We start from the raw sequence: 57,399 nt of genomic DNA on the forward strand, positions 1-57,399 counted from the left end.
CTAGGGGCGGCCCTTTCCCTGTTTCAGGGAAGGCTGCGCTGTACCCGGGAACCCCTGCCTTCGGCCGGCGTCCGGTGGCGGCCAGGTCACGCTGGAATTCCTGCGATTTCAGCTGGTGGCGGGCGCCGAAATAAAAGGACACGACAATGCCCAGCAGCCACCACAGCGGCTCGGGCACCAGCGCCAGCCCCTGCATCCGCGCCGCGAACCACAGCGGATCGGCCATCGCCGCCACGAACAGGCCCAACGTGCCCAGCGCCAGCGCTGGGCGCGGCAGCCGGTTGACCCCATCCATCACCCGGTCGAACCAGCCGGGGCATGGCCGGGCGAATTCGGCGCCCAGCTGCGCCATCGCCTGCCCCTGCAGCGTGGCGGCGCGGCCTGCGCCGGCCTCGGCGTTTTCGCGAAACACCTGCGCGGTCTCGGCCAGCGCGTTGCGCCCGCCGCCAAAGACCAGCCCCATCAACCCCGCGATCAATCCACTGTTCAGCCCCATGCCGCCACCCTTTCGCGAAACGCTGCCTCGGAGAGGTGAAACCGGGGCGACAGGAACGCCTCGGCCCGGCGGATCCAGCCGCCCTTGCCGCCCGCTTGGCTGCGGGCATATTTGCGGCTGGCCGGACGGGCATCGCCCAGCCGGAAGTAATAGTTGCGCCGTGCCACGCCATAGGCATCGCGCAGCGCCATCGATGCTGGCGCCGCAGCGTCGCGCGCGGCGGCCAGGGTCTGCGGCCCAATCACGCCGTCCACCGTGACCCGATAGCCCATCTCGCACAGCAGTTGCTGCAGGATGCGCACCGCATTGGCCCCGGCATTGACATACATGTCGAACAGGCTGGGTTGCAGCGCGGCGGGCATCTCGCCGATGCGCGGCTTGTCGTAATAATGGGTGATGAAGATATCGGCCGCCTGCCCGGCGGTCAGCGCGTGCAGATCGGCCAGCCCAACCGCACCATCGCCGGTCAGGTCCAGTCCCAGCCGCCGCAGCGTGTGCAGGGTGACCCCATGTTTGGTCGCCCCGCCCGGATCGTCTGGGTCGTTCACAAAGCCGCCCTCGCGGGCGACGATCTCTTCGGCGATCTGGCGAACGGTCTGCATGGCGACTCACGGCTGACAAGCGTCGCAACCCTGCCGCGTCCGCGGTTAACGCGCCGCCACCGCGGCGCGCGCCGGTCTTTCCGTTTGCTGAACACCGGCCGAGGGCCGTGCCTCAGACCCGCGCCTCAGCTGTCGCCGGGTTCTCTGTACACGCCCTGTTCCTTCAGCGCGTCCACGACTTCCTTCGGCATGTAGGTCTCGTCATGTTTGGCAAGGATTTCAGTGGCCTGAAACACCCCGTTCACGTAGACCCCGGTGCCGATCATGCCCTCATTCTCGGCAAACAGGTCGGGCAGCACCCCGGCAAACACCACCGGAATCGACGCGCCGCCATCGGTGACACGGAACCGCACCTCCAGCCCCTCGCCACGCACGATGCTGTCCGCCTCGACCAGCCCGCCCAGGCGGAACACCTCGTCCGGTGCCGGCGGTTCGGCGATGATCTGGCTGGGCGCGCGGAAAAAATTGATGCCGTCGCGCATCGCATAGCCGATCAGCGCCGTGCTGACCGCCAGGGCAATGGCGGCCATCACGATCACCTGGATACGGCGTTGCTTTTTCAGTCTATTCAATGCCACCTCACGGGAATAGCGGCGCCATCATCAAACCCTCGGTCTCGTCCTCACCTAGCATCAGGTTGGCATTCTGCAAGGCTTGGCCGCTGCTACCTTTTGTCAGGTTATCCAGAACCGCGATCACGATGGCGCGGCCGTCGATCCGGTCGCCGGCGACACCGATATGAACAAAGTTCGATCCGCGCACATCATGGGTCGAGGGCGCGGTGCCGAAGGGCAGCAGTTCGACGAACGGCTCGTCGGCATAGGCCGCGCTGAACGCCTGCCAGATCGCCTGGGCATCGCCACCGACATAGGCGGTGGCCAGGATGCCCCGGTTGGCCGGCATCAGGTGCGGGGTGAACTGAACCTTGACCGGCCGGCCGGCCAGCGCCGAAAACTCCTGGTCGAACTCGCCCAGATGCCGGTGCGTGCCGCCGATTGCATAGGCGTTGTAGCCTTCGGAAAGTTCCGCATGCAGCAGGTTTTCCTTCAGCGACCGCCCCGCCCCGGAGACCGCGCATTTCATGTCGAGGATGATGTCATCGAGCCCGATCACCCCGGCCGAGATCAGCGGCCGCAGCGCGAATTGCCCGGTGGCAGCGTTGCAGCCGGTTCCAGCCACCAGCCGCGCGCCCTTGATCTGGTCGCGGTAAAACTCGGTCAGGCCATAGACCGCCTCTTGCTGCATCTCCAACGCGGCGTGATCGTTGCCGTACCACTTTTTATAGGCGGCCGGATCGCGCAGCCGGAAATCGGCGGACAGGTCGACGATTTTCAGCGTCTTGGGCAGGTCGCGGATGACCTCCTGGCTGGTCTTGTGCGGCAATGCGCAAAAGCACAGGTCGATCCCGGCAAAGTCGATCTCTTCGATCTTGCACAGCGCCGGCAGGTCCATGTGGCGCAGATGCGGGAACACCTCGGCCATGGTCATGCCGGCCTTACGTTCGCCCGACAGCGCCACGATCTCCAGGTTCGGATGCCCGGCGATCAGCCGGACCAGTTCGGCACCGGTATAGCCGCTGGCGCCCAGGATTGCGATTTTATGGGTCATGTCAGCCCCTTATTCATTGTGTCTTGGCATATCATCACCCGCCTGCCGTAGTCCTGATCTGGACCATGCCGCGGGATCTTAGGCAAATCGGACCCTCCGCCAACCGGCGGTCAGGCCGCTTCGAACTGGATCTGTCGTCGCAGGAACCGGGTTGCCCCGTCGCTGACCCGACGCGGATCGCCGGTGGTCAGGTAACCCGGCGCGCCGCTGCCCAGCATGTCGGGGTGGCGCGTCAGATAATCGGCGAGGCTGGAGGCCACCAGGTTGGCCTGGCTGTAGACCTTCACATGCGCGCCCAGCGCCGCCTGGAACACGTCCTGCATCAGCGGGTAATGGGTACAGCCCAGTACCGCCGCCTCGGGATTGGGCATCTTGCGTTTCAGCGCGTCGACATGCGACCGCACCAGCGCCTCGGCCAGGATCATGTCGCCGTCTTCGATGGCATCGACCACGCCACCGCAGGCCTGCGCCTCGACATCCACGCCGATGGCGCGGAAGGCCAGTTCGCGCTGAAACGCCCGGCTGGCCACGGTCGCGGGTGTCGCGAACAGGGCGACATGTTTCACCTCGACCTCGCGCGGCGGGGAATTGTCGCCCCATTGCCGCTCGGTCAGCGCCTCGATCAGCGGCACGAAGACACCCAGCACCCGCTTGCCCGGCGGCAGCCCGCCCTCTTGCATCCGGCGCAGCGCAGCGGCCGAGGCGGTGTTGCAGGCGAGAATCACCAGGTCGCAACCGGCCTGCCACAGCCGCTCTACCGCGACACGGGTCAGCGCGCAGATATCATCGGCGTCCCGCACCCCATAGGGCGCATGGGCGCTGTCGGCAAAATAGATGAAATCTATCTCCGGCAGGCGCTTTTGCACGGCATCAAGGACGGTCAGGCCGCCCAGGCCGGAATCGAATACTCCAATTGCCATCTATACTCAGGCGCGATGCCGTTCCTCGAATTCATAACCGATTTCGTCAGCACGAAGCGGTTTCGGAGACAGGTCATACGTCGCTTTGCGCAGGAAATCCATCATCGCCTTCGAGTCCTTGCGCAAGGGGTCCAGAACCTCGCGCCCGATCGGTTGGCCGACCACGATGTCAACCGGTGTATCCACCCGCTTGCGGAACTCCTTGATCAGCAGCCCCATGCGCAGTGTGGTGTGCAGATGGCTGGCGATCTGGAACAGGCGCGAGGTGTGGCCGTCGAAGAAGACCGGCACCACCACGGCGTCGGATTTGCCGATCATCCGCGCGGTGAAGCCGCGCCAGCCCGGATCCATCGGGGTGGAAAACACCCGCGCTGAGGTTGAAACGGTGCCGCCGGGAAACACGCCGATCGCACCGCCCTCGCCCAGATAGGTCAGCGCCTCCTTGCGGGTGGCGAGGTTCATCGCCAGCGCCTCTTTGGTCTCGTCAAAGGCGATGGGCAGGATCACCCGGTTCAGATCCTCGGCCTTGCGAAAGACATGATGCGCAAGAATGCGGAAATCGCCACGCACAAGCGACAGGATATGCCCCATCATCAGCCCGTCGAGGATGCCATAGGGGTGATTGGCAATCAGGATCACCGGCCCCTGGCGCGGGATATTGTCCAGCGACCCGCCGGTGACATTCAGGCTCAGCCCGTAACGTTCGACAATCACCGACCAGAAATCGCGGCCAGCGGCAACTTCGGCCTCGTAGCCGCTGGCGCGCCGGATCAGTTTCAGGCGGCCCGTCGAATTCTCCATCAGGCGGATCACCGCGCGGCCGCCCTTGGTGGCGGCCGAATGAGCATAGGAAATATCCCGTGCGATATGGCGACGCGTTGTCATCTGCGGCGTTCCCAAAGCCTCCATCCGCACTCAGCGGTCAGAATGTTCTGCCGTAATCCTGTTACAAGACCGTGACAAAACTATTCCGCTGCGCGCGCGGTCTCCGTACCACCGTGCCGGATCACCGCAAGCAGTTCTTCGCGCCGCTTGGCCGCCTTGGTTTCGTTTTTCATCTTCACCGGGCCAAAGCCGCGGATTTCCAGCGGCAGCCGCGCCAGGGCGAGGATGGCATCCCGCGTCTGGGTGGTCAGCTTCGGCAGGACCTCGGCGAGGTCGCGTTCATACTGCTTGATCAGCGCCCGCTCCATCCGCCGTTCGGCGGTATAGCCAAACGGGTCCAGCGGCGTGCCGCGCAGCCCCTTCAACCGCGCCAGCAGGCGCAGCGGCCGTTCCATCCACGGGCCGAATTCGCGTTTTTTCGGCCGACCATCCGTGGTTTTACCACCCAAAACCGGCGGCGCCAGGTGATAGGTCATGCGAAACTCGCCATCGAACTCGGCCGCCGCCTTGTCGCGGCTGGACAAAAGCAGCCGCGCCACCTCGTATTCATCCTTGTAGGCCAGCAGCTTGTGATAACCCAGCGCCACCGCTGCCCTGAGTTCGGCATCGGCGATGCCATCGACCAGCTTGCGATAGCGCTTGGCCAGCCGCTTGCCCTGATAGGTGGTCAGATGCGCGGCACGAAAGGCGATCTTCTCCTCGGTCGTCTTCGGCAACTGCACCACTTTCGGCGCGAGCAGCTGCGCCGCTTCCTCCGGGTGCAGCACCGCCCAGCGCCCGATCTCGAAGGCGCGCTGGTTGCGCTCCACCGCCGCGCCGTTCAGATCCAGCGCCTGCATGATCGCCGCATGGCTCAGCGGGATCAGCCCGCGCTGCCAGGCGGCGCCGAACAGCATCATGTTGGAAAAGATCGAATCGCCCAGCACCGCCTTGGCCAGGTCGGAGGCGTCGAACAGGTCGACCCGGTCTTTCATCCGCGCTTGAAGGGCAAGCTCCAAACGGTCGAACGGCAAGGAAAATTCCGTGTTCCGGGTGAAGTCTCCGGTGATGATCTGATGGCTGTTTACCACCGCGCCGGTCTGGCCGGTGCGGGTCAGGCCCAGCGTCTTGGCGCCGGCGCTGACCACCAGGTCGCCGCCGATCAGCGCATGCGCCTCGCCGGTGGCAACGCGGATGGCGCTGATATCCTCGGGCGTTTCGGCAATGCGGCAATGGATATGCACCGCGCCACCCTTCTGCGCCAGTCCGGCCATTTCCATCATGCCGGCGCCCTTGCCGTCGATCTGCGCCGCCTGCGCCATCACCGCGCCGATGGTCACCACGCCGGTGCCGCCGACGCCGGTAATCACCACGTTATGGGTGCCGGTGATGGCGGGCAGTGCGGGCTCCGGCAGGTCGGGCAGTTCCAGTTCCACCGTCGCCGCCTTTTTCACCTTGGCGCCTTCCAGGGTGACGAAAGACGGGCAAAACCCCTTGAGGCATGAAAAATCCTTGTTGCAGGACGATTGGTCGATGGCCCGCTTGCGGCCCAGCTCGGTCTCGGCCGGGACAACGGAGACGCAGTTCGACTGCACCCCGCAATCGCCGCAGCCCTCGCAGACATCGGTGTTGATGAATACCCGCTTGTCGATATCCGGGAAACTGCCGCGCTTGCGCCTGCGACGCTTTTCCGCCGCGCAGGTCTGGATGTAAAGGATCGCGGAAACCCCCGGAATCTCGCGATATTTCTTCTGCACCGCATCCATGTCGGCGCGTTCGTGCCATTCCAGCCCCTTGGGAAACCCGTCGCGCGCCGGTTCTTCCTTTTCGTCATAGACCACGGCGACATGCTGGATGCCCATTGCCTTCAGCTCGCGGGCGATGCGCGGCGCGTCCAGGTCGCCCTCGTTATGCTGCCCGCCGGTCATGGCGACGGCATCGTTATAGAGGATCTTGTAGGTGATATTGGTGCCCGCCGCGATGGCGGCGCGGATCGCCTGCACCCCGGAATGGTTATAGGTGCCATCGCCCAGGTTCTGGAACACATGCGGCGTTTTCGAAAACGGCGCCTCGCCGATCCAGTTGGCCCCCTCGCCGCCCATATGGGTAAAGCCCAGGGTGTCGCGGTCCATCCATTGCGCCATGTAGTGACAGCCGATCCCGGCATAGGCGCGCGAGCCATCGGGCACCCGGGTCGAGGTGTTGTGCGGACAGCCGGAGCAGAAATAGGGCAACCGTGCCGCCATATCCTCGGCATTGTCATTGCGCCGCGCCTCGGACAGCGCGCGCAGCCCAGCCTGCACCCCCTCGGTATCGCGCCCCTCTTCGATCAGGATGCCGCCCAGCTTTTCGGCAATCATGATCGGGTCCAGCGCGCCGCGGGTCGGGAACAGCTCGTCCCGGTGCATGCCGCCGGCGCCGCCCCGGTACCAGCCATAGACCCGCCGGCCGCGGCGATCGTCGAAAATAGCCTCTTTGATCTGCACTTCGATCAGCTTGCGCTTTTCCTCGACCACCACGATCAGGTCCAGCCCCTCGGCCCAGTCGTGGAAACTGGTCATGTCCAGCGGGAAGGTCTGGCCGATCTTGTAGGTGGTGATGCCCAGGCGCTCGGCCTCGTTCTCGTCGATGTTCAGCAGCGACATGGCATGGGTCAGGTCCAGCCAGTTCTTGCCGGCGGCAACAAAGCCGATCTTGGCCCCCGGCTTGCCCCAGACCCGCCGGTCGATGCGGTTGGCGCGGGCGAAGGCCTCGGCCGCGAAGCGCTTGTAATCGATCACGCGGGCCTCTTGCGCGTGTGGCGTATCCACCAGCCGGATATTCAAACCACCTTCGGGCATGGCGAATTCCGGGATGGCCAGCGACATCCGCTGCGGATCGCCATCGACCACCGAGGTCGCCTCGACCGTGTCTTTCATCGTCTTCAGACCAACCCAAAGCCCGGAAAACCGCGACAGGGCAAAGCCGTAGATGCCGTAGTCAAGGATCTCCTGCACCCCGGCGGGGCTGACGATCGGCATATAGGCATCCATCAGCGCCCATTCCGACTGATGCAGCACCGTCGAGCTTTCGCCGGTATGGTCGTCGCCCATCGCCATCAGAACGCCGCCCAGCGCGCTGCTGCCGGCCATATTGGCATGGCGCACCACATCGCCCGAGCGGTCCACGCCCGGCCCTTTGCCGTACCACAGCCCGAACACGCCGTCGAACTTGCCCTCGCCGCGCAGTTCGGCCTGTTGGGCGCCCCAGAGCGCGGTTGCGGCCAGATCCTCGTTCAGCCCGAACTGAAAGGTGACATCATGCGCCGCCAGATGTTTGGCCGCACGGGTCATCTGCATGTCAACCGCACCCAAGGGCGAGCCGCGATAACCGGTGACCAGCCCGGCGGTGTTATGGCCGGCGGCGCGGTCGCGCGCCTTCTGCATCAGCATCAGCCGCACCAGCGCCTGCGTCCCGTTCAGCAGGACAGGGCTTTTCTCAAGATCGAAACGGTCGTTGAGCGAGATTTTCTGAGTGCTCATTTGCTGCCTCCCCAGCCGGTTCGGTTGCACAACTTGCGAACAATAATAGGTCAAAATAACTGACCTGCATAGGTAAAAGTTTGAAGTTTCGCCCCGGACACATCAACAGGTGCATCTCGTCCGTGCCTCGCCTATATAGACCGCAGCTTAGGCAAGCACAGAATTTGGCAAAAGAACGAGATCCAGAAAATGGACTGGGACAAGCTTAGAATCTTCCACGCGGTTGCCGATGCCGGCTCGCTTACCCACGCCGGTGACCGGCTGAACCTGTCGCAATCGGCGGTCAGCCGTCAAATACGCGCGCTGGAGGAAAGCTTGAACACCACGCTGTTCCACCGGCACGCCCGCGGCCTGATCCTGACCGAACAGGGCGAATTGCTGTTCGACGCCACGCGCTCGATGACCAAGCGGCTGGATGCCGCCGCCGCCCGCATCCGCGACAGCGAGGACGAGGTGTTCGGCGAGCTGCGCGTCACCACGACCACCGGGTTTGGCACGCTCTGGCTGGTGCCGCGCCTGCCCAAGCTCTATGAACGCTATCCCGGTCTGAAAATCGACCTGATGCTGGAAGAACGCGTGCTGGACCTGCCGATGCGCGAGGCCGATGTCGCCATCCGGATGAAAGAGCCCAGCCAGGCCGAACTGATCCGGAAACGCCTGATGACGGTGCAGATGCTGCTCTATGCCTCGCGCGACTACATCAGCGAAATCGGCGAACCGAAAGAGCTGGAGGATATCACCAGCCACCGGCTGATCTGCCAGAACACGAATTCCGCCCAGGTCGCGGCGGGCGCCGCGCTGGTACAACATCTCATGACCTACAATCCCGCCTCGCTGCTGACGGTGAACAACTATTTCGGCGTGCTGCAGGGGGTGATCAACAATCTGGGGATCGGCGTCCTTCCCGATTACCTGGTCGAGGATTTCCCCGAGCTTGTCCGGGTGTTGCCGCAGATCGAATCGGCGGATGTGCCGGTTTTCCTGGCCTATCCCGAAGAGCTGCGGCAATCGCGGCGGGTCTCGGTTTTCCGCGATTTCGTGCAGGAAGAGATTATTGCACACCGCAAACAACTGCGGCTGATGGGAAAACTCTAGAGTTGCAAAATGAGCATAGCAGAAATGCTGCAACTGCGGCATTTTGGGCCTTGATCAGACAAAGTGCGATCACTAAATCGGCTTTTGAAAGCAGAAGCGCTTAACCGCGCATCACTTTCAACCTCCCTGTTGGACTTAGGCCGAGCTTAGTGCTCGGCCTTTTTTTTGCCGCGCCACCGGCCTTGCTGGCCGGAAACCAGGGCTTTGGCCCTTTCCCCGCCCCCGGCCATGTCATACAAGCGGCGGGCAAAGAAGCGGGGATTTCACAGCAGATGACGGAACCAGCGATCACGCCAGAACTGGTCGAAGCGCACGGGATCAAACCCGATGAATATGCCCGGATCCTGCAGATCCTGAATCGCGAGCCGAACTTTACCGAACTCGGCATCTTTTCGGCGATGTGGAACGAACATTGTTCCTATAAATCCTCGAAGAAATGGCTGCGCACCCTGCCCACCGAGGGCCCCCAGGTGATCTGCGGCCCCGGCGAGAATGCCGGCGTCGTCGATATCGGCGACGGCCAGGCCGTGGTTTTCAAGATGGAGAGCCACAACCACCCCTCGTATATCGAGCCCTACCAGGGTGCCGCCACCGGCGTGGGTGGCATCCTGCGCGACGTCTTCACCATGGGTGCCCGTCCGATTGCCGCGATGAACTCGCTCTCCTTTGGCGAACCGCCCCACCCCAAGACCCGGCAGCTGGTGCATGGCGTGGTCGAAGGCATCGGCGGCTATGGCAACTGTTTCGGCGTCCCGACGGTGGGCGGCGAGGTGCGCTTCCACCCCGCCTATAACGGCAACTGCCTGGTCAACGCCTTTGCCGCCGGGCTCGCCGATGCCGACAAGATCTTCTACTCCGCCGCCAGCGGCGTCGGTATGCCGGTGGTCTATCTGGGGGCCAAGACCGGGCGCGACGGGGTCGGCGGCGCCACCATGGCCAGCGCCGAATTCGACGATACCATCGAGGAAAAGCGCCCCACCGTCCAAGTCGGCGACCCGTTCACCGAAAAACGCCTGATGGAAGCCTGCATGGAGTTGATGCAGACCGGCGCGGTGATTTCGATCCAGGATATGGGGGCCGCCGGGCTGACCTGTTCCGCGGTCGAGATGGGCGACAAGGGCAAGCTGGGCATCCGGCTGGACCTGGAAAAGGTGCCGGTGCGCGAACGGAACATGACCGCCTACGAGATGATGCTGTCCGAGTCGCAGGAACGCATGCTGATGGTGCTGCGCCCCGAAAAAGAGGCCGAGGCCAAGGCGGTGTTCGACAAATGGGACCTCGACTTTGCCATCGTCGGGGAAACCATCGACGAGGACCGTTTCCTGATCATGCTGGACGGTGCGGTCAAGGCCGACCTGCCATTGTCCAAACTCTCCTCGGAAGCGCCCGAATACGACCGCCCCTGGCAGGAGACCGCCAAGGCCGAAGCGCTGGCCCCGGTGCCGCAGGTCGACCCGGTCGATGCGCTGAAAGCGTTGATTTCCTCGCCGAACTACGCCGCCAAGCAATGGGTCTATGAACAATACGACACCATGGTCATGGCCGATACCGTCCGCACCCCCGGCTTGGGCGCCGGGATCATCCGGGTACACGGCACCGACAAGGCGCTGGCCTTCACCTCGGACGTGACCCCGCGCTATGTCAAGGCGAACCCGGTCGAGGGCGGCAAGCAGGCGGTGGCCGAGGCCTATCGCAACCTGACCGCGGTGGGCGCGGTGCCGCTGGCCACCACCGACAACATGAATTTCGGCAACCCGGAAAAACCCGAGATCATGGGCCAGTTCGTCGGCGCGATCAAAGGCATCGGCGCGGCCTGCAGCGCGCTGGACATGCCGATCGTGTCGGGCAACGTGTCGCTGTATAACGAAACCGATGGCGCAGCGATCCTGCCCACCCCCACCATCGGCGCGGTCGGCCTGATCGCCCATGTCGATGACATCATCGGCTGCGATGTCCGCGACGGGCACGAATTGCTGGTGATCGGCGAAACCCACGGGCATCTGGGCCAATCCGCCCTGCTGGCCGAGATCTTTGGCCGCGAGGACGGCGATGCGCCGGCGGTCGATCTGGCCGCCGAAAAGCGCAATGGCGATTTCATCCGCGCCAACCGCAAGCTGATCCGTGCCTGCACCGACGTGTCGGATGGCGGCATCGCGCTGGCCGCCTTCGAACTGGCCGAAGCGGCCGGCGTGGGCCTGCATATGGACCATCAGCACGACGACGCCTTCCTGTTCGGCGAAGACCAGGGCCGCTATCTGGTGGCGTGCAATTTCGACGCTGCCGAGGCGCTGATGACCGCCGCCGGCCAGGCCGGTGTGCATGTCGCCTCGGTGGGCAAGTTCACCGGCCAGAGCCTGCGCATCGGCAACAGCGAGGCGCCGATGGAGGAACTGTCGGCGCTGTATCGGGAGAGCTTTGCCAAGGCGGTGGGCTGATGGCGCAGCGGTTGGTGCTGCATGTCGGCGACTGCAAAACCGGCTCGACCATCCTGCAGACCATGCTGGGCAACGGCGACTGCCGCCCCGAACGGCTGTGCCTGTTCACCCCCGGCAACGGCGTGCACGGGGCGTTGGCGCGCAGCTTGGGCGACCGCAAGTCGCTGTATCCGGCCCGCTGGAAAGGGGCGGCGCGACGGCTGGCCGAGGCCGAATGGGACGTGGCGGTGCTGTCTTCGGAACTGTTCGAGTTCATCGCGCCGCAGGCCGTGGCCGAGGCGCTGCGCACGCATCTGCCGCAATATTGGGACAGCACCACCGTGGTTGCCTATATCCGCCCGCATATGGGACGGGCGCTGTCGCAATTTGCCGAGAACGTGAAGCTGGGGCATGAAATCGGAGATTTTCCCGATTTCGTCGCCCGCTTCGAACAGGTCGGGCGACTGAATTATGCCAAACGCCTGGCCCGCTGGCGCGATGCCTTCGGCGACCGTCTGGTGGTACGTCCGTTCCTGCGCGACCGGCTGCAACGCCGCGATGTGCGGCACGACTTCCTGTCGCTGATCCTGAACGGCGACGACTACACGCTGGCCGATAGCGGGCAGGATGACAATGCCTCGCTGCCGCTGGCCGACCTGGCGCTGATGCGGATGATTCAACAGCGGTTCCACGCCAGTCCTGACATTCCCGACGACAATCGCGTCACGTTCGGCAAGCAGTTCGGACGCCTGCTGCGCGACCTGCCCTCGCCGCGCCCGGCGGACAAGCTGCGGCTGCCGCGCGCGGTTTATGACCGGCTGTATGACGATTGCCGCGCCGATGCCGAACGGATGGACGCCGAATGGTTCGGCGGCCCCTGTTTCCTGCCCGAACTGGAAGCGGCGCGTGACACCGTGACCGACAGTGACCAAAGCCTCGCCGCCGAGGACCATTTCGATCCCGAAACGCTGCGCCTGGTCACCGCATGGGCCGAGCTGATCCAGCGCCAGATGCGGGACGAGCCGAAACAGTTCGGCCCGCGCCTGCGCGGGTAGCGCCTGCGCGGGCGGTCGGGTTACAGGTAATCCGACCGCTGCAGCCCGTATTTCGCCATCTTCTCGTTCAGGGTCCGGCGCGGCAGGCACAGCTCGTCCATCACCGACGCGATCGAGCCCTTGTGGCGCCGCATGGTATTGTCGATCAGCATCCGCTCGAAGGCTTCCACATATTCCTTCAGCGGCTTGCCCTCGGTGGTCATCACCGGTTGCATCTCTTCGTGATCCGACATCAGCAGCGACGCGATGGTGCCCGAGCCGCGCCGCGACTGCAGCACCGCGCGTTCGGCGATGTTGATCAGCTGGCGCACATTGCCCGGCCAGGGCGCCTGCAGCAGCTGTGCGGCCTCCTGCGCCGAGACCTGCGGCGCGTCGCAGCCATATTCCTCGGCGAATTGTTCGCTGAGGCGGGTGAACAGCGTCAGGATGTCCTCGCCCCGCTGGCGCAGCGGCGGCACGGTGATGCGCAGCGCCGCCAGGCGGTAGAACAGGTCGGGGCGCAGCGCGTCCTCGCAGGTGCGCCCGGCCTCCTGCAGGTTGGAAATGGCGATGATCCGGGTCTCGGCCGGGGTGCCCTGTTCGTTGATCACGCTCAGCAGCTTGGCCTGCAGCGTGTCCGACAGCGCCTCGATATCCTCCAGCACCAGGGTGCCGCCGCGCGCCTCTTCCACCGCGGGCAACTGCCCGTCCTCGGGCCGCATCGGTCCGAACAGGCGGCGCGACAACGCGTCTTCCTCGAAGGCGGCGCAGCTGATCAGCACGAATTTCTTGCCCGCGCGGCTGCCCACCGCGTGCAGCGCATGCGCCACCAGCGTCTTGCCAGTGCCGGTTTCGCCGTCGATCAGCACATGCCCGTCGGCCTGCCCCAGGTCGAGGATATCCTCGCGCAGCCGCTCCATCACCGGGCTGGCGCCGATCAGCTTTTTCATGATCTGGGTGCCGCCCGACATCTCCTGGCGCAGCGCCCGGTTGTCCATGGTCAGCCGCCGCGCGCCGGTGGCGCGCTTGGCCAGTTCTGACATCCGGTCGGGGTTGAACGGCTTTTCCAGGAAATCGAAGGCACCGACGCGCATCGCCTCGACCGCCATCGGCACGTCGCCGTGACCGGTGATCATGATCACCGGCAGCGCGCTATCCGAGCCCATCAGCTTTTTCAGGAACTGCATCCCGTCCATGCCGGGCATCTTGATATCCGAGATGACGATGCCGGGATAATCCGGCCCCAGCACCTTCAGCGCGTCCTCGGCGCTGGAAAAGGTTTCGGTATCGTATCCGGACAGTGCAAGCCACTGGCTGATCGACTGGCGCATGTCCTGTTCGTCATCGACAATCGCGATCTTCATCGCCTGAGCCATTTTGCGTCACCTCATGTCATTCGGCGGCTTCCAGGCCGCCTTCCAGTATCGGCAGCTGCATTTCGAACACCGCCCCGCCGCTGCGCCCGTTGCGGGCGGTCAGACGGCCTCCGTGGTCGTTCACGATCCCCGAGGAAATGGCAAGCCCCAGGCCAACGCCGTCACCCGGCTGCTTGGTGGTGTAGAACGGTTCGAAAAGCGACTCCAAATCCTCGATGCCTTCGCCATTGTCACGCACGGTCAACGTCACCGTCTGCCCCGCGGCGAGTATGATCTCGACCTCCGGGTCATTCACTGATTTGGTGGCGTCCAGCGCATTGCGCAAGAGGTTCACCATCACCTGCTCCAGCCGCATCCTGTCGCCCATCACCAGCGCCGGTTCATCCGGCAGGATCCGGGTGATGTGCACCTGCCGCTGGCGCAGTTGCGGCTCCATCATGCCAAGCGCCGAAGCCAGCGCATCGCCCATGTTTACAGGGGCAAATTTCTCGCCGCCCTTGCGGGCATAGCTTTTCAGCTGGCGGGTGATGGCGCCCATTCTTTCAATTAGATCGTCAATGCGCCCGAACGAGGCCAGCGCCTCTTCCGGCCGGTTCCGGCGCAGCAGCAGGCGGGCCCCGGCGAGGTAGGTTTTCATCGCCGCCAGCGGCTGGTTCAGCTCGTGGCTGACGGCCGCCGACATCTCGCCCAGCGCCGCCAGTTTCGAGCTTTGCGCCAGGCTCTGTTCGGTCACCGCGAGGGTCTCCTGGACCCGTTCACGTTCGGCGATTTCCCGCTGCAGACGGACGTTTAGTGCGCGAAGTTCTGCCGACTCGCGCTGGAACAGCGCCATGCGCAGCGCGGTCTTGCGGCTGAGCGCGTAGAAGGCCAGCGCCAGCAGGATGGCAAATCCCATGATCTCCAGCGCCAGCACCCCGTTCACACGCTCGCGGATCGAGTTGTAGGTGGTGAACGAGGTCATCTTCCAGCCGCGGAAGGGAATCCGCGTCTCCATCCGCATCACCGCCTCGCCCTGGATATAGGTATCGGGTGGCAGGTTGGTCCAGTCGGCCGTGGCCTGGATCGCCCGCTCGATGGCGTTCTGCGGCGTGTGGCGCACCAGCGCCGCCTCTTCGGTCAGCCCGCGCCAGCGCGGTTCGGTGGCCAGCACGATATGCCCGGTGCTGTCGACCACCAGCACCGCGTCGGAAATCCCCGCCCAGGCGCGTTCGAACTTGGCCAGGTCGACCTCGGCCACGATTACGCCGGGGGCCGCGTTCGCGCCTTCCATGCGCCGGGAATAGGTAAAGCGATAGCCACCGGATTCGCGCGGAATAACCGAAAACACCGTGGAACTCGACCGGATAGCATTGACGAAATAGGGCTCGCTGCGGTGGATCGACCCCAGCCGGTTGCGATCGGTTGCCGCCACCGTGCGCCCGTCGCCATCCAGCAGCATCAGCGAGGCGGCGCTGATCTCTTCGACAAACGAGATCAGCCGCTGGGTCGACTGGCTGTAATCGTTCGAGTTCAACGCGCCGATCAGCGCCGGATCACGCGCCAGCAGCTGCGGCACGATGGCGTTGCGGCGCAATTCGCTGACCAGGTTGCCGCCATAGAGCGCCAGCCGCAGCTCGGCGCGGTTGCGGGTGCTTTCGGTGAACCGGTCGGTCAGCATCCGGTTGGTGGTCCAGACCGTCACCACCGCCGCCACCAGCAACACAAGCAGGGCCAGCCGCACCCGCCAACTGAGGGTGTCGGTGCGCGGCCAGATCAGGCTGGACGGTTTGTTGTTTCGCGGCTCCTGCATAAGCAAAGGCTACGCCTGCGCGCGCCCGGGCTCAAGTCATGCCGGTGCAAGCACCCCGGTCAATGCGCGGAACATCGCGGCCCCATCGGTGCCGCCATGGCCCGCATCCGCCGCCCGTTCCGGGTGCGGCATCATCCCCAGCACCCGCCGGTTGGCCGACAGGATGCCGGCGATATCGTCCCGCGACCCGTTGGGATTTTCGGTATAGGTGAAGGCCACCCGGTCTTCGCCCTTCAGCCGCGCGATGGTGTCGTCATCGGCAAAATAGTTGCCGTCGTGATGGGCGATCGGGATGCCCAGAACATCGCCGGCATTGTAGCCCTCGGTAAAGGCGCTGGCCGAGGTTTCCACCTTCAGGCCGACTGTCTTGCAGATGTATTTCAGATTGGCGTTGCGCAGCAATGCGCCGGGCAGGATGCCGGTTTCGGTCAGCACCTGAAAGCCGTTGCAGATGCCCATGGCATAGCCGCCGCGTTCGGCATGGGCCACCACCGCCTGGCAGATCGGCGAGCGGGCGGCAATCGCGCCGCATCGGAGATAGTCGCCAAACGAGAACCCACCGGGAATGCCGACAATATCGATGTCCTTGGGCAGGTCGCTGTCCTTGTGCCAGACCATGGTCACATCGGCGCCTGCGGCCTCGAAGGCCACCGCCAGATCCCGGTCGCAATTCGACCCCGGAAACACCACCACTGCTGCTTTCATGCCTGCTCCTTCTCGGATCGCGGCCCTCGGCGCCCGGACTGCGCCTCTGCGCTTGGGCCTGCGGGGGCGGGATGACCGGCAGAAACCACAATCATTGCGACGAGTCCAGCCAAGCTTGGCCGCCCTGCCCGGCCCAGACCGGTCGAACGCTCACCACGTTGCAAGTTGCGGCGCGGCCTCAGCCCATCTCGACGCTGTAGCTTTCGATCACCGTGTTGGCGAGCAGCTTCTCGCACATCTCGGTCACCTGCGCCTCGGTGGCGCCCTCGGCGAGGTCCAGCTCGATCACCTTGCCCTGCCGCACGCCGTTGACGCCGTCAAAGCCCAAGGCCCCCAGCGCGTGGCGCACCGCCTCGCCCTGCGGGTCCAGAACCCCGTCTTTCAGCATCACCCTGACAGTTGCGCGCATGATTGGCCCCCTTCGCTTCGGGCTGTGGATTGCGCAGGGGCGGCTTGAAGTCAAGCCGCGCCGGCGCAGATTGGGTTCGGATACGGGCCGGCGGCGGCCTCAGTTGATCAGCTTGGGCTTGGCCATGTGGGTCGCGTTCTTGGGCATCACGCCGAGGCGGCGGGCCACCTCGGAATACGCATCGGTCAGGTTGCCCAGGTCGCGGCGGAACACGTCCTTGTCCAGCTTGCGGCCGGATTCGATGTCCCACAGGCGGCAACTGTCCGGGCTGATCTCGTCGGCCACGATCAGGCGCATGAAATCGCCGTCATAGACGCGGCCGATCTCGATCTTGAAATCGATCAGCCGGATGCCCACCGCCAGCATCACGCCGGAGAGGAAATCGTTGACGCGCAGCGCCAGGCTGAGGATGTCGTCCATATCCTGCTGGCTGGCCCAGCCGAAGGCGGCGATATGTTCCTCGGTGACCAGCGGGTCGCCCAGCTTGTCATCCTTGTAGCAATATTCGACGATCGGGCGCGGCAGTTGCGTGCCCTCCTCGATCCCCAGCCGCTTGGAAAACGAGCCGGCGGCATAGTTGCGCACGATCACTTCCAGCGGAATAATCTCGCAGCTGCGCACCAACTGCTCGCGCATGTTCAGACGCTTGAGAAAATGCGTCGGCACGCCGATCTGGTTCAGCCCGGACATGAAAAACTCGCTCAGGCGGTTGTTCAACACGCCCTTGCCTTCGATCACGTCCTTTTTCTGAGCATTGAACGCGGTGGCATCGTCCTTGAAATATTGGACGATGGTTCCCGGCTCGGGCCCTTCATACAGGATCTTGGCCTTGCCTTCGTATATTTTCTTGCGCCGCGCCATGAAACACCCTTCTAGGATCGCGGGCAGGGATGAGTCCCTGGCACCAGTGGAGCCGCTATAGATGAAGGTCCGCAGTGTCGCAAGCCGAGTACCGCCTCTTGCGTCCGGGGCGACGGACCTGCATATCTGTTTCCAACCACCGGTTATCAAAAAGGGCGGGAGTTATGTCCACATTCAACGATCGCGAAAACGCCTTCGAAAACAAGTTCGCGCATGACGAAGAGATGATGTTCAAGGCCGTCGCGCGCCGCAACAAGCTGCTGGGGCTCTGGGCCGCCGAATTGCTGGGCAAAACCGGCGACGAGGCGACGGATTACGCAAAATCCGTCGTGCTGGCCGATTTCGAGGAGGCCGGGCACGAGGATGTCGTGCGCAAGGTCGTCAAGGATCTGGGCGGCAAGGCGGATGCCGACGTGGTCCGCGCCAAGATGGAGGCGCTGATGCCCGAGGCGAAGGCGCAGATCCTGGCCGAGATCGGCTGACGGGCCGCAGTCGCGGCAGACGTCCAACACCACTTACCCGGCCCGCCCGCACACCGGGCGGGCCGCTTGCCACGGGGCCCGAGCGAGGAGCTGAGCCATGACCAACGCGCTGCGCGACATGCTGGACAGCCATGACGTGATCCTGGCCGATGGCGCCACCGGCACCACCCTGTTCAACATGGGGCTGGCTGCGGGCGAGGCGCCCGAGCTGTGGAACACCGAACAGCCGAAGAAGATCACCGCGCTGTACCAGGGCGCGGTCGATGCCGGCAGCGACCTGTTCCTGACCAACACCTTCGGCGGCACCGCCGCGCGGCTGAAGCTGCACGGCGCCGAGAAGCGGGTGCATGAATTGTCGCGCGTCGGCGCCGAGCTGGGCCGCGAGGTCGCCGACCGCGCCGGGCGCAAGGTCATCGTGGCCGGCTCGGTCGGGCCGACCGGCGAGATCATGGAGCCGGTGGGCAGCCTGAGCCACGCGCTGGCGGTGGAAATGTTCCACGAACAGGCCGACGGGCTGAAGGAAGGCGGCGCCGACGTGCTGTGGCTGGAAACCATCAGCGCGCCGGAGGAATACCGCGCCGCCGCCGAGGCCTTTGCCCTGGCCGGCCTGCCCTGGTGCGGCACCATGAGCTTTGACACCGCCGGGCGCACCATGATGGGCGTCACCTCGGCCGATATGGCCAAGATGGTCGAGGATCTGGACCCGGCCCCGCTGGCCTATGGCGCCAATTGCGGCGTTGGCGCCTCGGACCTGCTGCGCACCGTGCTGGGGTTTGCCGCGCAGGGCGGCGACCGGCCGATCATCGCCAAGGGCAATGCCGGGATCCCGAAATATGTCGACGGGCATATCCATTACGACGGCACGCCCGAACTGATGGGTGAATATGCGGTGATGGCGCGCAACAGCGGCGCCAAGATCATTGGCGGCTGCTGTGGCACCCTGCCGGTGCATCTGGAACAGATGCGCGAGGCCCTGGACACCCGCCCGCGTGGCGCGGCGCCGACCTTGGAAGAAATCGCCGCGATGCTGGGCGCGTTTTCCTCGGCCAGCGACGGCACCGGCGACGACGCGCCGGGCAACGACCGGCGCAGCCGTGGGCGCCGTCGGCGCGGCTGAGGCGCGGAAAGGACATGCTGACCGGTGGCGCGGGCGGCGATATCACCGAAGAAATGGTGCTGATTTAGGAACGCAGGGGCTGGGGCATATACCGGAACGCCGAGTGAAGGATCCGCCCCAGCCAGGGCCCGGCCTCGGCCCGGCTCCGGTCACACGAGCGGCAAGCCACTAAAAATTTTAATTTTCAAACCAGCCTCCGATCAAAACAGCGACAGCTGGTCGCCCCGTTCCACCGGCACCCGGAACAGATCGCATCTCAGCTTGGGCTGCGGCGCATCCAGGCCCAGCCGCCGGGCCGCGCGCCGGAATCGTTGCTGCACCATCTCGGCATATTGCCCCTCGCCCCGCATCCGGTGGCCCCAGCGGGCGTCGTAATCCTTGCCGCCATGCATCTCGCGCAGCCGCGCCATGATGCGCCCGGCGCGGCCCGGCGCGTGTTCGGCCAGCCATTCCTGCCACAGCGGCGACACCTCCAGCGGCAGGCGCAGCATGATCCAGCTGGCCGAGCTTGCCCCCGCCGCCTGCCCGGCCTGCAACAGCGCCTCGAGCTCGTGATCGGTCAGCCCCGGCACCAGGGGCGAGGTCATCACCCGCACCGGCACCCCCGCCGCGCTCAGCCGCCGGATCATCTGCAGCCGTCGCGCCGGGGATGGTGCGCGCGGCTCCATCCGGCGGCTCAGATCGGCGTCCAGCGTGGTCAGCGAGATACCGACGCGCAGCAGCCCCTGCTCCGCCATCGGCGCCAGGATGTCCAGGTCCCGCTCGATCAGCGCGCCCTTGGTGACGATGGCCACCGGATGCTGGAACGCCTGCAACACCTCCAGGCAGGACCGGGTGACGCGCCACTCCTTCTCGATCGGCTGGTACGGGTCGGTATTGGTGCCGATGGCAATCGGCGCCACCTGATACTTCCGCGATCGCAGCTCGCGCCGCAGCACCTGCGCCGCCTCGGGCCGCGCCACCAGCCGGGTTTCGAAATCCAGCCCCGGCGACAGGCCCAGATAGGCATGGGTTGGTCGGGCAAAACAATAGATGCAGCCATGTTCACAGCCGCGATAAGGGTTGATCGAGCGGTCAAAGGGCAGATCGGGCGAACTGTTATAGGTGATCAGGCTGCGCGGCGCTTCGGCGCGCACCTCGGTACGGAACCCCGGACGCGCCTCGGGGATGTCCCAGCCATCGCCCTCCTCGCTGCGCGCCGGTTCAAAGCGGCCGGCGGCATTGCTGACCGCCCCGCGGCCACGGCGGCGCGCCTTGTCGATGGGAAGATCCGAGTCCATCTGCCCGATATAGAACATAACGGGAACATGTGCAATTGTCGGCCGTTCGGTCGCTGAAATCGGCAGTGCCGGACCCGGTCAATCTGAGCGAAGCGTCGGTACAGGCACGGCCAGTGTCGCAAATTTCCTAGTGGGGCGGCAGCGGACAGGTCAAAAGGATCTTCAGGAAGGCCACCGCCCCGCCCGGACAAGGAAGCGCGCGCATGTCGGAAGAAGACGAGATCATCCTGTCGGAACTGGACGACGAGGAACTGGTCCAGCAAATGTTCGACGACCTCTATGACGGTCTCAAGGAAGAGATCGAAGAGGGCGTGAACATCCTGCTGGAACGCGGCTGGGCGCCCTACGACGTGCTGACCAAGGCGCTGGTCGGCGGCATGACCATCGTCGGCCAGGATTTCCGCGACGGCATTCTCTTCGTGCCCGAAGTGCTGCTGGCCGCCAATGCAATGAAGGCCGGCATGGCCATTCTCAAGCCGCTGCTGGCCGAAACCGGCGCGCCGCGCGTCGGCAAGATGGTGATCGGCACCGTCAAGGGCGACATCCACGACATCGGCAAGAACCTGGTCTCGATGATGATGGAGGGGGCCGGTTTCGAGATTGTCGACCTGGGCATCAACAACCCGGTGGAAAACTACCTCGAGGCGCTGAAGCGCGAAGATGCCGACATCCTCGGCATGTCCGCCCTGCTGACCACCACCATGCCCTACATGAAGGTGGTGATCGACACGATGGTCGAAATGGGCATCCGCGATGACTATATCGTGCTGGTGGGCGGCGCGCCGCTGAACGAGGAATTCGGCCGCGCTATCGGCGCCGATGCCTATTGCCGCGATGCCGCGGTGGCGGTGGAGACGGCGAAAAGCTTTGTCGCCCGCAAGCACAACCAGATGAGCGCCTGACCCGGGCCGTCCGGCAGGCGCCGAGCGGTGGGCCGATGACCCTGCCCGACGACGACCTTCTGACCGAACGCGGCCTGGCCCCGGCCGGCCGGGGCCGGGTGTTGCTGATCGCCTGCGGTGCGCTGGCGCGCGAGATCCTGCTGTTGAAGGCGCGCGGCGGCTGGGAGCATCTGGACCTGACCTGCCTGCCGGCGATCCTGCACAACCACCCGGAAAAGATCACCGCCGCGGTGCGGGCGGCGGTGGAGAAACACCGCCAGGCCTATCGCGCCATCTATGTCGCCTATGCCGATTGCGGCACCGGCGGCCAGTTGCAGGCCGCCTGCGCCGCGCTGGGGGTCGAGATGGTCGCAGGCCCGCATTGCTATTCCTTCTTCGAGGGAAATCAACGCTTTGCCGAGCATGGCGAAAGTGAAATCACCGCCTTTTACCTGACCGATTTCCTAGCCCGGCAGTTCGACGCCTTTGTCTGGACGCCGCTGGGGCTGGACCGTCATCCAGAGCTGGCGGCAATGTATTTCGGCAACTACGACAAGCTGGTCTACCTGGCCCAGACCGAGGATGCGGCGCTGACCGCCAAGGCGCAGGACTGCGCCCGCCGGCTGGGCCTGGATTTCGAACGCCGCCTGACCGGCTATGGCGATCTGGCCGGATTCGTCGAGCGCGCGGCGCGGGCCTGATCAGGCCGCCTCGGCGGCGACATCGGAAATCCGCCGGATCATCGCCCGCAGCCCGTTCGAGCGCTGCGCCGACAGGTGATCGTTCAGGCCCAGACGCGCCAATTCGCCCTGGGCATCGACCTTGGGCACCTCGGCGACCGGCAGGTCGTTATACAGCGCACGCAGCACCGCGATCAGCCCGCGCACGATCATCGCGTCGCTTTCGCCGTCAAAGCGGAACCGGCCCGCCTCGATCTGCGGGTGCAGCCAGACCTGGCTGGCGCAGCCGTTTACCTTGGTGGCGGGCACCTTCAGCGCGTCGGGCAGCGGCTCCATCGCCTTGCCCTTTTCGATGACATAGCGATAGCGGTCTTCCCAGTCCTCCAGGAACTCGAAATCCTCGACAATTTCTTCGAAGGCGGCGCTGGCCATGCCGGTATCCTCGGAACTTCTCTGGCCTTGACCTATGTCGCCCCTCCCCGCCTGTCCAGCCCCGCTTGCCGCTTTTCAAGGCCGGTTCGATACGGTAACCCCGAGGAAACAAAAACAGGACCCGGCCTGCCATGCGCAAATCCATTTCCCTGATCCTGATCGCCAGCCTGATCACCGCAAGCTGCGGCTGGCGCGATTCGCGGGTCAATCCGCGCAACTGGTTCGGCAACAGCCGCGACGTGCCGGTCGAAGTGGTCGATGCCGAGGCCAACCCGCTGATCCCGCGGCAGCGCCGTGGCGCCCTGGCGCGCGAGGAGCGCCCCGATGCCAGCGTGCCGATCGCAAGCGTGATCGAACTGAATGTCGAGCCCACCACCTCGGGCGCAATTGTGCATGCCACCGGCATTGCCGAGCGGCAGGGTGCTTTCCAGGCGCGGCTGGTGCCCGACAATCCCGAGCTGGAGCCCACCGACGGGGTGCTCAGCTTTTCCTTCCGGGTGCTCTATCCCAATCAGGCGACACCGGTGGGCAGCGAGTTTTCCCGCACCATCCATGAGGCTTACAGCCTGACGCTGGATGAACTGGCGCGGATCCGGGTGATCCGGGTGGTCGCCGCCGGCAACGCGCGAGAGACCCGCCGCCGCTGAGTTGCGCCCCGGACCCGAACCCGGGTCCGGGTCCCCCGCTACAGCCCGACCGTGACCACCGACGAGCCGTTGGCCGCAAGTGCGATCTTGCCGTCGCAGAGTTTCAGCGCGTCGTCGCCGAACACCTCGCGGCGCCAGCCGCTCAGCGCCGGCAGGTCGCGTTCGCCCGCGGCAATCGCATCGAGATCGGCGCTGGAGGCGATCAGCCGCGGCGCCACGTCCGAGCTTTCGGCCTTGGCCTTCAGCAGCACCCGCAGCAGATCGGCCAGCGCCGGGTTCACCTGCAACCGCTCGCGGCTGCGGTCGGGTTTCGGCAACTCGTCGGGCGGGCAGTTCAGCCCACGCTCGACCGCCGCCAGGATGCCATCGGCAATCGGCCCGCGCCGCGCCTCGCGCAGCAACAGCCGCAACCCGCCCAGGTCGGCGGGCTGGCGCGGTTTGGCCGAGGCCAGTTCCAGCAGCGCGTCATCCTTGTAAACCCGGCTGCGCGGCACGTTGGCCTCTTGTGCGTGGCTTTCGCGGAAGGCCGCCAGTTCCCGCACCACCGCCAGGAAGCGCGGCGAATTGGTGCGCGTCTTGACCCGCTGCCAGGCCTCGTGCGGCAGCACGCTGTAAGTGGCGGGATTGGTCAGCGTCTGCAGCTCTTCCTCGACCCAGCGTTTGCGGTTGGACTTTTCCAACTCGGCATTCAGGTATTCGTAGATCTTGCGCAGATGGGTGACATCGGCCAGCGCATAGGCTTTCTGTGCCTCCGACAGCGGCCGGCGCGACCAGTCGGTGAACCGCGAGGTCTTGTCGACCGAGGCGCGGGCGATCTTGCGCACCAGGGTTTCATAGCCCACCTGCTCACCAAAGCCGCAGACCATCGCCGCCACCTGGGTGTCGAACAGCGGCTCGGGGAACACCTGGGCATCGACCCAGAAGATTTCCAGATCCTGCCGCGCGGCATGGAACACCTTCACCACGTCGCGGTTGCGGAACAGCTGATACAGCGGGTCCAGCGACAGCTCGCCCGCCAGCGGATCGACCAGCACCGCGTTGTCATCGCCCTCGCCCGGCAAGGCCAGCTGCACCAGGCAGAGTTTCGAATAATAGGTCCGTTCGCGCAGAAATTCGGTATCGACGGTCACATAGGGGGCCTCGGCCGCCGCGGCGCAGAATGCCGCCAGCTCGTCCGTCGTCGTCAAAGTTTTCATTCGGGTTCTGGCCTGTCGTTTCTTGCTGTCGCGCCGCGTTATCCGGGCAAGGTTACTGCAATCGCGCCCGGTAGGAAAGCGGGCGCCCGGCACTCTTTGGTTTGACCGGTGTGGCCCGCGGCGCGAGGTGTCGGCGCGGTGTGGCGCCAAAGGCCCGACGCGTCAGACCAGGTCCAGCATCTCGCGCTGACCCAGGGCAAAGCGTTTCAGCACCGCCGGGTACAGCCGGTGTTCCTGTTCCAGCACCCGCGCGGCCAGCGTCTCGGGGGTGTCGCCGGCCCGCACCGGCACCCGTGCCTGGCCCAGGATCGGGCCGTCATCCAATCGCGCGGTCACCTCGTGCACGGTGCAGCCATGTTCGGCATCGCCGGCCTCCAACGCGCGGGCATGGGTGTGCAGCCCCTTGTATTTCGGCAAAAGCGACGGGTGGATGTTCAGCATCCGCCCCTGCCAATGCGACACGAACCCATCGGTCAGCACCCGCATGAAGCCGGCCAGGCACAGGATGTCGGGCTGCGCCGCCAGCAGCGGTTTGATCAACTCGGCCTCGAATGCCGCGCGGTCGCCCTTGAACGGCCGGTGATCCACCGCCGCCGTTGCCACGCCGCGCGCGGCGGCGCGCGCCAGCCCCGAGGCCCCGGGATTGTTCGACAGCACCAGGCAGGGTTCGGCCGGATGATCGGCGGCCTGCATGCTGTCGACCAGCGCCAGCATGTTCGACCCGCCGCCCGAGATCAGGATCGCGACGCGCTTGCGGCTCACGCGACCTGCCCGTCATAGCGGACGCCTGTCCCGGCCTCGACCTCGCCGATGCGACAGACGGTTTCGCCCGCCTCGGTCAACAGCGCGGTCAGCGCGTCGGCGCGGTCCGGCGCGCAGACCACGATCATGCCGATGCCGCAATTGAAGGTCTTCAGCAATTCCGCCTGCGCCATGCCGCCGGTCTCGGCCAGCCAGCGGAACACCGGTGGCAATTCCCAGGACGCCAGGTCGATCCGTGCGCCCAGCCCCTCGGGCAGCACCCGCGGCAGGTTCTCGGTCAGCCCGCCGCCGGTGATATGGGCCAGCGCATGTACGCCCCCCGCCTTCACCGCCTTCAGCACCGGGCGGACATACAGCCGCGTCGGCGCCAGCAGCGCCGCGCCCAGCGACCCGCCGCCAAACGGGCTGTCGGCCTCCCAGCCCAGCCCCGAGGTCTCGACCAGCCGGCGCACCAGCGAATAGCCGTTGGAATGCACCCCGTTGCTGGTCAGCCCCAGCAGCACGTCGCCCGCGGCCACCCCGGCGGGCAGTTCGCTGCCACGTTCCATCGCGCCGACGGCAAAGCCCGCCAGGTCGAAATCGCCGGCCGGGTACATGCCCGGCATCTCGGCGGTTTCGCCGCCGATTAGCGCACAGCCGGATTCGGCGCAGCCGGTGGCAATGCCCTCGATCACCCGCGCGGCGCTGTCGATATCCAGCTTGCCGGTGGCGAAATAGTCCAGGAAGAACAGCGGCTCGGCCCCCTGGCAGACCAGGTCGTTCACGCACATGGCAACCAGGTCGATGCCGACGCCATCCACATGACCGGTATCGATGGCGATGCGCAGCTTGGTGCCCACGCCATCGGTTGCCGCCACCAGCACCGGGTCGGCAAATCCCGCCGCCTTCAGGTCGAACAGCGCGCCGAACCCGCCCAGCCCGCTCATCGTGCCGGGGCGCTGGGTGCGCGCCGCTGCCGGCTTGATCCGGTCCACCAGCGCGTTGCCCGCGTCGATATCGACTCCGGCCTCAGCATAGGTCATGCCGTTCTTGCGCGCGTCGCTCATATCTGCCTCCGATCCGTGCCCGCCCCCGATAGAGCAGGTCGCAGGCGGAGTCCACGCCCCGGAACACGCGGCCCGCGCATCGCGCTTGACCGCCCGCGCGCGCTTGCGTAGTCAGAGCGCCGGGCGGGCCTGTAGCTCAATTGGTTAGAGCAGAGCGCTCATAACGCTTTGGTTGCGGGTTCAAGTCCTGCCGGGCCTACCAGACTAACCCTTCCCATGACGCAGACAGTCAAAGTGCGCAATCTTTGGTTGATCGTGATTCTACCCCAAGACAATAATAGAATTTTACATGTGAATATTTAGCCCCGCATCCCAGTGAATTCAGTAGATCACTTCGACAGAATCGCGATAATCTCATTTCTGGGAAGTTAATGGGGACCAATCATGAAAGCCTTTTGGGCTATTTCCTTTATCTGCGCCACTACGAACGTAAACGCAGCAACACTTCACTTCGACGACCTGAAAAAGCAGTACATCGAAGCCTTTCCCACTGATAGGTCTGATGAGTGGCCCGAAGGCTGGAATTGGCAGTACAGAGAAAACGGCTACTCTGTCACACCATCTTTGTCTCATCCAGAATACGCGCAGTTCTATGACGAAGATGGCTCCCTGGTTCTCTTCGCATTTACCTACGGGACCAGCGAGAATTTCAAAGCAGCAAAGTTCGAACGAGACGACGGCGCAAGTTTTTCATTGCAAGAGTTCGATTTGGAGCTCTCAAACTCCCAAGATTTTACATACTACCGTTATCCGCGCGTCGGCAACGACCCTTATTCAGATCCTTCTCCGCAAACGCTTTACGGATTGTGGGACATGCTGTTTCTGGTAGGTGAGACTACAGATGGAAATACGGTATCCAGCACTATTTCAATCACATCCGTCACGCAAAAACAACTCAGGACCCAGGTCAGCGATGCCGATCTCGGATACAAGTTCAACGACTTGAAATCGCTGACCTTCTACATGCCTGATAGCAATAACCCGACTTGGAGCTCTGACACCTGCCGTCCCGAGCATATTCAGGCTTTGTCTTTTGCTGCCCAGCTTGACCCCAATTCCTGCGATACCCCGACCAGTCCAATAAAATATCTAAACGGCAACCCCGCCTACTACGTCAATCATGACTATTCGGAAACGGCACAGGGCATCGCAAAAATCCACTCCGTCACGCTGGGCGCCCCGATGCCAGTGCCGGTCCCGCTCCCTGCCGGTGGCGTGCTGCTGCTGGGGGCGCTCGGGGTACTCGGTGTGCGGCGGCGCCTCAACTCACGCTGATCCCCGCCGTCTCCGACCACAACCCATGGCCCGCCGCGTTCCAGAGCCGGGTCTGAACCTGCATCGCGCCGGCCGGGAGCGACACGCTGTCGCCCTCGGCCACATCGCCCAGCACGGTCCAGCTTCCGGCATGGCCGCTGGCGGAATAGCGCAGGTCGCGGCGGCTATAGGCGGTGCCGCCCTGTGCGACCTGCCTGGGCGACATCAGCGTGGGTTCGCGGATGCTGTCGATCCGCACCTGTCCGCCGCCCAGCGCGGTCAGCGCCGGCGCCTTGGCCTTCATCGGCACATGCGGCAGGTTGCGGAACGCCCCGCCGGGGGTCAGCGCGCCGCGTCCGTTCAGGTCGGACCGGGGGGTCAGCGCCGCCTGCTGCGCCGCCGCCCCCTGCACCGCGCCCGGTCCGGTAAAGTCCGCATAGTCAAGCGGATAAGCGCTGTTGATCAGCTCCAACTCGAAGCTGGCGGCGTTGGGCTGGGGCGGTGAAATCTGATCGCCCAGGATCAGTTCCACGAACAAGCTGTCCTTGACCAAAACCTGGCCCGTCGCGTCATAGATGCGCAGCGCGGTATTGCCGCCGCCGAGGTTCGAATTGCACAGGATCTGCCGCTCGATCAGCACGCCGTCGGCGCCATCCTCCATCGAGATGCCGTGGGTATTGCCGCGCGGTGTCCACAGGTTCTCGACATAGCCGACATTCACCAGCTTCGATTGCGCCAGCCCGGCCTGCACGTTGATGCCGCGATAGTGGCCGGGGGCAAAGCGGTTCTGGTAGAACAGCAGATTGCGCACCGCCGGGCGCGCACCCTCGGCGGAATTGAAGATCTGGGTGATATCGGGATGCGGCGAGGCGCTGTCGATCTCCTCGTATCGGCCGATGCAGCTGCCAAAATCGTTATAGGCCACCAGCGCGTCACCCTCGACATAATAGTCTTCGGGACAGCCCAGAATGCGCAGGCAATCGAAATACCAGCGTTCGACGGTATTGCCGATGACCTCCCAATTGTCGCTGGCATTCATGCCGTTGCACAGCTCGTAACAATCTTCGACATGGCAATATCGAATTTTATTCGAATGCGAATTGCGATTGCGAAAGCGGGTAAAGCGCACCAGATGGAATCCGTAATTGGCATCCTTGGTGGTGTCGTTCAGATCGCCCGGAGTCGGCCCGGAGGCGCTGACAAATTCGACCGTGATATGCGAACAGCTTTCCTCGACCCCGCCATTCACGCCGCCGTCGAAAAACCAGCCGGGATAATTCTTGGTCATGTTGCCGGCGTTTTCCACCCGGATGTTGCGCCAGGTGACGTGATGGCACCCGGCCATGTCCTGCTGGGCGCTGTAAAATACCGGGGGGTTGTCCGGGTCCTGCGCCTGGATCGTCAGCGGATCACCGGTGAAATCCTTGACTGGCGCGGCTTGCAGAAGGTGCCGCCAGCCCGCCGCGGCCGTGCAGGTCATGTCCGGAAGCAGGATGTTGCGGGCGCCATCGGAAATTGCCGCGTAGAATTCGGCGGGCGTGGTGACAACGGTGCCGGCAGGCGCCGCCTGCGTGGTGATCGGTGTGGTGACCACATCGGAATATTGCGCCCCGTCGCGATGCACCACATGAACAAAATAGCCGGTCTCGGCTGCCAGACCCGACGGCGCAAAAGCGGGCTGCGTCCCCGCCTGCGTGACCGCGACAGAGCCGCTGTAGACGCCGCCGCCGGCGGCCACCTCGGCCCCGGAATGTGCCGCCACCTGATCAACCAGGACAAATCCCGTCCCCTGCGCCGTATCGGTCGACCAAGGCACGTTCAGCGAGGTGACATTGACGCCGATCTGGCCCACCGTGATCGCCGGATCCTGGGTGTTCGTCACGGTGACCTGCTTGAAATAAGAGGTCACGGAATAGCCGCCCGCAGCGTCGCGCAGGCGCAGCCAAACCTTGATCGCCACGCCGGTCGGCACCGCATGCGGGTTCACGAACAGCCCCGGCCCGGTGAGCGAGGTGGCCTCCCAGGGTTCGTTCACCGACCCGGCGCGCATGTCGACATCCAGGCCCTCGGGCAGATCGAAAATCTCGATCTCGAAATTGTTGTTGGCGGCGCTGTTGCGCACGGTCCAGGCCGCCGGGGAAAGTTCCGCCGGGCTGCCGGTCGCGGCGGTGGGCGGCGCCAGCGGGATACAGGTGCTGCCCAAAAAGGATTTGCCGAGAGTGTCACCGAGAATGCTCATGAGGGGCCTCGCAGGTGCTGAATTGGGGTCAGGCGTTGCCGGAATGCGCGGTGATAGCGAGATAGCTCTGCCCGCCGATCACCGTGACCACGCAGAGAAAGCGGTTGCCCGGCGTGCTGTCCAGCGTCGCGCCGGTCACGCTGTCCCATCCCGTCAGGGTGACCGCCCCGGCCGAGGCGCCATTGGCCAGTTCCAACGTGATCCGCCCCTCGCCCGTGGAGGGCGGCGCCAGGGCGAAGGCGCCGCCATTGGTCAGGCGCTGCTGGCGCGCGGCGGAAAAGACCAGCGTTTCGGTGCCCGAGCTTCGCGTGCCCAGATCACCCGAGTTGCCGAGATCCAGCAGGACATCGGCCAGCGTCCGGGCTGCCGGCGCATGGTCGGCCGAGGCATCGCCGAACAGCAGCAGGTCGGCGCCGGTGAGCGCCTCGCCCGTGCCCAGCGCCCCGATCGGCCGGCCCTCGGCACGGATATTGACGAAGAGCACGCCGTCGGTCGGATCCGACGTGACCACCCGGGCCACCTCCTGCACCGCCGCATCCACCGGGGCGGTGTCGGTCAGGCCGCCGGTCGACCCGACATAAAGCGGTGCGCCAACCGCCCAGGCGGCGCTGTCGACGGCGGTGATCATGCCATAGCTGATCACGTCGCCGCTGGCCGCATCGGCGATATCGGCCGCGGCCACGCCGATACAGGGCAGCCTGTCGGTTTTATCCGCCTCGGACACCGCGATCGCCAGCGCCGCGCCGTCCAGGCAGACCGGCGTCAACCTGGCAATCTGCGCGCCGGTGGCATTCGCCCCGGCAAAGCCGATGCCGAAACCGTTCAATCGCATGTCGGTCCCCAGATTGCCGCCACCGCCCACCACCTGCGCGGCAATGGCATGGGCGATGCGCTGAGCGGTGACCTGACGCACCGCCGTGCTGGCTCCTGCCTCGGCCTCGGCCTGGGACATCACCGGCACCTGGCTGTCATAGGCGCCCTGTACCTCTTCGGGGGTCATGTCGGCGGTTGCGCCCGTTTCCTGCCCCGCCAGTTTGGCCTTGTCGGCATCGGTAAAGGCGTTGGTGTTCTCGTTGGCCTCGTAGCGCAGCTTGAAGGCAATATTCAGGCTGCCGGCGCCGCCGGGATTCAGTTCGATGGTGTCGGGCATATCCGATCTCCGCAGGCTATTCGGTGATGGTGAAAACCAGCGGCACGCCGTCAAAAACCAGCGTGTCGCCGTCAAAGCTCAGTGCATTCTCGGGCAGGTCGGGTGCAATCGCCCGCTGTCCCATGGCAAAGACCCGCACCCGGCCCTTGGACGAGACCACGCGAACCCGGCAGGCCAGCACATCGCCGCCCTGCATCACGGTGTCGAGCGTTGCCATCAGGCCCAGCCCAGCGCCGTCATCTTGGCGTCGATCGCGTCCTTGACCACGCCATAGCCGGTGCCGTTCAGATGCAGCGCATCGGCGCGATAGGCGGCCGGCACATGCCCGCCGGGATCGGTGGCCAGCACCGCGTAGAGATCGCAGACCAACGGGCCATAGGTGGCGTGGGCCGCGAGGCTGGCATTGACCGAGGGCAGCGCCGCCGCCACCTCGCCCGGCGTGAACCAGTCCTCCGACGGGAGCAGGTTGCAGATGAGGGTCCTGGCGCCCGGCGCGCGAAAGGCGAACAGGCGCTCCAACTGGGTCAGCATCGTGCCCCACCACAGCGCCGCATCGCCGGTGGCGTCGTTGGTGCCGGCCCACAGGATCAGGTCCCAGTGCCGCCCCGCCACCGGATCGTCCAGCACCCGGTCGATCACCTTCTCGATCTTCTGTCCGCCCAGCCCGGTGTTCAGCAGCGGCCGCCCCGGCCGCTGCTGGCCCAGCAACGTCACCCAGTCATCGGTGCCAGTGGTCGCCCCGGTGCCCTCGGTCAGGCTGTCACCGGCACAATAGGTGGCCGTCGGCGCGGCGTAATTTACCCCGTCCGGTCCGTGCGACAGCATCTCGATGGTGAGATCCAGCAGCTCGGCGCATTCGCCTTCGGAAATCGCGATCTGCAGTTCGATCTCGAAGGCGCTGGCAAAATCGATCAGCACGGTTTCCACCGTCGGCGGCGCGCTATAGCTGGCAAAGGCCGGCCCCGCCGTCTGACCGCGCGGCGACAGATTGACCGGCAGGTTGTTGCTTTCGACCTTGTAGAGCGAATGAATCCCGGCCGAGAGCGAGCCTTCGCCGAATATCGCCGGCGTGCGCGACTTGGCAAAGGCCCATTTGCGGTCATAGGACAGCTTGAGATCGGTGGCGAAGGGGATATGGCTGCGCGTCGCGTCCATATAGGCGGTCAGCACGTTGACCGATGCCGCCCCCTGGATGAAGCGGAGGCGGAAATTCCAGCCTGCCGTCGCCGCCAACTTGGCCAGAAGCCCGGAGATCCGCAGCGACGCCGCCGGATAGACGGTGCCCCCCGCCACCGGAATGGTGGTGACGGTGACGAAAGGCTTGCCGTTTTGCCCGTAGAACCGCCCGGTCCGTCCGGCCGACGCGATCACCCGGCTATAGGCACGGTCGCGTATATAGGTTTCGTAAGCTGAGGTGCCGGCCATCACGTTGCCCTTTCAACAAGATAGGTGCCATCCGGCGCGGTCAGGAACGCGCCCCCCGGCGCGGTGAGAAAGGCAAATCCCGCCGGCGCCTGGGTAAAGGGCGAATCCTCACTAGCCCAGGCGGCGCCGTTCAGACTCCATTCCCGGATCACGTCGAGGATGCTGTCCTCGGGGTCGCCCTGAACCGTGTAATTCGCGGCATCGAGGCTGAAGGCCGGGAAGGCCGCGGCCAGGGGGGCACCTGCCTCGGGCCCGCTCATCACCGGCGCCACCGCCGCCGTTATCCAGCTGCCCTCGGCCCGGCGCCCCGAAAACCGCCCCCCCTGGAACCGCCCGGCAAGATAGCGGCCGGCCCGCATCCCGGCGATCATGGCGCCAGCACACCCAGCGTGACCACGGTGCGCCCGGCCAGCCACAGCCGCTCGCCCGCCCTCAGCGTCATCGCCCGGCTGGTCCCCGGCTGCACCGGATGGCCCTGCCCCACCGTGATCGCGGGCGCGGTGTCATCCGCGGTCACGTCAAAATGCGCGGTATCGCCGCCCGCGTTGCTGATCAGCACGTCGACATCGCCGGGCGCCGTGTAACGCGCCCCGGCAGACCATTGCCCGGTCGGGCTGTAGACGGTCGATGACATGGCGAGGATCCTTTCCGCACGTGACGCGCCCCGGCACTCCCCCGTCCGTGCGGGCGCTCCGGGATCGGAGCGGCCGGCAGATGGGACAGATCGGGACGACGGTTCAGATACGGATCAACCTAGGCTGTTGCGGCTCAAGAACCGATTAAGCCGCCGTACGGTGGTCCGGGCACTATCGCGCGATCACGATATCGGCGCAGAGACCGCCCAGATCCTCGCTCTGGCTCAGCCGCAGCACACCGCCATGGGCGCGGGCCACATCGTTGACGATGGCCAGGCCCAGCCCGACACCGCCACCCAGGTTCTGGTTGCGCGCCGGATCCAGCCGGGTGAACGGTTTCACCGCCTCCTCGCGCCGGTCGGCGGGAATGCCCGGCCCGTCATCCTCGACCCGGATGCGCAGCGACTTGTCGGTCAGGATCACCGACACCCGCGCCTGCGTGCCATAGCGCACCGCGTTGCCCAGCAGGTTCTCGACCGCGCGGCGCATCGACAGCGGGCGCAGCATGACCGTGCCTTCGCCCTGCATCGCCGCCAGCGTGACGGCCCGCCCCCCGCGCCGGGCATCTTCGACGGCCTGTTCCACCAGCGCGCCGGGATCCACCTCTTCCGGCTCGCCCTCGGCCACCCCGCGCGAGAAATCCAAAAAGGCGTCCAGCAGGCGCTGCATCTCGTCGACGTCGCGCAGCAGCGGTTCGGCCTCGTCTTCATCGATCATCGCCAGGCCCAGCTTCATCCGGGTCAGCGGCGTGCGCAGGTCATGGCTGACCCCCGACAGCATCTGCGTGCGCTGCTCGATCTGGCGCTCGATCCGCGCCCGCATGTCCAGGAACGCGCCGCCGGCGGCGCGCACCTCGGTGGCGCCCGCCGGGGTATAGGGGACCACCCGGCCCCGGCCAAAGGCCTGCGCCGCGCGCGCCAGCCGGGTGATCGGCCGCAGCTGGTTGCGCAGGTACAGGAAGGCGATCACCGTCATCAGCAGCCCGAAGAACACCATCGTCACGATCAGCTGATGCGGCGCCGTCACCGTCACCCGCCGGCGGTTGAAGCTGATCTCGGCCGGACCGAATTTCGACGGCAGAAAAACCTCGATCTCCTTGTTGTCCAACAGCAGCACCGCAAGGGTTTCGGGCCGGTACAACCGGATCACCCGGCGCACCACGCTGCCGGAAAAATCGTCCCAGCCGATCAGATCCTGCGCCGGCACCGCCCCGGGCCCGGGAAATTCCAGCGACATCCCGAACACCGACAGCGTCGGCGCCGCCAGCGCCTGCGCCTGCGCTTCGCTTTCCGCCTCCGCGACACGTTGCATCGCCACCTCGATGGCGCTGACCGCGTTGAAGGTCATCTGCGTCGTGACATCCTCCAGGTGGTTGCGGATGAACAGGAAGGACACGACCAGCTGGACCGCGACCACCGGCAGCACCAGGATCAGCGCGGCGCGGCCGTAAAGGCTGCGCGGCATATAGTGTTTGAGCCACATGAACATCTTGCGCTAAGCCTAGCGGGCGCATCACAGAAGAGGAAGCAGGATGACCCAGCCGCCCGACGATTTCGACCCGCCGCCGGGTCAGCCCGTCACCCTGGCCCCCGGCCTGCGCCGCATCGTCGCGCCCAACCCCGCGCCGATGACCTATCGCGGCACGAATACCTATCTTGTCGGCACCGGCGAACTGGCGGTGATCGATCCCGGCCCCGACAGCCCCGCGCATCTCGAGTCGATCCTCGCCGCGCTGGCCCCGGGCCAGCGGATCAGCCATATCATCGTCACCCATTCCCATCTCGACCATTCTCCGCTGGCCGCGCTGCTGGCCGCCCGCACCGGTGCGCCGGTCTATGCCTTTGGCGGCCCCCATGCCGGGCGCAGCGCGGTGATGCAGGCGCTGGCCGCCGGCGGGCTCAGCGGCGGCGGCGAAGGTATCGACCTGGGTTTCGCACCGGATATCACCCTGGCCGATGGTGCGCGGATCGAGGGCGATGGCTGGGAACTGGAGGTGATCCACACCCCCGGGCATCTGGGCAATCACATCGCCCTGGCCTGGGGCGCGGCCTGCTTTACCGCCGATCACGTCATGGGCTGGGCCTCGTCGCTGGTCTCGCCGCCCGATGGCGACCTCACCGATTTCATGGCCTCCTGCCGCAAGCTGCGCGCCCGCCCCTGGCAGGTCTTCCACCCCGGCCACGGCGCGCCGGTGACCGACCCGGCGGCGCGGCTCGACTGGCTGATCGGCCACCGCCTGGCCCGCGAATCCGCCATTCTCGCCGCGCTCGACGCCGGCCCGGCCACCGCGCGCCACCTGGCCGAACGCATCTACTCCGACACCCCCGCCGCGCTGCTGCCCGCGGCCGAGCGCAATGTCTTCGCGCATCTGATTGATCTGACAGGCAAATCCGAAGTCGCCCCCGAAGGTCCCCTGGCGGCCACCGCCCGCTTCGCCCGCACCGGCTGACCCCATCCCGGTTTTTCCGCCTGCAGCCGAAAAACCCACTGGACGCCAGAAAACCGGATTGCTATAGGACCGGGACCGTTCCGGCGTAGCTCAGCGGTAGAGCAGTTGACTGTTAATCAATTGGTCGTAGGTTCGATCCCTACCGCCGGAGCCAAAATCCCCTAAGCGGTTGATTTCATTGGTTGAGCCCCGACCGGAGTCGGAGCCACGCGTGCACGTGCACAAGTTGGTGCACAAACGCGTGCCCGGACCGGTGCACAAACGCGACTCCCGGATGCCCTGAAACCTGTTTCGGAGGCTTCCCGCATGGCCGGAGTCGCACACACCCCCCATCTCGAAAAACGCCCCTCGGGCTACTTCTTCCGGCGCCGTCTGCCGAAGGCCTGGGTCGAGATATCGAACCCTGGTCAAAGTTCGGCCATCTGCCTCAGCCTTCGGACCGACGTCCTCTCCGAAGCGACATGCCGCGTCCGCGCCCTCACGGCGCTCACGGACCTGGCCGTCGCGCTGACGACGGAGAGACCGGTGGATCATCTGAGCCCCGAGCACGTGACATTGCTGACCGAATTGGCGCGCTGCCAGATCGCCGCCCACGAGGCCCTGCGGGCGTCGGCCGAACCGCGTTCCGAGGCGGCGGCGAACTTTGCGGCGCAGACCGAGCGCGCGACCCAGGACATGCTGCGCCGGGCCCTGGCGCTCGGTGATCGGTCCCCGGTCACGGACCCCTTGCGCGAGATGGCGAGGCAGTTCGGCGTGACCCTCGACGAGACCAGCTCGGACTGGCGTGCCCTCGCCTTCGAGGCTCTGCGGGTGATGCTGGACGTGTCGCGCGAACGGGAGAAACGCGAGGTCGGGACCTACGAAGAACCAACCCCGATCTTCCGGTCGGTCATGGCAAGCCAGTCGGCCTCCGCGACCGCCGCCCTACCCGTGGCTGCCTCTCGATCGTCCGCCCCCGCTCCGGCCATCCCGGCAGTAGCCGCGCCAGTCGCGATTTCCGTGCCGGTGTCGACCATCCCGTCGGCGACCGCCCCTGCCGAGCCACTGGTGGCCTCTCCGGCTCAGACCCCGGCCGAGGACGCTCCCGCCACGCCGAAGACGGCGGAAACGGGTGTCGCGGACACTGTGTCCAGCCGACCGCCCAGCCACTATTGCGAACCCGAACCTATCGTTGCGTCGCCCGAGTCGGCGCCGAAGGCTCCCGCCATGCCGCGCGAAGAACCCCGGATCCTGATCGATCAGTCGCTCCTCTCCGACAAGGCACGCGCGGCCCTGGCGAAAGGCCCCAATATCGAGTTCCGAGAGGCGTTCGACCTGTATTTTGAGCTGAAAGAACTCGGCTATGGCGACAATTTCGAAGCACGTCAGAAGAGTTTTCCGGACAAGGGTCGGAACTGGGTTCGGTCCTCGAGGGGCAACGCAAGGAAAGCCCGCGATATCTGGGTCGATGTCCTGGGCAACCAACCGTTCCACCAGATCGACTGGACCGAGGTCGACGGTGTCCTGAATGTCATTCGCCGGATCCCCAAATACCACGGCAAGAAGAAGAACCTTCTCAATACGAAAGGTTTCCGCGATCTCGTCGAGCGTGCGGACGAGCAGGAACTCGCAACGGCGATCGCAGCGAAGGAAGTTCTGGCAGCAAGAGGCAAGGTGACGCCGGCCGAACTCGAACGCGCGGCCCTCGACGCGAAGATCCCGCGGCTGCGTGTCGCGACCTTCCTCCGCCACGGCCGAATGGCGAACCGGGTCGGCAAGATGCTGAAGGCCATGAAGCTCATCGAGAAGAATCCGTTCGAGATCTGTTCCTGGACCAACGACGAGGAGAAGGACATGAAGGCGCACGAGGAAGATCGCTCGCGCATGCTCTGGGACGACAAGATCCAGAAGCTCTTCGCCTCTCCGGTCTATCAGGGACGATGCGAGGAGAAGGACTACCCGCTGTTCTGGGGCCCCCTCATCGCGCGCCTTGCCGGCTGTCGCGCCGAGGAAATCCTGCAACTCGCACCAGAGGATTTCGGGTCGGAGAACGGCATTGCCTATTTCACGGTGCGCAACGTGACCGGCAACCACGTGAAGTCCACCGCCGGGGAACGTCGCATCGCTGTGCACCCGAAGCTCGTCGAGCTCGGACTTCTTAACTTCGTGGAGATGCGGCGGCGGCAGAAGCAGTCGCGCCTGTTCCCGAACCTCAACCGCGGCCAGACCAAGGACACGTTCTCCGAACTCTACAGCAAGGCCTTTGGCTACTACCGCAAGACGAACGACTGCTACTGGCCCGGGCTCGACTTCCATGCGTTCCGCACGACATTCCACAACGACCTCGGCAACCTGCTCTGCCCCGACATGGTGCGCCGGCGCCTGATGGGGCACGAGAAGCCGGTCGACGAGGGTGACGGGTCCTACACGCGCGAGATCTGGGTAAAGACGCTCCACGAGGTCATCAGCCGTATCGAGCTGGATATCTCGAGGATCAAGAGCCCATTCGCCGCGCCCAAGGCCGCAGCTCCGAAGGCCGTGCCGACTGAGGCAAAGGACAATCACTGCAATGTCGTCGGGTTCCGCCGCCGGCCGGCCTGAAATTCAGAGCCGGCACTGCCCACCGCGGAGTCATTCGACCTCACGAAGGCGTGATACGTCGCCAGAGATAACGAACCGAAATTTTGACTCAGATCAACTGTTTCCCGCGAATCCGAGTCATAGGGGCAGCATTCCCACACGAACGGAGAGTCAGGAAATGCGCGATATCCTCGCAAACGAAATTGAAGCAACGATCCGCCGGGAAACGGCCGATCGATGCGCCACCAGGCACCTTCTCGAAGCGGCCGATCTCACTGAACAATCGAAGGCGATGCTTGCAGGCGAACTGCAGATCTGCCTCGAGACAGCCTTCGACCTCTATATAGAGGCGCGGTCGGTGGGCTATCGTCCCGGTATCCGACGACCCGATGCCACTCGTGGTGAACACTGGCGCCGGACCAGCGGTGCGAATACCCAGAGCGCGAAGCGAGCTTGGACGCGAGCCCTGGGAAATCCGTTCTTCTCCGACATCGAGCGGGAAGATGTCATCCTCGCGCTGGAAAAGATCCGGAATCTGCCGAAAGGCCACGGGAAACGCCCGAATAGCGCCGCCGAAAACGGCGACCGGACTTCTCCTGACCGCATTGGGGTCACGACATTTCTGAGGATTGGGCGGACGGCGCGCCAGGTTGGAGATTTTCTTGTCGAATTGAATCTCGAAGACGCGAACCCGTTCGACATCTGTTCCTGGTCGACGGCCGAGGAGGCCTGTCTGCGGCAACAGGAGCGCCCATCCGAGACCCGTGAATGGTCTGAGGCAGTCGAGAGCTACCTGTCCTCGCCGATATTCAAGGGAGACATGAGGGATACCGGGGACCCGCTGTTCTGGATCCCGCTCTTGATGCGCTTCGGGGGCCTGCGGCTCGACGAAGCCGTCCACCTCACGATCCGGGATCTGCAATATCGTGACGGTATGCCGGTCATCTGCATTGATCGTTACGGGAAGACACCAGCGGCCCGCCGGGAGATCCCTGTCACTCGGAGGCTGCAGGATCTTGGCCTCGTCGATCTGTTCGAGCTGCGGCGCGACCAGAAGGAGACACTGCTGTTCCCGCAACTTGCGGAAGGTCGGCCCGGGTCGGGCAGCACGCGGTTCCGGAAGGATTTCATTCGCTACTGCGAGACGCACGGGATCGATGCTTCGGCCCTTCACGCTCACGATTTCCGGAGAGCCTTGCATCATACACTGCTCGAACAGGAATGCCCGGATCCCGTGGTCAGAAGCGCCATGGGTCAGATGCCTCGAGATACGTCCGGCAAGTTTCTCGATGACAACCGGCTTCAAACCGTCCAGCAGGCGCTATCCGAGGCTGGCGCGGGCCTTCCGGATATCGTCGGCCCGAACCGCTGAACGATAGTGAGGAGAAGGCCCGGGCACCTGCCCCGGGCCTTCTGCATGTTTCCGCATTATTTCCGTCTTCGGCAACTCCTTGGCGCGACGAGCCCCCTGCTCCGAAGACAGGCCAAGGCGCGTAGGGTCTCATGTGCGGAAAGCCGCCGCGCGAAAATGAAGGCGGTTGGATACCGGGCATACCATCTTGCCGGCGCTTCGAGATAGCCAAGCGTGCCGAGCGCCTCGAGCGCCGTCACCCGAACGACACCGCACTCAAAATACCACTCGGTTTCCTCGATACCAGGCTCCACCCCGAAGCGACCATCCCCGAGATCGAAAACACCCGCGACGAGGGTGAATGGCTTGAGATCGCGATGGATATGTTCGCACCATGCCCAGGCCATGCCCAGATCGTCGGCAATCCTGCGGCGGTCTCCGGTGAACGGGTCATTCCTACTCACCATGGGAACTCTCGCCGAACCCCGAGGCGATAAGGAAAGCGGAGACGCGCTGTCGTGCTGTCACCGTGATGCATCAGCCCGCGAACCGGCGATTGACCATCCGCTCGCCACAGAGACGCGCGTTGAGAACCTGCATCATGCGCGCGAGGTAAAGAAGCTTGTTGGACCAAGCCTCGATCGCTTCCCCGCGCTCCGAGAGAACCCGGTGCCTGTAGACCGCACCAGCGGCTCCGTATTCGGGGTCATTCTCCCCCTCGAACACATCCTCGTAGCCGAGCGTCTCCGTCTCGCGTTCCGCGCGGAGAATGTCCACGAGCATATCGACGGACTGCAGCGCACGCGGACCAGCTGGATCATCGCCAGAGATGTCGTTCAGCAGGCCGCGGATATGACGATGCTGATGTGCATCTGCGGACAGTAGGTTCACGGGCAGGTCCTCGGCAAGAGCCCTGCAGGCCACGATTGTCCGCGCGGCAAGCTCTTCGATTGGCATTACATAGAGTTGTATGTCGTTCATCCAGTCTCTCCAGAAATCGGTCTGTGGCACTACACGTCGCGGTGCCTTCAAGAGCCGGCCCAGAGGGCCAGAGGGAGAGATCAGGCGGCAACGCGGGCACCTTTCGCGGCCAACGGTGTTGCCGCAGGCGCCGACGCGTCCGGCAGAGAACACAGAACCTCGGTCATTGCGGCCGCAAGGCGGCAAATTCCGGTGACCACGAGATCGTCGGGACGGATGTCGCAGAAGTGGCCAGGATCGGTCGCATCCGGATCGCCAACCAGCTCGAGGGTCAGCACCCCATGGAGCCAGCGAATCTCGCGCCGCAGGTGGGGCCCGAGTCCGGACGCGTGTCGAAGCCGTGAGACCAGGCGCAGAAATCGGCGCTGCGCCGCCGGCCCGCCGAGCAGCAGTGATGCCTCCGAGAGGCCTGCGAAGTGCTCGGCGACAAACCTCCGTATTGACCAGAGGGCAATTGCACCTGCAGACTGGGCGGGGGTGATGTTGGGCATGGGTGAGTTCCTTCTGTCACGGACAGTCCGTGTCCGCTTCAAGCGCCCTGATCTCTCCTTTCGTCGGGGCGGGTTGCGGGGCTCGACGCTCCTCTCGGTAGCAGCCAGGAGAGTGATAGTTGTGTCGAACCCGTCGTCTCTCGTTTTGGCGCACGAGGCGTCGGCGGCGCGCCCTCACGCAGAGGGGCGCGCAGTCCGACGGCTCGTGCACGAATATCTTGCTGCGTATTGTCACGCGCTGAACCTGCGGGGCTGCCATGCGAGACCATTCGTATCGCGTCTCGTGCTGCAGCTTTCATGCCGATCGGCCTCATTCGAAGAGGCGGGAAATTCCTAACCACGGCCGGGTGATCCATCCGATCAGCCTCGTCGATCGCGGCCTCAACCGGCTGGCCGCGATCGATCGGGGCCGATCCCCTTTTCCAATTCTTCCGCGCTTGCCGTCAGGCAGACACCGTCGCGAAGCTACAGATGCGTCGCGCGGGCCCGAGTCTTGCGCTTGCCGATTGATTTTTTGACTGCGCCGCAATGGTCTTTCGCGCCACTTGCCAGATCGCCTCCCCCGCCGCCCCTTCGCACTCGGCACGATAAGCCTTGCCGGCTTTTCGCGTGCCATGCCCCAGGTGGGTCGCAATGACATCGGCGGCACGTGCCGGGTCGTGACGACGCATGTAGTCCGCGGCAAGGGTCCTCAGATCGTGTGAGGGGACACCAATCGCAGCCTTTGTAAGTTCGGTCGGAAGATTCCGGTAGGGCTGGCTGTGATCGAGCGACAACCAGTTGCTGCCGACAAGCTCCTGGTATCGGAAATGAACGAGGCGATCGGGTCGCCCGTCGAGGATCCACTCGTCGATGGTGTCGCAGATCTCGGGCCAGATCGCACCCGTTTCCGTCTCGGCCCGGGTCTTCTCCTGCGGCCACTCCGCGCGCCAGGTTCCGTCGACTTCACGGACGATCTGATGGCCGAAGCGCCACGATACGAGATCGCCCTTGCGCGGCGGCTTGTTCATGATGACCGCGCAGACGACGGCCTGCTGCATGCAGCGGCGCCGCGCTGCGCTATGTGCCGGCAGGGCATGAGCGCGTTCCCTGAGTTCGCGGATCCTGTCGGCGACATGAGCATAGCCTCCGCGTTCCATGAGTCGCGATAACCTTTCATACTTGTTCTTCTCCGCCAGCTCGGCCTGGTCCCGGAGGTCGCGCGAGATGACCCGCATGGCGGTCAGGCTCTCGTTCGCAACCCCACCTTTCGCGCCCAAGGCAATCAGGCCGTCGAGGTAGTTCGCGGCCGAGACCGGCTTCACGCGCCGTTCCGGGTCGGGGTGGAACAGGAACGCTTCCGACAGTTCGCACGCCGCGACGAAGCCGTGCACGTCGGATGCGAGACCTTCCGCGACGATCGTGGCGCATCGATCAATGCTGGCGATGTAGCGCTGCCTGCTGCTGGCCTTGATACGTGCGTCGTCGAGGTCCGACTTCATCCGCCGCCACGTCTCGGGCCAAGCCGCGCCGATGGTCGTCTCAACGGTCGGCGCGACCTTCGCGGCCGGCTTCGGTCGCCGGGCATACCATTCCGCGCTGACGACCTTGGCCAAGGCGGTCGACACATGCGGCGCGTATCGCGCGAGCGCGCGCAGCAGACACCGAAATGTCGATTCTGAAGCGGCCGCGTCCCGGTATGCCTCGGTGGGCGGCATGGCGAGACTGCCCTTGCCTGCCCGGACCGCCGACCAGAAACGACCCATCACCTGCGCCGCACCCGGCTCGAGTTGCGGCGCGTCTTCCAGCATGGCACGGCGGATCGCGGCCGGCACATCTTTCAGTATCTCGTCGGGCCTGCTCTTCATGTCATGTCCTCCGTTGCATGCGCGAAAAAATATCCGGGTGCCGCTCAAGCAGTGCGGCGCGCACGGCCACGGCCGCCGCTTCACCGCTGTCCTTTCCGTAGTGCCGTTTCGCGACCTGTTCCGTGTTCGCGAGAACCGAGGCCACGGTTGCGAATGCGCCGGGGTTCACGGCCAGCAACAGGGTCGCAAGCGCGTGCCGGCACTGATGCGGCGTCAGCCCCAGCCCGAGCTGCCGGTCACCGAGATCCCACAGCTCCAGGATCGATGCGACGGACATGCAGCCACTGGGAAGGTTGAGCGCTGATTTCCGCAACCGGGGTGCGGCTGCGCCCGGAAACAGGTAGGGCGAGTCATCGAGGCCGCGGAGCTTCATCAGCTTGGGCCGGTCGACTTTGTCCCACTGCCAGAGCACCCTGGCGTCGTCTCCGAGCACGTTGACGACCAGAGTTTCCCCGTTCTTAACCTCGCCTCCGGAAAACCGGATCTCGGCATGCTCCCGGTCCGCAATCCATGTCAGATTGCGCGGGCAGCCCGGCGTCGCCCGGCGACGGGTCATGAACAGGTTGGCCGGCCGCAGCGCCCGGCTGACCTGGATCGCGTAGGCAGCGGCGCAGGCGGAGAGCCGGAGCGCACGATCCTTTGCGAAGTCGGTCGATGCCGCCGCGAGTTCATTGGTCGAGATGTCGCCGAGCCGGGCGGGGGCGTTCACGAAGGCCGCTGCGAGATGCGGGGACTTTCGCAGACGGTTGCAGATCGCCTCCGCGTCTGCGGTCATTTCGATCGGCGACAACACGTAGTCCGCATGGAACAGCCGCACGAGGCGGATCCGCGCGAGGATCTCGGGATCGCGCAGACCGTGCCGCGCGATCGTCGTGAGATTGGTGAACCGAGACCACAGCGTCGAGCTTTCGTCCGAATCCTTCAGCGTAGGAGACGCCGCGCTCCGCGCAATCTGCGCGGCGCAGGCCGCTTCCAGCGCGTCGGTGGTGAACGCGTCGCGCAACGTCCCGAGGCCCGCGAACCCGGTCTCCGGCGCATGGCTCTCGCGCAGGAGCCATGTCGTGGCCTGCCGGTAGCCAGCCAGCGCGGTCTCAATGTTCTTGGGCAGCTTTTTCTTCTTGTCACCGACGCGCGCGGCAATCTCCGCGTCGATCTCGATGGCCGACCGGCCAAGTCGCATCTGCTCCTTGGCCCATTCTTTCATGTCGGCTGGCTGGCGCAGGGTCTGGCGTAACACCTCCTCCGCATCTGCACGGAAATCGGCAGGCAGCGACTTCCAGAGAATGCGGCGCGCCCGGTCGGAGGCGGCCGGCACGACGAGAGCCTGGCGTGGCAGCAGGTCCGCAAGCTCCGGCCAGCGATTGTGTCCGCGTCGCAGCTCGACAATGCGCTGCGCAAACTTCCGAAGCGACTTGCGACCATCCGGCGTCGCGTCGAGCCAGAGCCGGTCGAATTCTGCCTGGTCGAGGTCCGGCAGGGCAAGGCGAGCCCGTGCCCGAACCAGGAGAAACGGCCTGTGGGTGCTGGTGGTGAAAAGCGCGCCGCTGTCGACGAACCCCTCGTTCTCGACGATGAACTTGATGGCCTTGTCGTAGCTCGCGCGGGCGCCCGTGTCCGGGGTGTCATGTCCGCGCGCCAAAAGAAATCGCTGTAGAGCGGAGCGGACACGGGAATTCCCGCGCTTGCGCGCCGTGTCGAGATTCTTCGAGCGGGAGACGGCCCCATAGGCGGATACGGCGATCACCTTTTCGAAGTAACCGAGGTCAGCCGGAACGAGATCCAATTCCTCTTCAGTCAGGTCGAGCCGCGCAGCGACCTTCTCGATCTCATAGACGGTGTCGCGGCTCTCGCCGGTCTCCTTCGCCCAGTCCAGAAAGTCCGGGAACATCGGGGGGGCGGCGTTGGTCAATGTTCTGTCGTGTTTCATCTTTTCGATCTCCACGGTTGGGGCCTCTCGGGCCGCCTTCACGCAGAAAGGCGGCTCGTGCGGCCCAGGCCACGGACCTCATTCGGTCCCTTCAGGAGATCGCGCCCGGCGGGGCGTCTCGCACAATCTGTCGTGATTTTCCCGCGTTTTGCAGGATCGCCCCCGAGCATAACACCAATTTATGTTCGGGGACGGATGTGCGACGGGCGGCGCCATCCCGCTCGTGTCGGAATGGTCCCGGTCGCACTTGTGCTACGCGGACGCGGTGTCATTTCCACCAGCCGTGAGGAAGATCGACACCCCGCAGCTCCAGCCAATCGGTGGCGTCATGCGGGTTGAAGCGGACCGCCCCGAAGACGTTACGCGTGGGCATCCCGTCATCGATCCACCGCTCGACGGTGCGAACGCTGACCCGGAGCGCTCCGGCTATGACCTTCTTGCCAAGCAAATTGTCTTGGTAGCGTCGGATCAGCGCACGCTTCGGCATCGGTCCGTCTTCGCACGCCCAGACATCCGGCCAAACCATGCGATAGACGCGACCGATGCGGGTCGCTTCGATCTCACCTGCCCGGATCTTGCGCCGGACCGTGTCCGGTCGCAGGCCGAAATGGTTAGCAACTTCTTCAACTGACAACATTTTTTCCTCATCAGGTTGTTCCTGAAAAGGAATTAGTCCCCGCGTTCGTGGTTCTGAAACGCACGGAGACAACCCCAATGGTGTCATGCCTCAATTAGAAGGATCAATTGGGCAGCGACACCATTGCTGTCGCGCCAGTCCTCACGCAGCTGTGACCGGACGCATTTCTGCGCGACAACATGGGCGCCCAGTTCCTCCGAAAGGAGGCAGCAGATGAAACACGAAAAGACCCTGGACGCGATAGGGACTGTCCCAACATGGCACACACCCGCAGACGCGCGCGCCAAGCTCTCCGAGATCATCTGCGGGTTCGTCAAAACGGCCACGTCCGCTCCGGAAACGTCCGAGGAAGATTGCGCCGTGCTCGCTCTCAAGGTGACGGCCGGTCTTGGCAAGACAGCAACCACGCTTCGCGCGATCGCACGCCATGGGGAGGCGCTGCTCGCGCGCGGTCACGTGCTCTTCTACGTTCCGACGCTCGATCTCGCGGAGCGGGCCCACAGCGAGTTCTTGAGACTGGCACCCGATATTCCGAGCCGTGTGATCCGCGGCCGTGAGGCCCTTCGCCCGTACGACAAATCAAAGCAGATGTGCGAAAATGCCGATCTGGCAAAAAAGATTGCCGGATTTGTCCCGTCCGTGACGCAAGCACTATGTCGCGGAGTGGATGCCGATGAAAATTTCGTCGAGTCGTCCTGCGCATCGGAGTGTCCGTATCTTGCGCAAAAAGATGTCAGCGGACCGCATGTCGTCTTCCTTTCGCACGCATATCTGACAGTGCGCCCCCCGATCGACGGCGATTTCCCGGTCGTGCTGCGGGTCGTGGATGAAAAGGTCTGGCCGACCCTGACACGGATATCCCACATTTCCGTCGAGGATTTCATGCGTGCTCCGCCCGCAGGTGTCGAGGAGGAGCTCATCAATGCCCTATCCAGGGCCAAGGGCCTCGTGGTCGACGGTCTCCAACGAGATCTGCCGCTCTACGAACATCTGCGGCGAGATGGACTCACAACCGACAGCATCAGCCGTCTCGCCGACATGGAGCGCAAGTCGCGGAAGCATCTGGAGCTCAGCCCGGCACAGAATCTGGCGTCGAAGAAATTCCGGGTGTCCACTTTTGATAGCAGAGCTTTCCTGGCCTCCCGGCGCCGGCAGCGCATCTTTTCGCTGTTGTCAGAAAAGGACGTCGGGCACTGCAACATCCTGCGGCTGGCGGAGACGACCGTCGATGGCGCATCAAGGCAGTCGATCGAAATATTCACCACCGAGGACGTCCCCCGCGACGCGCCGATGCTGCTGCTCGATGCCGACGCAGACCGGGAGATCACAGAACGGGTTGTCCCGGGAGCGGAGGTGATCGCCATCGAGTCTCCCCCGGACGCGGACATAGTCCAGATCAAGGACCTTACACTCTCCAACACGTGGATGCTCGACGAAGAAAAGGGCGCGGGGCGGCGCGCTGCCGTGCTGAAAATAATCAAACGTGAAGTCAGCCGGGCCGCCGGAGCAGGCGTGCTCGTTGTCGCCACGAAAGCGGTTCTCGGGGCGCTCCATACAGACGCCTCCGGTGTCACTCCTACGGATGAGGCCGGGCTGAAACAACCGCTCCTCGGTGCAGTGCCTCGATGGTTCGGGCCGCGAACGCAAGGGGTCAACGATTTCGAGGACTTCGCCGCAATCGTCGTGGTAGGTCGCTTGCAGCCCCATATTGCCGATGTGGAAGCTTCCGCTCGTGCAATTTTCGGAAAGGATCTCCTTCCTATCGCCTCGCATGACGGTGGTCCCCTCCCGGCGCTGAAATCCTTCCACCTGATGAGCGACGGCTCACATCCTCCTCCGGCAAGATGCCACACGCACCCCGATCCCCGAGTCCACGCCGTCATTGCGCAGACACGCGAGTGCGGGACGCTCCAGGCGATCGCCAGGCTGCGCCTCGTTGCCCCGATGCGGAGCAAACGGGTCGTGATTCTGAGCAGCTTGCCTCTGCCAGGCTTTCCGGTCACCCGGCTTGTCGCGTTCAATCAACTCGCCCGCGGACTCGAACACGAGCCTGATCCGGCAGGCTTCATCCGGATGGAATCTGCCCTGAGGGCGTTACGTCGGCAGCCTGTTTGCGGCACGCGCCTGTCCGCCGGCGGATTGGCCTCTGACCTTCCGCGCGATTTCGAGACGGACGACCAGGCGAAAGGCTTTCGGCGCGGCCGAGCGACCAATCACGTTGTCGCGCTCTGCAGACGTGTTGCCAAACGGAATGGCTGGCCGCTGACTCTGCTTGCGCTCCGTAAGCCCGGCGGCGGCCATTCCATTCCGGCAGTCGTGCTATCGTCGCCCGAAGACGCGTTGAAACAGGCAGAGCGGCTATGGCCGGACATGCAAGCATCCTGCGGCACCTGAAATCCGCCCGAGTTTTTCTTTTTCGACGCGCCCGAAGAACCAACATCCTCTTCAGCCGCCAGCGGCGCCTTTGACAAACACCCTTTCGCAAAGTCTTTGCGAAACCAAAGAGGAAAAACAATGACCGAGAAGAAGACCGGCCGCCCCCCGAAATACACCGAGGCGCAGGTTCTTGAAGGCATCGGGATCGTCGAGGAGAACGGCGACACCCCGACCGGCGAGACTGTGAAGAGAGCGATGTGCGTCCACCTCGGCGTGCCGCCTGGGATCAACTCTCAGAGCCTCGACAAGGAGGTCCAGCGGCTTCTCGATGAGCGGGAACGTCAGCAATCCGCGCGTCTGATCGTGGCCTTGCCTGAAACAAGCCGAAATGCAGTCCGAGAGATCAGCCGAACCGTGGAGTCTGCGATCTTGCTTCATCTGGGCCGCGAACATGGTGAACTCCGTCGTATCAACGAACAGAAGGTCACGCAGAAGGACATGGATCTGGCGCACCAGCGTGCGCAAATCCGCGAGCTACTGATGAAACTCGATCAACAGGCGGAAGAGGTTGCCGCGCTCGAAGAAGCGGCGCGAGCCATGCAAGACCAACTCCTTCAGTCGCAGGAGCGGAATTCGGCCCTGTTGACACGCATAACAGAGTTCGAAAAACGTCAGGACTTCAGGGAGGAAATGTTCGCGTTTATGAAGGAGACGCTTGCTCAGCATGCTCCTCATCTGCCCGAGAAGGAATAGGCGAAGCCAATTCTGCTGCTATCCGACACAATGGTCAAATCAAGGGGGCCGGCTTGGCAGAAATCCCATCCGCCAGACCGGTCAATGGCAATCAGACAAGGTCTTCAAGGAATTCCGAGACGCGGCCCGCACCGGAAACCCACAAACGCTCTCTGGCCCGAGTGGTGGCGACATATAGAAGATGGCGTTCCGTCGCCATGATTTCCTCGATCATCGCCTCGTCTCTTGCTTCGAGGAGGCGATCCTCCTTGGGGATTACATCTTCGTCACATGCCATGACTGCCACGGCGCGATATTCGGATCCCTTCGCATCGTGCATGACGCGAACTTCCGGTCCTTCGTTCAGGCCAGATAGCGATCGGAAGGTGTCCCGGACGGCCTTGGCACGTGGAAGCTCGTCCTCGCTGCGAACCAAGAGTGCAACCTCCCGCTCTGTGAAACCCTCATGAGCCAAGCCGGCGAGCCAACCGGCGACAGCCTTGATCTCTGCATCAGCATCCGGGAATTCGGCGATTTCCGGTGCCGGGCCGTCGAAAAGCGACACGACACCGGTGCGCCGATCCTCGTTGCCGTCCGCCTCAGTCAAGCTTGGGGGCAGCAGGCGGTCGGACTGGATTCGGATCTGTTGCGACGTCCGATAGTTGACCTTTAGGCTGCGCGATCGTCCCCGCACGTCCACTCCGGCAGCCTTCCACGGGAATGGCGCACGAAAGATCCGCTGGCCGATGTCACCGGCGAAGAACAAACCGTTCGGCAGGTCTCCGGCAATGGCCGACAGGAAATGCAATTCCGGCACAGAAATGTCTTGTGCCTCGTCCACCACCGCATGGGTAAACGGCCGCCGCGCGCCTGCACGATAATGTACCGCGAGAGCGTGGAGCATCTGGGCGCGGGTTCGCTTGCCCTGCCCCTCCAAAGCGGCGCGCGCATCGGAGAAGACGTCCCACAGCGCATCCCGGCGCGACGCCGCCATGCGCGTGAGTCGACCCAGGCGCGGCAGATCTCGGTATGCATCGCGGTCGGCCACCGCCCAGGCATCCACGACGAGACGCCATTCGTCCTGCAGGAAGCCAGGGTCCACGCTCACCTCTGCCGCTGCGGCGGCGTCGGCCAGTGCCTTGGCGACATCATCGGACGCTGCCTCCTCGACCGGGCCGAAGGCCTCGACGTAAAAATCGTGTGCCAGTTCCCCCAACGCGCGGGTCGTGACACGGTCTCGAACTGCCGTGTCCGGCAGCAGCATGGGCAGCTTGGCCGAAAGCCCATCGGCGAGCCGCCGGTTGAACGTGGTGAGCAAGATGCGCGCCTCGGCATCTTCTCGGGCCAGCCGGGCCGCCCTGTGCAAAGCAACGACCGTCTTGCCGGTCCCGGCCGAGCCGATCACTCGGGCCGGACCGTTGAAGTCCCGGTCCACGAATTCTTTCTGCGCCGGGTGCAGCCAGACAGCCCATCTCTCCCAAGGCGCCTCGAGCGCGGCGGCCAGATCGGCCTCGGTGGTCGTGAGGCGGAAGCGACGCACGGCGTCGGGATGTTCGTAGGGATCCTCGGCGTGCGGCGCGGGCGCAGGCCGCTCGCCGGTGGCTGCCTGCAACAATGCCTCGCCCGCCTCCGCCGGAAGGTGGCTGGCGATGTCCAGCACCGTATCCTCGGTGGCATCGCGCACCGTTTCGATCCAATCCTCGGGTACGCCCCAGGACAGCAGCGTGTCATCGTCCTCGTCGGCGAAGAGACGAGGTTTCTTCACGGCCTCCTCGACGTAGCGCTGGATGATAACGTCTTCGACGGTCTCACGGATTTCGACGATCTGCGCCGCCCCCGTTCTCGGATGCACGTCGATCCGGCGCCGCTCGGCCCAGCGGTAGGCGTCATCATGGTGGCCGACCCACGCAAGTAGCGTGGCGCCGTCCTTCTTGTGCAGGACAAGCCGGACATCGCGATTCACCCGCGCGGTCCAGAAATGCGGGTCCTTGGCCCGGTCGACGCGGTGCATTTGGAGGCCCGGGTTGTCGGGGTTCATCTGCGCGTCGAAGGCCGCGGTCTTCGCGGCCCTTTGCTCCTGACCGGATAGCTTGGTGAGCGCGTCGGAGAAGGTGTCGGCGATGCGGAAGGTCATGTATCCCTGCGTTCCTTCATGGCCTTGACGAAGTTGACGTATGCTTCGCGGCGCTTCTCTTCTTTATTTTGCAACCGGGCACGTCCACGTTCCACCGACGCTTGCCGGGATCGAAAAACCTTCTGCATCACTTTCTGACGATCCTCGACTGACAACACGTGCAAACCCGGCGCGTCATCGCCAAACGCCGCCTTTTTCTTTTTCTGTTTAGCTCCAGGTTTCACCCCTGACCGACGGTCGTCTATGACGTCTTCGATCCGATCACTTCTTTCTCTCGGAGAGCTCTTCGAGCCTTTTCCGGCGCGGAACACTGTAGAACCGCCGCGATAACCTCCACCGCTCATGTCCTACACCCCTATCACCTTCATCACCTCGTCTCCGAGGTGGTTAATTACCTTGACCGCGATCCGTCCGGATTTCGGCCGCGCGAAGGCGCGGGACTCGGTCCGTTTCAGGCTCTCCCAAGCTTCTTCGTCGATCTCGGCCTTCAGCGTTGTTTTGAGCTGCTTGTAAGGGATCTCCGCCCCCGGGAAATACGCGTGGCGAACGAAGAAGCTCTGCTCGTCGTAATCCGTGTCGATGAACCAACAGGCGATCTCATCGGGGTCGGAGGATGACACCTCGCCGGTGGCGGGGCGGAAGATGTCGACGCCCAGAAGGCGCACGCGCAGCCGGTCGCCCTCTTCCACGATCTCGATGTCGGGCTCGCCGAAGACCACGAAGAGGTTGCCTCCACCCGCCTTCAGGTCTCCCGCCATGTGCAGGTCGGCGTTCATGCGGGCCTGCAGGACGGTGATGCGGCCAAGCTTCTGGAACTCGGCCGTATGGGCGTCGAAGTTGAAGGCGCAGGCGATCACCAAGTCGAACCCGGCATCCGCCGCCTCGCGCGCGGCCGCCACGAGGTCGGCGCGCTGGAGGGTGCCGTATTCTGGGCCGATGAGGATGCCGGCGCGACGTTCGGTCTCGCCCTCCATGTAGCGGCCCTCCGCGGCGAGCCATTCGCCGGGCCAGGCGGAGAGCGAGGTGAAATCGATGCGGTCCTCGCGCCCGGCCTGCTGCACCCCGGCTTTGGCGAGATTTTCAAGGATCGCGGTGCGGTAGTTCTCGGCCTCCTGCTCTCCTGCTCCGCGCTTGCCACTGGCGGCGTCATGCTCGTCGATCAGCTCGCCGTGTTCGTTGACCGCCTGGGTGCGGTGGGGCGACAGGCTCTCGACGGTGAAGGGCCCGGCGACGCGGACGCGCTTCTTGTCCTCGTAGGGCTTGTCGTAAAGGTATTCGTGATCGGCCTTGGCGGCGATGCTGGCATCGATCTCCTTCTGGCGGGCGATGCGGGCCTCCCAGAACGCGTGCAACGCCGTCTTGGCCGCGTCGGGCCAGCCCTCGGGCGCATCACGGGGGATCTCCCACTCCATGAAGCCGTTCGCCGGGGCCATCTCTCCGCTGGGCAATTCGACCTCGCCGGAGGCGGTGAAGTCGATCTTCTCACCCTTGCGGCCGCCGGTTTCGACCTCGAAGGGCGCGGGATGGCCCTGCAGGGCGGCGTTGAGCGCGGCACGGGCTTCTTCGACGGCGGGCTGCAGCGCCTCCCAGATCGTGTCGATCTCGGTGTTGTTGGCGATGCTTTTCAGCGTGATGTGCGGCACGCGCTGGTAGACGAAGCCGTGGCGGATGTCGTTGTAGGTTTCAGCGGTCGAGGGGCTTCGCCGCGTGACCTCGGCCTCCTTCCTCTGACCCTCGGCGGAGTCCTTGAGCAGATACCAGGGGTATTTTGCGCCCATGATCCGCGCGCGGGCGAGCGCGAGGGCCACGCGGGAGGTGTCGATGGTGATCCAGCGCCGCCCCCATTGCTCGGCCACATAGGCGGTGGTGCCGGAGCCGCAGGTGGGATCGAGCACGAGGTCGCCGGGATCGGTGGTCATGAGTAGGCAACGTTGGACGATTGTTGAGCTTGTCTGCACAACATAAGTCATGTCTGAAGCGCCGCGAGTATCTGTCCAGACGTTCATCATTGGAGTGTATGGAAAATCGTCAAAGAAGCGTTTGTAAATTCTAAGGCCTTCTTGCTGCTGCAGGCGCCCGATCTTCCAGAGCTTTTTGGTGCCTTCAACGCCAACTGACCAATGCCGACGTGATCCACATTTTAGAGTGAAATCCTTACCAAAAGCGGACACCGGAATGTCTGCAGAACCTCCCTCACTTCCGCCAGCGGAGACTATCGGGCCAGTTGCATAAACCCGTGCACCTTCCGGCAAACGGTCATTGTTAAAGAGCTCTTCGTCGGTGATGTTCCATGGCCTCTTTATCAATCCCGGCAACTCGACATATCGGTGTTCGACTGAACCTTCGCCGCCGAGCTTTTTCTCAGTGTATGGCTGCCGGAACTTGAGGAATTTCTTGTTCTTCCCATAATGCAGAATGAAATCGGACGCGGAAGGCAAATAGTTCGTTTTTGTTTGCCCGCTGGTCTTTGAAAAGGAAATCTGCGCAGCAAAATTGTCCTCCCCAAACACCTCATCCATCAGCGCCCGCACCCTGTGGACGTTCTCGTCTCCGATCTGGACGAAGCACGACCCGCTCTCGGTCAGCAGTTCGCGCGCCACCACCAGACGGTCGCGCAGGTATTGCAGGTAGGAATGGATGCCGTCGCGCCAGGTGTCGCGAAAGGCCTTCACCTGCTCGGGCTCGCGGGTCAGATGCTCCAGCTTGCCGTCCTTCACATCGCGCGACGTGGTGGACCACTGGAAGTTGGAGTTGAACTTGATGCCATAGGGCGGGTCGATGTAGATCGCCTGCACCTGCCCCTTGAGCCCTTCGCGTTCCGCGAGGCTCGCCATGACCTGCAACCCGTCGCCCAGGATCATCCGGTTCGACCACTTGCGGTGGTGGCGGTAGAACTCGATCTCCGCCTCGCGGTCGTCGTCGGTGATGCCGAAATGATCGAAGAGGTCCGCGCCGCCGCCCTCGCCGTTGCGCTGGCCCCCCGCCCTCAGGTCCTCGATGATCGCCTTTGGGTGGACCTGTTCCTGTAGGTAGATCGGCGGCGCGTCGACGGTGATCTCGGTCTGGTCGATGTCCTTGCCGCGCCAGATCAGCTGCGGGTCGAGATCGGGGTTGCGCTGTGCGTAGGCGACCTTGATCGGCCGGGCATCGTCCGGGTCCATCATGGGGGCGAGTTCCGGCGTGGGGATGTTCACGCGCTGGTCGTCGTGGGTGATGGGGTCGATCTGGGTTTTCTTGTCGGTCATTGCTCTGCCTCGATGGCTTCCGAGATCGCCGCGACGTAGAGCTTTCGACGCTCTTCCATCCAGTCGATGATCTCGGGCCAGTTGCTTTCGTCTTGGTAGGATTTCGGGAGGCGTTCCCCGAACAGGTGCCCGTTGGGCTCCGGGTTATATGTGTCGAACCCGAGTTTCCGCGCCAGGATGTCGGCGTGTCGACCAAGCCGATCCGCCGCCGAGTGCTTGCGTTCTCCCCATCCGCCCCGGACGTAGATGCCGGCGGTTTTTTCGCCGATCCAGACCGATATCAGGACATCGCCATCGGCAAGTCGAGTATATCTGTTCCAGCCGCGTTGGACCTTGATACCTTCGGCTTCGGCCTCGGGGTGGCGTTCGAGGTATCGGGTCCAGAACGCAGTTCTCACGTCGCTGAACGCATCCTTTCCGGTCTCTGCATCCTTCCGGGTCTGGGTCAGTGACCGTTCCCATGCAGATGGCTTTTCAATCACCTCGAAGATTGGCGCGTAGGGGCTGTCGCCGATGCGGACGACGCGGGCCTTGATCGCGAAGAATGAGAAGCCGTCCGAGGTGTGTTCGTTCAGCCAGCGAATTGCAGAAAGGTGAGGTTCGCGGAACGCGGGCGCGATCCAAATGACGGTCTGCGCCTCGAGCCCCGCAAGGTATGTCATGATCTGGCCGAGATGGGTGTGATCCGTCTGCTCCAGCTGGTTCTCAATCAGGACGACGTTGCCGTCGAGGTCACGGGCGAGAATGTCGGCCGAGAAGGTCTCGACAGCGACCTCGGTGCCGGTCAGCTCCAGTTGGACACCGATGGCCTCGGAGAGGTGTTCGATGTTCTCCGCAAGCCACGGAGTGAACTGGAGAGCTTCATGCTTCCAGGCTTCGCGCAGAGGCAGGTCTTCGAGGCGGCCGAACTTGATATCCGTCATGCAGGCACTCCGACGGTCTCTCCGATCAGCCGGTCGAGATCCTCGGCGTAGCTGTAGGGGTCGAGGAGCTCGGCATAGGCCCAGCGACCGTAGCGGCCCAGCGTGTTGACGCCGGGCACCCACTGGTGTCGCGTGGTCTCGGCCTTCAGCCGGTCCTTGGCATCGCGGAAGCCCTTGGCCTCGATGATCAGGGTGGTGGGTTCGGGTGTGTCCAGCGCGACCAGGAAATCGGGGCGGTAGTGTTTGGGCTCGCCCTCCACGAGGTAGGGAATCTCGAAGCCGAGGTTATGGTTCTTGGCATAGGCCCGGGTCATCGGGTGGTCCTCGATGACCTTCGCCAGTTTCGCCTCCCAATCGCTGTCGGTGACGATCCAGTTGATGTGCGACCGGTCGGGGCGTGGCCAGAAGCGCGTGGCCTTGGAGGTGTTGAAGGACACATCCATGGTCGACCCGCTGGGGCTATAGGGCTCCAGAACGGCGCGAATTATGGCATCGCCCTCGCGACCGACCGTGAGGGCGTGAAGGATCGTATCGCAGACCTCGTCGGCGATCTGCTTGTAGGTCAGCTGCGCCTTCTGGGTGCCACCGGTGAGGATCAGGCGGTCACTGTCGAGCCATTGGCGCACGATGCGCTTGGCGCGCGGGAAGAGGTGGGTCTTCGGCGCCTCGCCCGCGTCGCGGAGCTTGTGCATGACGAGATGCGAGGCGATCTTGGTGGCGATCTCGGACGGGCGCATCTGCCCGAGATGCGCGAGGGTGATATGGGCCGGCTCGCCCACGATGCCCTGCATGGTGACCTCGGTCGCTCCGGCCTTGGCCGGCGTCAGCTCGTAGGGTTCGACCCTGGAGAAATCGACGGCAAGCCTGTCGTTGGGCAGGTCCGTCCGGTAGCCCTCGACCCGCGGGAAGACGATCTCGAGGTGGTCGCGCTCGGGCGAGACGGCACGCACCTGCACGACCTCGCGCGGCGGCGTGGGTGGCGCGACGCGGGGGCCGTCAGAGAAGTTGAGCCCGTCGATGCCCATGATGTCGGCGTATTCGGTGGTGAAGAGCCCCTCTTCGTTCACATCGTAGGACAGGCGGCGCAGGGCGCGCCCGACGACCTGTTCGCAGATGAGCCGCGTGCCGAAGGCGCGCAGGCCCAGGATGTGGGTGACGTTGTTGGCGTCCCAGCCTTCGGTCAACATCGAGACGGAGACAACGCAGCGCACCTGTTCGCCGAGCTTGCCCTTCTTGCCGACGGTGTTCATCACCTCGCGCAGGATCTCGGACTCGTCGATCTGGTCCGCGCCTTCGCCGCGCGCGGCCTTTTCCCGGCGAAATGCCTCGATCTCGGCGGCATGGGCCTCGCGGAAGCCCTTGTCGACCTCGCCGCCGGATTCGATGGCCGAGCTGTCGATCAGGATCGTGCGCGGCCGGTCGAGCCGCTCGCCGTCGTCGGCATGGTTGCGAAACAGCGCGCAGCGGCCCTGAACGGTGTCGATCACACCATTCTCGTCCTCGCGTTCGAACCCGGCAATGTAATCCCGGACCAGTTCGGAATTCGTGGTGTTGTTGCAGACCACGATGAAGACCGGAGGAATGCCGACCTCGGCTTTTTCCCATTCCCGGTAGGTCTTCTCGTAGTGGCCGTAGAGCGCGTCGATGGCGGTCTGCAGTTCCAGAGGCAGCTTCAGAGGGTCAGGCTTCTTCTCGCCGCGCGCCTTCTTCGGCATCTTCTTCCCGATGGCCTTCCAGAGGTTGCGATAGAGCGGTTCCGGCTGGCCTGCGACGTTGTCGGAGACCGGGACTCGAGGCAGCTTCACGATCCCGCATTCGATGGCATCCATGAGGGAGAAGTCGCTGGCCACCCAGGGAAAGAGCGTGCCCTCCACCCAACCGGAACCGGACAGGAAGAAGGGTGTCGCGGACAGATCATAGACAGTCCGGATGCCCAGATGGCGCTTGGCCGCCTCGAGGCCCGAGATCCAGAGCCTCGCCGCTTCGCTGTTTTCCTCCGCCTCTTTCCTCGCGTCTCCGGTCAACTTCTCCTGATCCGCGTCAGGACGTTCCCGATAGCAGTGATGCGCCTCGTCGTTGATCACCGTGATCGGGCCGGAGGACATCAGTTCGGGCATCACGCGGGCGAGCATCTGCCCTTCGGTTTCGAGCGTCCGCGGACCCTCTCCATGGCCGGACAGCGCGGCCCGTGTGCCCTTGGCCAGGGTCACCTTCTCGCGGAGCTTGAAGGCATGATAATTCGTGATGACGATCTTGGCAGTCTGCATGTCCGTCATCAGATCGGACGGAACAAGATTCAGCCGGCCATAGTAGTTGTCCGGCTCCGACGGCTTGAGAACACGCAAGCGGTCACGGATCGTGATGCCCGGCGCGACGATCAGGAAGCCCTTCCCGAAGCTCTTCGACGAGGGTGAGCGCGCGGCATTGAGAACCTGCCAGGCCATCAGCATGGCCATGACCGTGGTCTTGCCTGCCCCGGTCGCGAGTTTGAGCGCGATGCGGAACAGGTCCGGATTGGCCGCCGCATTCGACGCCTTCAGCCATTCGAGGAAGCGCTTGCCGCGCTTGCCGTCCTTCGGGGCCACTTCGGATAGCCAGATCGCGACCTCTACCGCTTCAAGCTGACAGAAAAAGGGCCGGATCGGAACGGTCTCGTCCGCCTGAATCGCCCGCCAATGCTGCAAGAGCCTCTGGGTGACGGGAGAAACGCGCCATTGCGCCGGGTTGGGCAGGTTGCGCCACGTGTCGACGGCATCCCGCAATTCGTTGATGTAGGGTGTCGGGTTGTAATCCACGTCCCCCGTCGACAGGTCATCGAAAGTCAGGC

Annotated in this window: 49 protein-coding genes and 2 tRNA genes (1 of these 51 only partly in view); 16 read left to right on the forward strand and 35 right to left on the reverse strand. The window is 64.5% G+C overall.

Annotated elements, in window-relative coordinates; all coding sequences use genetic code 11:
• The 7 genes from CVM52_RS06680 to CVM52_RS06710 all read right to left on the reverse strand — a co-directional run.
• The coding region (locus CVM52_RS06680) for a holin family protein (RefSeq protein ID WP_100161736.1) at positions 1–496 on the reverse strand (496 nt) is incomplete at its 3' end.
• Positions 487–1,098 carry a holin-associated N-acetylmuramidase gene (locus tag CVM52_RS06685; protein ID WP_100161737.1) on the reverse strand — a complete coding sequence of 204 codons (612 nt, stop codon included), beginning with the start codon at positions 1,096–1,098 and terminating at the stop codon, positions 487–489. The genes CVM52_RS06680 and CVM52_RS06685, both read right to left, overlap by 10 nt.
• Before the next feature lie 125 nt (positions 1,099–1,223).
• The gene (gene ccmE / locus CVM52_RS06690; protein ID WP_100161738.1) at positions 1,224–1,676 is read right to left on the reverse strand and encodes a cytochrome c maturation protein CcmE; all 453 of its coding nucleotides are present in this window, start codon (positions 1,674–1,676) and stop codon (positions 1,224–1,226) included.
• Position 1,677: 1 nt separating this feature from the next.
• Positions 1,678–2,706: an N-acetyl-gamma-glutamyl-phosphate reductase gene (argC, locus tag CVM52_RS06695; protein ID WP_100161739.1), complete on the reverse strand. Its 1,029-nt coding sequence runs from the start codon at positions 2,704–2,706 to the stop codon at positions 1,678–1,680.
• A 110-nt stretch (positions 2,707–2,816) separates the two neighbouring features.
• Positions 2,817–3,626 (reverse strand): glutamate racemase, encoded by an 810-nt coding sequence (locus tag CVM52_RS06700; protein WP_100161740.1) that lies wholly within the window; start codon positions 3,624–3,626, stop codon positions 2,817–2,819.
• Between the two features lie 6 nt (positions 3,627–3,632).
• Positions 3,633–4,511, reverse strand: coding sequence for a lysophospholipid acyltransferase family protein (locus CVM52_RS06705; protein ID WP_100161780.1), 879 nt, complete (start codon positions 4,509–4,511; stop codon positions 3,633–3,635).
• A gap of 80 nt (positions 4,512–4,591) precedes the next feature.
• Positions 4,592–8,011: an indolepyruvate ferredoxin oxidoreductase family protein gene (locus CVM52_RS06710; RefSeq protein WP_100161741.1), complete on the reverse strand. Its 3,420-nt coding sequence runs from the start codon at positions 8,009–8,011 to the stop codon at positions 4,592–4,594.
• Positions 8,012–8,200: 189 nt separating this feature from the next.
• Here CVM52_RS06710 and CVM52_RS06715 point away from each other — a divergent pair, with 189 nt between their 5' ends.
• From CVM52_RS06715 to CVM52_RS06725, 3 genes are all read left to right on the forward strand, one after another.
• Positions 8,201–9,106 (forward strand): LysR family transcriptional regulator, encoded by a 906-nt coding sequence (locus CVM52_RS06715; RefSeq protein WP_100161742.1) that lies wholly within the window; start codon positions 8,201–8,203, stop codon positions 9,104–9,106.
• Positions 9,107–9,378: 272 nt separating this feature from the next.
• Positions 9,379–11,541 (forward strand): phosphoribosylformylglycinamidine synthase subunit PurL, encoded by a 2,163-nt coding sequence (purL, locus tag CVM52_RS06720; RefSeq protein ID WP_100161781.1) that lies wholly within the window; start codon positions 9,379–9,381, stop codon positions 11,539–11,541.
• Positions 11,541–12,575, forward strand: a complete 1,035-nt coding sequence (locus tag CVM52_RS06725; protein ID WP_100161743.1) for a hypothetical protein — start codon at positions 11,541–11,543, stop codon at positions 12,573–12,575. The genes purL and CVM52_RS06725 overlap by 1 nt, the downstream gene beginning before the upstream one ends.
• Before the next feature lie 20 nt (positions 12,576–12,595).
• Here CVM52_RS06725 and CVM52_RS06730 read toward each other — a convergent pair whose 3' ends face one another.
• The 5 genes from CVM52_RS06730 to purC form a co-directional block, all read right to left on the reverse strand.
• On the reverse strand, positions 12,596–13,930 hold the full coding sequence (locus CVM52_RS06730) for a sigma-54-dependent transcriptional regulator (protein WP_100161744.1): 1,335 nt from the start codon (positions 13,928–13,930) through the stop codon (positions 12,596–12,598).
• A 16-nt stretch (positions 13,931–13,946) separates the two neighbouring features.
• Positions 13,947–15,719 (reverse strand): sensor histidine kinase, encoded by a 1,773-nt coding sequence (locus CVM52_RS06735; protein ID WP_100161745.1) that lies wholly within the window; start codon positions 15,717–15,719, stop codon positions 13,947–13,949.
• Between the two features lie 36 nt (positions 15,720–15,755).
• The gene (gene purQ, locus CVM52_RS06740) at positions 15,756–16,424 is read right to left on the reverse strand and encodes a phosphoribosylformylglycinamidine synthase subunit PurQ (protein WP_100161746.1); all 669 of its coding nucleotides are present in this window, start codon (positions 16,422–16,424) and stop codon (positions 15,756–15,758) included.
• Between the two features lie 178 nt (positions 16,425–16,602).
• Positions 16,603–16,833, reverse strand: coding sequence for a phosphoribosylformylglycinamidine synthase subunit PurS (gene purS, locus CVM52_RS06745; protein WP_100161747.1), 231 nt, complete (start codon positions 16,831–16,833; stop codon positions 16,603–16,605).
• Positions 16,834–16,932: 99 nt separating this feature from the next.
• Positions 16,933–17,694: a phosphoribosylaminoimidazolesuccinocarboxamide synthase gene (gene purC, locus CVM52_RS06750; RefSeq protein ID WP_100161748.1), complete on the reverse strand. Its 762-nt coding sequence runs from the start codon at positions 17,692–17,694 to the stop codon at positions 16,933–16,935.
• 164 nt (positions 17,695–17,858) lie between these two features.
• Between purC and CVM52_RS06755 the strand changes: the two genes are divergently transcribed.
• Both CVM52_RS06755 and bmt read left to right on the forward strand, forming a co-directional pair.
• Complete coding sequence (locus tag CVM52_RS06755; RefSeq protein WP_100161749.1) at positions 17,859–18,176, forward strand: DUF1476 domain-containing protein; 318 nt, start codon at positions 17,859–17,861, stop codon at positions 18,174–18,176.
• A gap of 97 nt (positions 18,177–18,273) precedes the next feature.
• Positions 18,274–19,293, forward strand: a complete 1,020-nt coding sequence (bmt, locus tag CVM52_RS06760; RefSeq protein WP_100161750.1) for a betaine--homocysteine S-methyltransferase — start codon at positions 18,274–18,276, stop codon at positions 19,291–19,293.
• Between the two features lie 200 nt (positions 19,294–19,493).
• On the opposite strand, the gene CVM52_RS06765 is transcribed toward bmt, so the two are convergent.
• Entirely contained in the window at positions 19,494–20,591 is a 1,098-nt protein-coding gene (locus CVM52_RS06765) for a PA0069 family radical SAM protein (protein WP_240620886.1), read from the reverse strand.
• 185 nt (positions 20,592–20,776) lie between these two features.
• Between CVM52_RS06765 and CVM52_RS06770 the strand changes: the two genes are divergently transcribed.
• Positions 20,777–21,475, forward strand: coding sequence for a cobalamin B12-binding domain-containing protein (locus CVM52_RS06770; RefSeq protein WP_100161751.1), 699 nt, complete (start codon positions 20,777–20,779; stop codon positions 21,473–21,475).
• A 35-nt stretch (positions 21,476–21,510) separates the two neighbouring features.
• Positions 21,511–22,155 (forward strand): DUF1638 domain-containing protein, encoded by a 645-nt coding sequence (locus CVM52_RS06775; protein WP_100161752.1) that lies wholly within the window; start codon positions 21,511–21,513, stop codon positions 22,153–22,155.
• On the opposite strand, the gene CVM52_RS06780 is transcribed toward CVM52_RS06775, so the two are convergent.
• A complete protein-coding gene (locus CVM52_RS06780) occupies positions 22,156–22,566 on the reverse strand; it encodes a SufE family protein (protein WP_100161753.1) in 411 nt (136 codons plus the stop codon).
• Between the two features lie 131 nt (positions 22,567–22,697).
• Here CVM52_RS06780 and CVM52_RS06785 point away from each other — a divergent pair, with 131 nt between their 5' ends.
• Positions 22,698–23,213, forward strand: coding sequence for a hypothetical protein (locus CVM52_RS06785; RefSeq protein WP_100161754.1), 516 nt, complete (start codon positions 22,698–22,700; stop codon positions 23,211–23,213).
• A gap of 38 nt (positions 23,214–23,251) precedes the next feature.
• On the opposite strand, the gene rnd is transcribed toward CVM52_RS06785, so the two are convergent.
• The 3 genes from rnd to purM form a co-directional block, all read right to left on the reverse strand.
• Complete coding sequence (gene rnd, locus CVM52_RS06790; protein WP_100161755.1) at positions 23,252–24,409, reverse strand: ribonuclease D; 1,158 nt, start codon at positions 24,407–24,409, stop codon at positions 23,252–23,254.
• A gap of 162 nt (positions 24,410–24,571) precedes the next feature.
• Entirely contained in the window at positions 24,572–25,171 is a 600-nt protein-coding gene (gene purN, locus CVM52_RS06795) for a phosphoribosylglycinamide formyltransferase (RefSeq protein ID WP_100161756.1), read from the reverse strand.
• Positions 25,168–26,217, reverse strand: coding sequence for a phosphoribosylformylglycinamidine cyclo-ligase (gene purM, locus CVM52_RS06800; protein WP_100161757.1), 1,050 nt, complete (start codon positions 26,215–26,217; stop codon positions 25,168–25,170). The genes purN and purM overlap by 4 nt, the downstream gene beginning before the upstream one ends.
• A gap of 125 nt (positions 26,218–26,342) precedes the next feature.
• On the opposite strand from purM, the gene CVM52_RS06805 reads away from it, so the two are divergent.
• Positions 26,343–26,419, forward strand: a tRNA-Ile gene (locus CVM52_RS06805).
• 182 nt (positions 26,420–26,601) lie between these two features.
• Positions 26,602–27,492: a VPLPA-CTERM sorting domain-containing protein gene (locus CVM52_RS06810; protein ID WP_100161758.1), complete on the forward strand. Its 891-nt coding sequence runs from the start codon at positions 26,602–26,604 to the stop codon at positions 27,490–27,492.
• Here the strand turns inward: CVM52_RS06810 and CVM52_RS06815 are convergent.
• The 7 genes from CVM52_RS06815 to CVM52_RS06845 all read right to left on the reverse strand — a co-directional run bounded on the left by CVM52_RS06815 (position 27,479) and on the right by CVM52_RS06845 (position 34,408).
• Complete coding sequence (locus tag CVM52_RS06815) at positions 27,479–29,710, reverse strand: hypothetical protein (RefSeq protein WP_100161759.1); 2,232 nt, start codon at positions 29,708–29,710, stop codon at positions 27,479–27,481. The two genes, CVM52_RS06810 and CVM52_RS06815, sit on opposite strands and share 14 nt — an antisense overlap.
• Positions 29,711–29,738: 28 nt before the next feature.
• Positions 29,739–30,860, reverse strand: a complete 1,122-nt coding sequence (locus tag CVM52_RS06820; protein WP_100161760.1) for a hypothetical protein — start codon at positions 30,858–30,860, stop codon at positions 29,739–29,741.
• Positions 30,861–30,876: 16 nt separating this feature from the next.
• Positions 30,877–31,077, reverse strand: a complete 201-nt coding sequence (locus CVM52_RS06825) for a hypothetical protein (protein ID WP_100161761.1) — start codon at positions 31,075–31,077, stop codon at positions 30,877–30,879.
• The gene (locus tag CVM52_RS06830) at positions 31,077–32,285 is read right to left on the reverse strand and encodes an SGNH/GDSL hydrolase family protein (RefSeq protein WP_100161762.1); all 1,209 of its coding nucleotides are present in this window, start codon (positions 32,283–32,285) and stop codon (positions 31,077–31,079) included. Before CVM52_RS06830 ends, CVM52_RS06825 begins: the two co-directional genes overlap by 1 nt.
• Positions 32,285–32,656 (reverse strand): hypothetical protein, encoded by a 372-nt coding sequence (locus CVM52_RS06835; RefSeq protein WP_100161763.1) that lies wholly within the window; start codon positions 32,654–32,656, stop codon positions 32,285–32,287. Before CVM52_RS06835 ends, CVM52_RS06830 begins: the two co-directional genes overlap by 1 nt.
• A complete protein-coding gene (locus tag CVM52_RS06840) occupies positions 32,653–32,919 on the reverse strand; it encodes a hypothetical protein (RefSeq protein ID WP_100161764.1) in 267 nt (88 codons plus the stop codon). The genes CVM52_RS06835 and CVM52_RS06840 overlap by 4 nt, the downstream gene beginning before the upstream one ends.
• A gap of 172 nt (positions 32,920–33,091) precedes the next feature.
• Positions 33,092–34,408 (reverse strand): ATP-binding protein, encoded by a 1,317-nt coding sequence (locus tag CVM52_RS06845; protein ID WP_100161765.1) that lies wholly within the window; start codon positions 34,406–34,408, stop codon positions 33,092–33,094.
• A 43-nt stretch (positions 34,409–34,451) separates the two neighbouring features.
• On the opposite strand from CVM52_RS06845, the gene CVM52_RS06850 reads away from it, so the two are divergent.
• From CVM52_RS06850 to CVM52_RS06865, 4 genes are all read left to right on the forward strand, one after another.
• The gene (locus CVM52_RS06850) at positions 34,452–35,369 is read left to right on the forward strand and encodes an MBL fold metallo-hydrolase (protein WP_100161766.1); all 918 of its coding nucleotides are present in this window, start codon (positions 34,452–34,454) and stop codon (positions 35,367–35,369) included.
• 79 nt (positions 35,370–35,448) lie between these two features.
• Positions 35,449–35,523 (forward strand) — tRNA-Asn (locus tag CVM52_RS06855).
• Positions 35,524–35,675: 152 nt separating this feature from the next.
• A complete protein-coding gene (locus tag CVM52_RS06860; protein WP_100161767.1) occupies positions 35,676–37,949 on the forward strand; it encodes a hypothetical protein in 2,274 nt (757 codons plus the stop codon).
• Between the two features lie 157 nt (positions 37,950–38,106).
• Complete coding sequence (locus CVM52_RS06865) at positions 38,107–39,300, forward strand: tyrosine-type recombinase/integrase (RefSeq protein WP_172720934.1); 1,194 nt, start codon at positions 38,107–38,109, stop codon at positions 39,298–39,300.
• Positions 39,301–39,356: 56 nt separating this feature from the next.
• On the opposite strand, the gene CVM52_RS06870 is transcribed toward CVM52_RS06865, so the two are convergent.
• From CVM52_RS06870 to CVM52_RS06895, 6 genes are all read right to left on the reverse strand, one after another.
• The gene (locus CVM52_RS06870) at positions 39,357–39,746 is read right to left on the reverse strand and encodes a hypothetical protein (RefSeq protein ID WP_100161769.1); all 390 of its coding nucleotides are present in this window, start codon (positions 39,744–39,746) and stop codon (positions 39,357–39,359) included.
• A gap of 70 nt (positions 39,747–39,816) precedes the next feature.
• A complete protein-coding gene (locus CVM52_RS06875; protein ID WP_100161770.1) occupies positions 39,817–40,260 on the reverse strand; it encodes a hypothetical protein in 444 nt (147 codons plus the stop codon).
• A gap of 80 nt (positions 40,261–40,340) precedes the next feature.
• Positions 40,341–40,751: a hypothetical protein gene (locus CVM52_RS06880; protein ID WP_100161771.1), complete on the reverse strand. Its 411-nt coding sequence runs from the start codon at positions 40,749–40,751 to the stop codon at positions 40,341–40,343.
• A 443-nt stretch (positions 40,752–41,194) separates the two neighbouring features.
• A complete protein-coding gene (locus CVM52_RS06885; RefSeq protein WP_205964904.1) occupies positions 41,195–42,598 on the reverse strand; it encodes a hypothetical protein in 1,404 nt (467 codons plus the stop codon).
• Between the two features lies 1 nt (position 42,599).
• On the reverse strand, positions 42,600–44,525 hold the full coding sequence (locus CVM52_RS06890; protein WP_240620887.1) for a site-specific integrase: 1,926 nt from the start codon (positions 44,523–44,525) through the stop codon (positions 42,600–42,602).
• A 268-nt stretch (positions 44,526–44,793) separates the two neighbouring features.
• Positions 44,794–45,162: a helix-turn-helix domain-containing protein gene (locus CVM52_RS06895; RefSeq protein ID WP_100161773.1), complete on the reverse strand. Its 369-nt coding sequence runs from the start codon at positions 45,160–45,162 to the stop codon at positions 44,794–44,796.
• A gap of 213 nt (positions 45,163–45,375) precedes the next feature.
• Here CVM52_RS06895 and CVM52_RS06900 point away from each other — a divergent pair, with 213 nt between their 5' ends.
• Together CVM52_RS06900 and CVM52_RS06905 are read left to right on the forward strand one after the other, a co-directional pair.
• Positions 45,376–47,556, forward strand: a complete 2,181-nt coding sequence (locus CVM52_RS06900; RefSeq protein ID WP_100161774.1) for a P-loop NTPase family protein — start codon at positions 45,376–45,378, stop codon at positions 47,554–47,556.
• Positions 47,557–47,676: 120 nt separating this feature from the next.
• Positions 47,677–48,291, forward strand: a complete 615-nt coding sequence (locus CVM52_RS06905; protein ID WP_100161775.1) for a hypothetical protein — start codon at positions 47,677–47,679, stop codon at positions 48,289–48,291.
• A 91-nt stretch (positions 48,292–48,382) separates the two neighbouring features.
• Here CVM52_RS06905 and CVM52_RS06910 read toward each other — a convergent pair whose 3' ends face one another.
• The 5 genes in view from CVM52_RS06910 to CVM52_RS06925 are tightly spaced (at most 3 nt apart) and all read right to left on the reverse strand, a layout consistent with a single transcriptional unit that may run on beyond the window.
• Positions 48,383–50,404, reverse strand: a complete 2,022-nt coding sequence (locus CVM52_RS06910; protein WP_100161776.1) for a UvrD-helicase domain-containing protein — start codon at positions 50,402–50,404, stop codon at positions 48,383–48,385.
• The gene (locus CVM52_RS26555) at positions 50,401–50,748 is read right to left on the reverse strand and encodes a hypothetical protein (RefSeq protein WP_133119803.1); all 348 of its coding nucleotides are present in this window, start codon (positions 50,746–50,748) and stop codon (positions 50,401–50,403) included. Before CVM52_RS26555 ends, CVM52_RS06910 begins: the two co-directional genes overlap by 4 nt.
• Before the next feature lie 3 nt (positions 50,749–50,751).
• Positions 50,752–53,649 (reverse strand): site-specific DNA-methyltransferase, encoded by a 2,898-nt coding sequence (locus tag CVM52_RS06915; protein ID WP_100161777.1) that lies wholly within the window; start codon positions 53,647–53,649, stop codon positions 50,752–50,754.
• Complete coding sequence (locus CVM52_RS06920) at positions 53,646–54,572, reverse strand: hypothetical protein (protein WP_100161778.1); 927 nt, start codon at positions 54,570–54,572, stop codon at positions 53,646–53,648. Before CVM52_RS06920 ends, CVM52_RS06915 begins: the two co-directional genes overlap by 4 nt.
• Positions 54,569–57,399: the 3' portion of a BPTD_3080 family restriction endonuclease gene (locus tag CVM52_RS06925; RefSeq protein ID WP_100161779.1), read on the reverse strand. It continues 175 nt past the right edge of the window; only the last 2,831 of its 3,006 coding nucleotides appear in the window; its start codon lies beyond the right edge, outside the window — the gene reads right to left on this strand; its stop codon occupies positions 54,569–54,571. The genes CVM52_RS06920 and CVM52_RS06925 overlap by 4 nt, the downstream gene beginning before the upstream one ends.

Origin of the sequence: Pseudooceanicola lipolyticus, assembly GCF_002786325.1 — a bacterium.
Taxonomy (GTDB): domain Bacteria; phylum Pseudomonadota; class Alphaproteobacteria; order Rhodobacterales; family Rhodobacteraceae; genus Pseudooceanicola_C; species Pseudooceanicola_C lipolyticus.

Bases quoted from the DNA above. Each gene is read 5' to 3' on its own strand.
- CVM52_RS06920 (WP_100161778.1), bottom strand. From the start codon at position 54,572: ATGACGGATATCAAGTTCGGCCGCCTCGAAGACCTGCCTCTGCGCGAA.
- CVM52_RS06880 (WP_100161771.1), bottom strand. From the start codon at position 40,751: ATGCCCAACATCACCCCCGCCCAGTCTGCAGGTGCAATTGCCCTCTGG.
- purM (WP_100161757.1), bottom strand. From the start codon at position 26,217: ATGAGCGACGCGCGCAAGAACGGCATGACCTATGCTGAGGCCGGAGTC.
- CVM52_RS06870 (WP_100161769.1), bottom strand. From the start codon at position 39,746: ATGGTGAGTAGGAATGACCCGTTCACCGGAGACCGCCGCAGGATTGCC.
- CVM52_RS06705 (WP_100161780.1), bottom strand. From the start codon at position 4,511: ATGACAACGCGTCGCCATATCGCACGGGATATTTCCTATGCTCATTCG.
- CVM52_RS06810 (WP_100161758.1), top strand. From the start codon at position 26,602: ATGAAAGCCTTTTGGGCTATTTCCTTTATCTGCGCCACTACGAACGTA.
- CVM52_RS06900 (WP_100161774.1), top strand. From the start codon at position 45,376: ATGAAACACGAAAAGACCCTGGACGCGATAGGGACTGTCCCAACATGG.
- CVM52_RS06710 (WP_100161741.1), bottom strand. From the start codon at position 8,011: ATGAGCACTCAGAAAATCTCGCTCAACGACCGTTTCGATCTTGAGAAA.
- CVM52_RS06890 (WP_240620887.1), bottom strand. From the start codon at position 44,525: ATGAAACACGACAGAACATTGACCAACGCCGCCCCCCCGATGTTCCCG.
- CVM52_RS06775 (WP_100161752.1), top strand. From the start codon at position 21,511: ATGACCCTGCCCGACGACGACCTTCTGACCGAACGCGGCCTGGCCCCG.
- purC (WP_100161748.1), bottom strand. From the start codon at position 17,694: ATGGCGCGGCGCAAGAAAATATACGAAGGCAAGGCCAAGATCCTGTAT.
- CVM52_RS06895 (WP_100161773.1), bottom strand. From the start codon at position 45,162: ATGTTGTCAGTTGAAGAAGTTGCTAACCATTTCGGCCTGCGACCGGAC.
- purS (WP_100161747.1), bottom strand. From the start codon at position 16,833: ATGCGCGCAACTGTCAGGGTGATGCTGAAAGACGGGGTTCTGGACCCG.
- CVM52_RS06850 (WP_100161766.1), top strand. From the start codon at position 34,452: ATGACCCAGCCGCCCGACGATTTCGACCCGCCGCCGGGTCAGCCCGTC.
- CVM52_RS06765 (WP_240620886.1), bottom strand. From the start codon at position 20,591: ATGTTCTATATCGGGCAGATGGACTCGGATCTTCCCATCGACAAGGCG.
- CVM52_RS26555 (WP_133119803.1), bottom strand. From the start codon at position 50,748: ATGAGCGGTGGAGGTTATCGCGGCGGTTCTACAGTGTTCCGCGCCGGA.
- CVM52_RS06905 (WP_100161775.1), top strand. From the start codon at position 47,677: ATGACCGAGAAGAAGACCGGCCGCCCCCCGAAATACACCGAGGCGCAG.
- CVM52_RS06770 (WP_100161751.1), top strand. From the start codon at position 20,777: ATGTCGGAAGAAGACGAGATCATCCTGTCGGAACTGGACGACGAGGAA.
- CVM52_RS06715 (WP_100161742.1), top strand. From the start codon at position 8,201: ATGGACTGGGACAAGCTTAGAATCTTCCACGCGGTTGCCGATGCCGGC.
- argC (WP_100161739.1), bottom strand. From the start codon at position 2,706: ATGACCCATAAAATCGCAATCCTGGGCGCCAGCGGCTATACCGGTGCC.
- purL (WP_100161781.1), top strand. From the start codon at position 9,379: ATGACGGAACCAGCGATCACGCCAGAACTGGTCGAAGCGCACGGGATC.
- CVM52_RS06915 (WP_100161777.1), bottom strand. From the start codon at position 53,649: ATGACCGACAAGAAAACCCAGATCGACCCCATCACCCACGACGACCAG.
- CVM52_RS06820 (WP_100161760.1), bottom strand. From the start codon at position 30,860: ATGCCCGACACCATCGAACTGAATCCCGGCGGCGCCGGCAGCCTGAAT.
- CVM52_RS06910 (WP_100161776.1), bottom strand. From the start codon at position 50,404: ATGACCTTCCGCATCGCCGACACCTTCTCCGACGCGCTCACCAAGCTA.
- CVM52_RS06785 (WP_100161754.1), top strand. From the start codon at position 22,698: ATGCGCAAATCCATTTCCCTGATCCTGATCGCCAGCCTGATCACCGCA.
- CVM52_RS06860 (WP_100161767.1), top strand. From the start codon at position 35,676: ATGGCCGGAGTCGCACACACCCCCCATCTCGAAAAACGCCCCTCGGGC.
- CVM52_RS06845 (WP_100161765.1), bottom strand. From the start codon at position 34,408: ATGTTCATGTGGCTCAAACACTATATGCCGCGCAGCCTTTACGGCCGC.
- CVM52_RS06885 (WP_205964904.1), bottom strand. From the start codon at position 42,598: ATGAAGAGCAGGCCCGACGAGATACTGAAAGATGTGCCGGCCGCGATC.
- purQ (WP_100161746.1), bottom strand. From the start codon at position 16,424: ATGAAAGCAGCAGTGGTGGTGTTTCCGGGGTCGAATTGCGACCGGGAT.
- CVM52_RS06835 (WP_100161763.1), bottom strand. From the start codon at position 32,656: ATGATCGCCGGGATGCGGGCCGGCCGCTATCTTGCCGGGCGGTTCCAG.
- CVM52_RS06735 (WP_100161745.1), bottom strand. From the start codon at position 15,719: ATGCAGGAGCCGCGAAACAACAAACCGTCCAGCCTGATCTGGCCGCGC.
- CVM52_RS06725 (WP_100161743.1), top strand. From the start codon at position 11,541: ATGGCGCAGCGGTTGGTGCTGCATGTCGGCGACTGCAAAACCGGCTCG.
- CVM52_RS06825 (WP_100161761.1), bottom strand. From the start codon at position 31,077: ATGGCAACGCTCGACACCGTGATGCAGGGCGGCGATGTGCTGGCCTGC.
- CVM52_RS06730 (WP_100161744.1), bottom strand. From the start codon at position 13,930: ATGGCTCAGGCGATGAAGATCGCGATTGTCGATGACGAACAGGACATG.
- CVM52_RS06840 (WP_100161764.1), bottom strand. From the start codon at position 32,919: ATGTCATCGACCGTCTACAGCCCGACCGGGCAATGGTCTGCCGGGGCG.
- CVM52_RS06700 (WP_100161740.1), bottom strand. From the start codon at position 3,626: ATGGCAATTGGAGTATTCGATTCCGGCCTGGGCGGCCTGACCGTCCTT.
- CVM52_RS06755 (WP_100161749.1), top strand. From the start codon at position 17,859: ATGTCCACATTCAACGATCGCGAAAACGCCTTCGAAAACAAGTTCGCG.
- CVM52_RS06830 (WP_100161762.1), bottom strand. From the start codon at position 32,285: ATGGCCGGCACCTCAGCTTACGAAACCTATATACGCGACCGTGCCTAT.
- CVM52_RS06815 (WP_100161759.1), bottom strand. From the start codon at position 29,710: ATGAGCATTCTCGGTGACACTCTCGGCAAATCCTTTTTGGGCAGCACC.
- CVM52_RS06780 (WP_100161753.1), bottom strand. From the start codon at position 22,566: ATGGCCAGCGCCGCCTTCGAAGAAATTGTCGAGGATTTCGAGTTCCTG.
- CVM52_RS06865 (WP_172720934.1), top strand. From the start codon at position 38,107: ATGCGCGATATCCTCGCAAACGAAATTGAAGCAACGATCCGCCGGGAA.
- rnd (WP_100161755.1), bottom strand. From the start codon at position 24,409: ATGAAAACTTTGACGACGACGGACGAGCTGGCGGCATTCTGCGCCGCG.
- CVM52_RS06685 (WP_100161737.1), bottom strand. From the start codon at position 1,098: ATGCAGACCGTTCGCCAGATCGCCGAAGAGATCGTCGCCCGCGAGGGC.
- bmt (WP_100161750.1), top strand. From the start codon at position 18,274: ATGACCAACGCGCTGCGCGACATGCTGGACAGCCATGACGTGATCCTG.
- CVM52_RS06875 (WP_100161770.1), bottom strand. From the start codon at position 40,260: ATGAACGACATACAACTCTATGTAATGCCAATCGAAGAGCTTGCCGCG.